This window comes from Candidatus Dormiibacterota bacterium (assembly GCA_035544955.1).
Classification (GTDB): domain Bacteria; phylum Chloroflexota; class Dormibacteria; order CF-121; family CF-121; genus CF-13.
On sequence record DASZZN010000044.1, the window covers coordinates 1 to 56225 of the forward strand.

The window sequence follows — 56225 nt, forward strand, 5'->3', positions numbered from 1 at the left end:
ACCAACGTTCCGGTCAGCGGCGAGATCCGCGCCGACTATCTCAGCCGCCCCGCCCACGATCCGACGATCAAGCTCGACCCGACCGCCGGGGTGACGCTGGACAACCCGCGTTGGGATGGCACGACCTTCATCGTCGATTACCACGGCCTGCGCGAGAACAGTCTCTACCACGTGGAGCTGGACCAGGACGATTCAGCGCAGGCGGGTGACGGCCAGGAGAACACGAAGCAGACCGGGGAGCAGAAAAAGGGCGGTTCGACGTCCAATAGCGAGCACAAGCAGATCAAGGTGCGCTGGTCATTTCGCACCGGCACGCTTCACGTGGCAACCCCAACCCCCATCGTCTCCACGCCGACGCCGACGTCGAGGCCAACTCCGACGCTCTCCGTCACGCCGACGGCTTCACCGTCGCCGACGCCAGACCTCATCTGGTACAGCGGCGACAGCATACCGGGAACTGTCGCATCAAATGGCGTCGACTGGAATGGCAAACGACTCAAGACGGCGCGATGGGTCGGTACGCTGCAAGCTCCGGACGGCCGGCTGATCTATAACGCGATCACCCCGAGCACCGACATCTACGATGCCGACGGCACCATGGCCGGATCCATTGCCGCTTCACCAGCGATGTGGGCCGACGATAGCCGCCAGTTCTGCGGGGTCAGCTACCAGGCGGCATCGGCGACGCGCAGCCTTCTCCTGCTGCGGCTGGACGGGACCGTGCATATTGTCGGGCCGGTCGCGCTCCAGGATGGTGGCGGCAAGCCGGTCCAGACCGTGTCGGTTGTGGCCTGCAGCGGCCTGACCGGCCGCGCCGTCGTCGTCGGCTCGTCCGACGGATTCAACTGGAGCAGCGCCATGATCTCACTTACCGATGGCAGCGTCATCTACCAGATGCGCTACCCCAACCCACCGACTCGGTTCGCTGCCAGTCACGATGGCCATTACATCGCCGAACAGATGGGCGGTGGGTCGGCGACGCTGATCCGGGAGTTACCGAGTGGCACGGTGGTGGGACAGGTCACAGGCATCACGGTGCAGGGGTTCTCCTGGGATGGCACCCTGGTCGCCGGTGGCATTCAGGGCAACAGCGGTTTCACCGGCGCCGAGGTCATTCGCTGGCAGGACCGGCAGGTTGTCTGGAACCGATGCGGCTGCCCCTCGCCCTTCCAGGTCAGCGTGATCGCGCAACCGAACGGCAGCAAAGTCGCCGTCGGGACGCTCGATCAACATCGCATGGGCACGGTCACCATCGTCGATGCCAGCGGCGCGGCCCAGCGAGTCGTGGCCAACAAGCCTATCCAGCTGATTTTCTAGGACCGCCCCGAGCGCAGGATGCTCCAGGCGACATACACGCCCAGAATGCTCGCCAGGACGAAGCCAGCAAGCAAGATGGCGGCGGTTTGGGGATCGCTGCGCACGTGGTAAGCGGCGAGCAGGACCGCGAGTGCCACCACGAACGCCGCGGTGACAATACCAAGCACCAGGCGATTCGCAATGCGCTCCAGCCGGCGGAGCAAAGGCTCGAACCCGGTGGGCCGGATCGCCAGCTCGAGATCGCCGCGCTGGAGCGAGCTCAGCAGGCGGCGGAGTTGTTGCGGAAGTTCCACCCCCAGCCGTGCGAGGTCGATTCCGGCCTGGCCAACCGACCGCCCCCAGCCCAAGGGCGAGAAGTGTCGTGCCATCATCCCCTGCGCATAGGGCACGAGCACGGTCGTGAACTCGAAGCTTGGGTCCAAGCGAGTCACGAGGCTCTCATGCATCAGGACGGTTTTCAGCAGCAGCGCGTAGCCCGGCGGCAAATGCAATCGATGCCGGCGGACGACGCCGAGGACGTCGTTGACGACTGGGCGGATCGCAATGTCACCGACCGGTCGGCCGTAGTAGCGAGCCCGCAAGTGTTCTACATCCCGCTTCAATACCGCGCGGTCGACGTGGTGGCCGGCAACGCCCAGTTCGTACAACGCGTCAACCTGACGATCCGGCTCCTCGCTGGTGTACGCGAGCAGGGCCCAGACGAGCTGCTCCTGGATGCGCGGCCCGACGATGCCGACCATCCCAAAGTCGACCACCCCGATCCGCTCGTCCGGCTCGATGACGAAGTTCCCCGGATGCGGATCGGCGTGAAAGAAACGGTCGCGAAAAACCATCTTCAGCACCATCCGGGCTCCGTTCATCGCGATCCGACCACGGTCGACGCCGGCCGCATCGAGGCCGGCGAGGTCGTCGATCTTGATGCCGACGAGCCGCTCGAGCGTCAGGACGCGGGCCGTTGTCTGCTCCCAGAAGACACACGGGAAGTGGACGGAGTCATCGCCGGCGAAGTTGGCGCTAAAGCGTTCCGCATTCCTGCCCTCTCGGATGTAGTCCGTTTCGGCCCGCAACGTCTGTGCGAATTCATGGACCAGCCCGACCACGTCGTACTCCTCGGCCACCGGCCAGCGCCGGCTCGCGGTCGTGGCCAGGTTGTGGAGGACGCGCAGGTCCAACTCGATCTGGCTGACGACATCGGGACGCTGCACCTTGACGACGACGGCCGTCCCATCCGGGAGGGTGGCGGCGTGCACCTGCCCGATCGACGCCGCGGCCAGCGGCACTGGGTCGAAACTGCCGAATACTTCCTCAACCGGCCGCCCGAATTCGGCCTCGATGATCGAGTTGACGAGACCGGTCTTGAGTGATGGCGCGGCATCCTGGAGCTTGGCCAACTCAACCTGGTACGCAGCGGGCATGAGGTCGGCTCGCGTCGAAAGGATCTGCCCGAGCTTGATGAACGTTGGGCCAAGCTCTTCCAGTGCGCGCCGGACGTGCTCCGGGCGTGAGAGCGGCTGCTCGTAGTTGCGGTTGAAGATGCGCTGGAACGGAACAAAGCGCTCCAGGCCCGTGATGCTGATGAAGAAGCCGAGCCCGTGTCGGGCGAGGACACGGCTGATCTGGCGGTAACGGCGGGCCGTTGATTGCGGAGCGATGCTTGCCAGCCTAGCAGCGGCGCTACGCTATGCACCGATGGAAGTCGAGCTGCTGAGCGCTTCGGTCCTGGATCGGGTGCCGGGCTGGAGGGGACGGCCGCGGACGGCCGAGCCGCTCGCCGGCGGGATCACGAACCGGAACTACCGGGTGGCCGTCGACGGCGAGGTCTTCGTCGTCCGGATTCCCGCCGAGAGTGGCAGCTTGCTGGGCATCGACCGGCGGGTCGAGCGCGAGGCCAGCCGCCTCGCCGCGGCCGCCGGGGTCGGTCCCGACGTGATCGCCTTCGTCGAGCCGGAGGGCGTGCTGGTCACGCGCTTCATCGAAGGACGGCCGGTCCACGACCACGCGGTCCACGAGCCGGTCATGCTGGAGCGAATTGCGCAGTCGCTGCGACGCATCCATCAAGCAGGCTCCATCGCCAGCGTGTTCTCCCCTTTCCGCGTCGTCGAGGCCTATGCGCTGATGGCCACCCGGCACGGTGGACGCCTGCCGGCGGCGCACGAGCGCGCCCAGGCGGTCGCGGTCACCATCGAAGGCGCGCTGTCGCCGCAGCCGCCCGTGCTCTGCCACAACGACTTGCTGAACGCCAACTTCATCGATGACGGCGTTTCCATCCGGATCGTCGATTGGGAGTACGCCGGGATGGGTGACCGCTTCTTCGATTTCGGCAATTTCGCCGTCAACCATCAATTGACCGAGGACGACGAGGCCCGGTTGCTGGCCGCCTACTTCGGCCGAGTCGCCAGCGCCCAGCACGCCCGTCTCAAGCTGATGCGCCTGATGTCCGACTACCGCGAAGCGATGTGGGGCGTGCTGCAGCAGGCGATCTCCGAGCTCGACTTCGATTTCTCGGCCTACGCCGCCAAACACTTCGACCGCCTGCTTACCGGCGCCGCGGATCCACGCTTTGGCGATTGGCTGGAGCAGGCCACCGCGTGACCTTGCCCGGTCGCGCTCGGGTTGTCATCATCGGCGGAGGCGTCGGCGGTACCAGCATTGCCTACCACCTGGTCCAGCGCGGCTGGCGTGATGTCGTGTTGCTCGAACGGGCCCAGCTCACCAGCGGCTCGACCTTCCACTCGGCGGGCCTGGTGGGACAGCTCCGCTCCACCATGCCGCTGACCCGCCTGATGATGGACAGCGTCGCGCTCTACGCGCGGCTCAAGGATGAGACCGGTGTCGACGTCGGCTGGCGCCCGGTGGGCAGCCTGCGGCTGGCCTCATCGCGCGAGCGGATGGAGGAGCTGGAGCGCCAGGCCGGTTGGGCGACCAGCTTCGGCTTGCCGCTCGAGCTCGTCAGCGCCGGCGAGGCGCAGCGGCGTTTTCCCTTGATGACGCTCGCCGGCGTCATGGGCGCGGCCTTCCTCCCCACCGACGGCTACCTCGATCCCAGCGGCTTGGCCTTGGCGCTCGCGGAAGGTGCGCGGCGCGGCGGCGCCCGGATCCTCGAGGGCGTGCGCGTGACCGGAATCCAGGTCGATCGCGGCGCGGTGCGTGGCGTCGACACCGAGGGGGGTTCGATCGAGACCGAGGTCATCGTCAACGCCGGAGGGATCTACGCGCCCGAGATCGGCGCGATGGCCGGGTTGACGCTTCCCATCGTTCCGATGGCGCACCAATACCTGCTGGCGCGCATCAAGGACGAGATTCCCGAGGAGCTTCCGACGATGCGCGATCCCGACTTGCTCGTGTACTTCCGCCGCGATGCGGGCGGGCTTTTGATGGGTGGCTACGAACGCGATCCCGCACCGTGGGGCCTCGACGGCATTGCTGCCGACTTCAACAATCGTCTGCTGCCGGAAGACTGGTCGCGGTTCGAGCCGCTGTCCCAAAACGCCATCACGCGGGTGCCCTCGCTGGAGCACGGTGACGTCATCAAGCTGATCAACGGACCGGAGGCCTTCACGCCCGACAACGAATTCGTCCTCGGCGAATCGAGCGTCCGCGGGTTGTATGTCGCGGCGGGCTTCTGTGCCCACGGGATCGCCGGCGCGGGCGGGATGGGCCGGGCGATGGCGGAATGGATCGCCGACGGTGAGCCCAGCCTCGACCTCTGGAAGATGGACCTGCGGCGGTTCGGCGATGCCTATCGCAGCCGCGACTACACGTTGGCGCGCACGGTCGAGGTGTACTCGACTTATTACGATATCCATTATCCGAACGAGGAACGCCGGGCGGGACGGCCGCTTCGCCTCTCGCCCACCTATCCGCGATTGACCGAGCTCGGCGCCTGCTTCGGCGAGAAGTCCGGGTGGGAGCGACCCAACTGGTTTGCGCCGAATGCGGCAGCGATGGATGGGCTTCAGCGGCCGGCGGGCTGGGCCGGTCATCACTGGTCACCCGCCATCCCAGCTGAGCACCGCGCAACGCGCGAACACGCGGGCCTCTTCGACGAGACGTCCTTCGCCAAAATCGAGGTCAGCGGTCCCGGTGCGCTCGCCTTTCTGCAGCGCCTCTGCGACAACGAGATGGATCGCCCCGTCGGAAGCCTGACCTACACGCAGATGCTGAACCGGCGCGGCGGGATCGAGTGCGACTTCACGGTGACGCGGCTCGACGAGGATCGGTTTTTCATCGTCACCGGGACCGCCTTCGGCAACCACGACCTCAGCTGGATGCGCAAGCATGATCCGCGGGACGGCTCGGTCACCCTCGACGATGTCGGCGCCGCCCGTGCCTGCCTCGGCCTCTGGGGCCCACGAGCGCGGGACATCCTGCAGCCCCTCACCGACGCCGATCTGTCGAACGACGTGTTTCCCTACCTGACGGCGCAGCAGATCACGGTCACGACGGTGCCCTGCACGGCACTGCGCGTGACCTACGTCGGCGAGCTCGGTTGGGAACTGTACTGCCCGATCGACCGCGGGCTCGAGCTCTGGGATGCGCTCTGGCGGGCGGGCACGCCGCTCGGGCTAGTCGCGGGCGGCTATCGTGCCATCGACTCGATGCGGCTGGAGAAGGGCTACCGCGTCTGGAGCAGCGACATCACCCCAGAAGACAACCCTTATGAAGCCGGCCTCGGATTCGCGGTGCGCCTTGGCAAGGCGGTCGACTTCATCGGGAAGGACGCCCTCCTCCAGGCGAAGGCGGATGGGGTCAACCGGCGGCTGCGTCCATTGCTCCTCGATGATGGGAGCGCGATCGCGCTGGGCGGCGAGCCCGTGCGGATCGATGCTCGCGTCGCCGGGCGCGTGACCAGCGGAGGCTTCGGTTACACGATCGATCGCAGCATCGCCTACGCCTACCTGCCGTCGGATCAGGCGACGCCGGGCACAACCGCCGAGGTCCAGGTGTTCGGGCGCTGGGTGCCGGCGACGGTGGCGCGCGAACCGCTCTACGACCCGTCTGGTGAGAGGATCCGGTCCTGAGCGAGCGCGACGAGGTCCTCGCCTTCGCCCTGGAGCTGGCCGACGCCGCCGACCGCATCTCGATGCGATATTTTCGCCGTCGCCCGCGGGTCGATCGAAAGCCGGACCGCACCTTCGTGACCCAGGCGGACACCGCCATCGAGCTGGAGCTGCGGGAGCGCATCGAAAAGAAATATCCGATGCATGGGGTGCTCGCCGAGGAATACGGCGACCGCACGTCCGACAAGGAGATCCGCTGGATCATCGATCCGATCGACGCTACCCACAGCTACCTGCGCGGCGTCCCGGCGTTCGCGACGCTGATCGCGCTGGAGCGCGCGGGCGTGCTGGAGGTGGGCCTGATGTCCGCGCCCGCGATGCATGAGCGCTGGCACGCCGTGCGTGGCGGCGGTGCCTGGGCCGGCAAGCGACGTCTGCAGGTGTCGAAGATCTCGCAGCTCGAGGACGCCCAGGTCTTCTACGCCTCGCGCAGCGCCTTCGCCGCCGTGGGCAAGGAGCGCGGCTTCGATGCGGTCGTCAGCGGCGCCTGGCGCGACCGCGGGTTCGGCGACTTCTGGGGTTACGCGCTGGTGGCGGAGGGCGCCGGCGAAGCGATGTTCGAGCCCGAGCTCTACTCCTGGGACCTCGCGGCGCCGCTGATCCTCGTCGAGGAGGCGGGCGGACGCCTGACGGACCTCAAGGGAAATCGGACCTACGCCGGAGGAAACGCCCTGGCAACCAACGGGCTGCTCCACGATGTCATCCTGGAAAAGCTGAACCGGGCGTAACCCCCCGGCCCTCCCCCACCGTGCTTGTGGGGAAGAGTCGGGGTGGGGGGTCGGTTTAGGAGTGCTGCTCCACCGGCACCGCCAGGGACAGCGCCTGCTTGCGGGTCACGCCGAGGTGGTGGACCTCCTTCGCGTGCCGCTGCACCTCCGCCACGAGCTCGTCCTCGTTCGCCGACTCGACCGCCCAGCCGCAGTCGCAGCGCACTCGCATCACCATCGCTGACGAACAGGATAGGCCCCCGGGCTCACCATTGGTTCCAGCCGGAGTCGGCCCAAACGGTGACCTCAGGCGCCCCTTCGAACAGACGGCCGAAGAACTCGATGATTTGCGGACTCGAGGCGAACGCGGCCGCTGCCTCCGGCGATTTCCACTCGTCGACGCCCAGGAAATCGCTAGGGTTCCGGGGGTTGAGGTAGACGTGATGTGAGATGTCGCCCGCCTCCTGCGCCATGTGGCGCGTGGCTGCGGTCACCTCGTCGTGGATCTTCCGAATCGCTCCCACATCGTTCCCCTTTAGAGTCGCGCGGATCACTATCTTTACTGCCATGGTCGAGCACCTCCAACTGAATTTGGCCGATTATCGCAATGCGACCTTGAGGAATCCTTGGGGGTGCTGAGGGTTTACTTGGCGGGGCAACTCAGCATCGAGCTCGACGGTCGTTTCCTGGGCGGCGGCGACATGCCGCTTCGCCAGGGACGCCTCGCGTTCGCTTATCTGGCGTGCGAGCGCGAGCGAGCCGTACCGCGTGAGGAGCTGGCGCAGGCGATCTGGGGCGATCTTCTCGCTGCCGCCTGGGACTCCGGGCTCACAGCGTTGATCAGCAAGCTGCGTGCCGCATTCGGCCGCATCGGCCTGGACGGCCGCGCTGTTCTGACGACGACCGATGGCGGCTACTGGATGCGCCTGCTGCCGGGCTCGTGGGTGGACCTCGAGATTGCCAGGCACAGCCTGCACAGCGCTGAGAGCGCCGCCGCCGCGGGGTCCTTCAACACCGCTTACGGTGATGCGGTCGTGGCCGCGACCATCCTTCGACGGCCATTTCTCGAAGGTAACGACGAGCCGTGGATCCACGGCCGGCGCCGAATCCTGCACGCCCAGCGGGTGCGCGCGCTTGACTGCCTGATCGACGCACTTGCCTGGAACGGCGAGCTCACGCTCGCACTGACCCATGCCGATGAGGTGATCGAGCTCGAGCCTTACCGCGAGCGCGGTTACCAGCGGCTCATGCGGCTGCACGCACAGCTGGGTGACCGCGCCGAAGCGCTGCGGGTCTTCGAGCGGTGTAGGACGCTCCTGTCGGAAGAGCTGGGCGTCGACCCGTCGCCCGAGACGATGTCGGTGCACGGAGAGCTGCTCTCGTAGGCCGGTCGCCCGAACGCGCGTAACGCGCGCGCGTAATCCATTCGAAGAGTCTCCAGGGGGAGGTCAATCCATGCGAAGAGTATTCCTGGCGTTCGCCATCGTCATCCCGGGATTGCTGTTGGAGCCGCTGGCGGCAAGCGCGGCCAACTCACCGGCGCAGATCGTCAACTGCGCGACGGCTCCAACCTGGTGCTTCAGTCCGAATCCCATCCGCATCACCGCCGGTTCGACCGTGACCTGGACCAACGCCACCGCGCCGACGCACACCTCGACTTCCGACACCGGCGTCTGGAACACCGGCAACATCGCGCCCGGCAGCACCAGCAGCGCGGTCTCCTTCCCGACGGCCGGGACCTTTACCTATCACTGCGCCATCCATCCGAGCATGACCGGGTCGGTGATCGTGTCTGCGGCGGCGCCCACTCCCACCAGCCCGCCCGTTCGCGGGCTCGCCTCCGGTGGCGGCGGCCCGCAACTCCCGATCGGGGCGGCCCTACTGCTGCTCGGCTTCGGCCTGCTAGCGGCGCGCGGCATTCGCCGCGACCGGCCGCAACGCGTCCGCGAACGCGTCGATAAACTGCCGCACCAGTAGACCGTCCGGATCGTGGTCCGGATTGATCTCGGTCACGACCAGCGCGGCCAGCTTGGGCGATGCGACGAACACGCTCAGGCAGCGCATCGTGTCGCCGAACGACAGCGCATCGTAGTGTGGCCAGTTCCCTAGCGGGATCTCGGCCGAATCCATCACGTCGACGTCGAAGTGCACGACGATCGCCCGTGCCCGCTCCTCGAGCCGCGCCCGGGCGGCGGCCGCCTGCTCGACCGGTCGGTCGTCCATCGAGGTAACCGGATATTGCAGCATCGCCGACGTCTCGAGCAGCCGAGCTTCCGCCGGCTCGATCTCGTAGGGCTGAAAGCCAAAGAGGACGATCCGGTCTTGCGGGACGAGCGGGAATCGAGGCCCGATGTGGGCCAGCTCGGGATCACCACTGCCGATCAGATGCGACATCCCCATCGAGTCGAGGATGCCCGAGTGTGTCGTCTCCGGCGTCGTCAGGTCGGCATCGCCGTCGACATAGATCAGGCCGAGGTCGGGTTGGTGACGCAACAATCCAGCGACGACCCCGAGGGTGATGGTGCAGTCGCCGCCGAGGACCAGCGGAACGAGCTCGCGCTCGACCGCGCCGGCGACGACGTCGGCGACCTGTCGTGCGACCTTGACCACCCGGGGCTGGCTCTGTCGCTTGCGGTTGTCTTTGTCGGGCGAAAAGCGAACGACCGGGAGATCGCCGAGGTCCTCCACCTCCAGGCCCGTTTCCCGGAGCGCGCCGAGCAACCCGGCCTCGCGGAGCGTGGCGGGCGCCTTCTCCTGGCCCGGACCGTGGGCGCCGGCGCTGGAGGGAACACCGATCAGGCCGAACTTCATCGTCGTTCTCCTACGGTACCTCGACCCGCACCAGGACGTGCGAGCCATCTCGAACCATCCGCCGCAGCCCCTCCGGCGTGGTCGCGCCCCACATCCCCCATCGCTCGACGACCTGGTCCTGGACGGCGGCAGCGAGCTCGGTAGGATCGGTGAACAGCACCCGTCCCTCCACCGACGGACCAACCCCGGGAACCGTCAAACGAACCCAAGGATCGTTTCGCCAGCGCGCCACGCGCACCGCGTAGGCGTAATTGAAGAGATAGATGTCGCCCTCGGCGGTGACGATGAACCAGACGCGGACCGCGCGCTCGCGCCCATCCTCGCGCGAGCTCACCAGCAATTCATCCGCGCCATCGAGCGCTTTGCGGAATACCGGCGGGAGCACGCACGTCAGAATAGGCCGATGACCCGCGTGGTCCTGCTCGGATTGGATGGCTTCCCGCATCGCGCCGTCACGGCGGCTCTGACGCCGCGAATGTGGGATCTGGCGCAGCGAGGCGGACGTGCCCCCGCCGGTGGGTTGACCGACCTCCCCTCCTCAACCGATCCGGGGTTCTGCACTCTGCTGACCGGTTGCAAGCCGCCGACTCACGGGGTACGAACCACGGCCTGGCGCTTCGCCAGGCTGCCGGAGTGGGCCGGTTTCGAAACGCCGCGCGTACCGACGATCTTTGACGCCTGCCGCGCAGCCGGCATGCGGACGGCGGCCATCGTCGCCGACGACCGAGGCCTGTTGTGTACCGGATCGGCCGACGTTCGCTGGCCGCCGGACGGCGCGATCCCACCCGGAACGCCGGTGGACGCGCACGGCTATCCCACCAATGCCGCCGTTCGACCACAACTGTTGCAGGCGCTACGCGAGGAAGCCAATGCCTTCGTCTTTGGACATTTCAACGAGTCGGACACGGCCGGGCACGACTATGGGCCGGAAAGTCAAGCAGCCCGGGCGTGCTACCAGGCCACGGATCAGTTGGTCGGCGAGCTGCTCGACACGCTCGCCGCTAGCTGGGCGGACACGGTCATCATCATCGTGTCTGACCACGACATGCAGTCGAGGAACGCCTCCGCACCGATCAACCCGCTCGACGACAATGTGGATGGCTGGTTCGACGTATACATCCCGGACGGTGGCGCCGCGCTGGTTCACGTCGTGCCCGGTGTCGACCTCGCACAAGCGAGTGGGGCCCAGCAGCGGATGGCGGGCGTCGAAAGCTGCGTGGCGATCAGTGATTCTGTCCTGATGGTCGGTGCCAAACCTGGCCGGATCTTCGCCTACGATGTGCTTCCTGCCGGGGGGTTCCACGGCGGCCCGCTGACCGCGCGGACGGTCGCGCTGGTCGGTGGTGGGCACCCCGCCGTCACGCAAATCGCCGGGCTGATCAGCGCCGGGCGACCCCATCTCGCGGACTGGACGCCGACGATCGCCGCCGTGCTCGGCATCGACCTTGGACCGGTCGACGGCGTGAGCCTGCTGCGCTAGCCCGGCAACGCCGCGGCCGTCTTGCGGAGCGCGAGGAAGGCGCGCACCGCCTGGTCGGCACCGGCAAGAATGGCCGGCCCGTGGCCAAAGTAGGCGCGCTCATAGTGCAGCGGCTCCAGCCGCTGCGGCGCGCGCATGGCCCGTTGATGCGAATGATTGACGTTCCAGGGTGGGGTGCGGATGCCGCGTTCGTTGTTCAGGATGTCACCGAGAAAGAGCGCGGACTCCGATTCGGAGTGAAGGCCGATGCTGCCCGGCGTGTGTCCTGGCCCGTGGACCACGGTCAGCCCCGCGATGGTTTCGCCGTCCTCGAGCAGACGCGCCGCCCGGCCCGCGCAGGTGACGACGAACCTGGCCAGCCCTGGTGGCAGTCGGTCGGCCAGGCCCCACAACGTCATGCGTTCCCTTGGCCGGCCTGGCTGCAGGTATGGCGCGTCGGCCTGGTGCACGGCGAGACGCGCGCCCGTCGCCTGGCAGAGGGCGAGCGCGGTGCCCGCGTGATCGATGTGGTGATGCGTGAGGATGACCCAATCGATCGCGCCCAGGCCCTGCTGCTCGACGAATCGACAGACCGCCCGGAAGCTGCCCGTGTAGCCAGGGTCGATGACGGCGATACCCTCGGCGCCCTGGTGCAGGTATGCCTGTGCGCCGCGCACGCCAGGGATCCGATGGATCACGGCCGCCGGAAGCCTGGCTCGGGGCGTCGCCCCACGCGAGTGGCGCGGGACGTGCCACACGAGCGTTTGAGACGTTGCCGCCCTAGGGCCCTTTGAAGCCCACCTGCGGCTTGGCCGGGGTTCGGGATCACGGGATCGTTTTCCATCGCAGTTAGCTTAACGTAAAGTTGACAGGCACGCTATAATGTTTACGTTCTAGCATGGCTCTAGACGGCGGCGACAGGACGGAAGGAGGGCTTCGGATGGATTCTGCTTCCCGGGCTTCGGCCACGGAATCGGCGCGGACGGCGACAAACGGAAATGGCACGCGTGGCCTGATCGATCTTGCTCGGCTGGCGGTCGAAGACACCGTCCGCCTGGTCCAGCAGGAAATCCAGCTGGCCAAGATCGAGCTCAAGGAGATGCTCCAGAGCAACCTCAAGGCGGCGATCTTCCTGGGGACCGCGGCGTTCTGCGGGCTGCTCTTCTTCATCATGCTGCTCGTCACGATCGCCCTCATTATTCCGGCGCACGCGCTCGTCGCCGGCATCGAGACCGTTCTCTTCCTCGTGCTTGCCGTCATCCTCGGCCTGGTCGGAAAGGGCATGCTGAAGATCGGACCGCCACCCAAGACGATGACTACGCTGAAGGAGGATGCCGAGTGGGCCAAACAAGTACTGAAGCGAAACGGGAAGTAGAGCAGACGCGCGCCCACCTCGGGGAGACGCTCGAGGCTCTCCAGCTGCGCGCCAAGCGCAACCTCGACATCAAGACGCAGCTGCAGACCAACCGCATCCTCCAGCTCTCGGTCGGCACCCTGGTGCTGGCCGTCACCGGCTTTGCGGTGTTCGGTTACCGGCAGCGACGCCGCCGCTCAACCGCCGAGCAGCTGGTTCGCCGGCTCAAGTTGAATGACCTGCGCGACCGGTTGGGGGACTTCCGCGACGACGCCAAGGCATGGGCCTCCGCGCAGAAGCGGATCGTCAAGGCCGACGGTAAAAAGAAAGTCGAAGTCCAAGCCAAGGAGAGCATCGGGCGGCGGCTGCTGGTCAGCGCCGCAGAGGCCGCGCTGACCGCCCTGGCTGCCGGCTATGCACGCCGGCTCGTAAGCGGGTCGAGCACCCCGCACGAGCGCGGGCACGCGGCCGTCTCGAAGAAGCGATAGACAAGGGCGCACCGACTCCACCTCAGAGCGGGCCCACGACAGGCCCGCGGCCACCGGCACCCGAGCCTCCCTCTGGAGCCGGGCAGGGTGGGAATAACGATCCCTCCCCCAATGGGGGCGCGCAGGGTCCTGAGTCCGCCTCCCCATCTGGAGGCGCACGCCAGCGCGCCTCGGCGGCCAAGCCGGCCGGCTGGCGGCCCGGCTGGTTTGATGACAGGCTCGAATGGCTCAAGATCCGGCGCAACTGGCTGGTGTTGGCGGGCATCGTCTTTGGCCTGATCCTGTTGCTGGTGCTCGGCACCTTCGCCTACGCCTTCGCCACCCTGCCCGATCCCAGCCGGCTGGATCTGGCCGGGGGCGACATCCAGATCTTCGACCGCAACCACCAGTTGATCGAGCAGCGCAACGCGCAGGGCGTTCGCGTGATCCCGGTCGACCTGAAGGCGATCAGTCCGAACCTCGTCAACGCGACGATCGCGGTCGAGGACAAGCACTTTTACCAGCACCACGGTGTCGACTGGGGCCGCGTCATCAAGGCCGGCATCATCGACGTAATCACGCGCCGTCCGCAGCAGGGGGCCAGCACGATCACCGAGCAACTGGCCAAGATTGCCATCCTGCAGTCCCCGAAGAAGTCGATCCTGCGCAAGCTGCGCGAGGCGATGGTCGCGACCGCCCTGGAATCGAAGTACAGCAAGGACGACATCCTGAGGCTGTACCTGAACAGCATCTATTACGGGCATCGTGCGACCGGCGTCGAGGCAGCCGTCGAGACCTATTTCGGAAAGCACGCCAAGGACCTGACCGTGGGTGAGGCCGCGCTGCTCGCCGGCCTGCCGAACGGCCCAACCTATTTCGATCCGGCACTGCACAAGGACCGCGCGCTCGAGCGGCAGGCGATCGTGCTCGACGCCATGGTGAACAGCGGCATGATCACCAGCGCCCAGGCTGACCAGGCCAAGAACGAACCCCTCAACTTTGTCTTCAAGGAGAACCGGAGCAGCCAGGCGCCGCACTTCGTCGACTACGTGTTCGAGCAGCTCGAAGCCAGCTATGGCCCGTCGGCCGTCGCGAAAGGTGGCTTCTCGGTCACGACCACGCTCGACCTCAACCTGCAGAAGGCCGCCGAGCAGGCGGTGGCCGTCGGTCAGCAGAAGTTGGGGCCGCTGGGCGCCGACAACGGTGACTTCCTCGCGATGGACCCCAAGACGGGCCAGATTCTGGCGATGGTCGGCTCAGCCGACTTCCTCAACAACAACATCCAAGGCCAGTTCAATGTCGTGACCGGGCTGCGGCAACCGGGCTCGTCGTTCAAACCGTACGCCTACGAGCAGGCGTTCAAGTCGCACAGGCTCACCATGGGCAACATGCTCGACGATACCTCGCGTCATTTCGCCAACGGGCAATTCCATGACTTCGACTACCGCGACATGGGCATGATCACGGCGCACAGGGCGCTGCTGCTGTCCCGGAATATCCCGGCGCTCGAAACGATGCAGGCCACGGGCGTCGACAACGTCGTCAATTTCGCCCACGACATGGGCATCACAAACACGCTCAAGAGCGAGGTGACCACGGCCATCGGATCGAGCGAGGTGCGCATGCTCGACCATGCCGTCGGGTATGGCGTCTTCGCCAGCGGCGGCATGCGCCACGACCCGGTGTCCGTCATCGAGGTGAAAGACCAAGCTGGCAACACGCTGGACAAGCCGAACGCGCCCGCGGCCAAGCAGGTGATCAGCGCCCAGGAGGCCTACCTGATCACGTTCATCCTCAAGGACTACGCGAGCCAGTGGAATCTGGGATGGAACAAGCCGTTCGCCGGGAAGTCGGGGACGACGAACAACTACCGCGACGCCTGGATGATGGCCTACTCGCCCAACCTGGTGATCGGCGCCTGGGTCGGCCATACCGGTCCGGGAAACCAGGACATGAACGGGGTCTACGGCAGCATGGTCGGAAGCTCCGTGCTCAAGGACTTCATCAACAACGGCCTGACCCAGGCGCACTTCAGCGTTGAAGCGTTCAAGCGTCCCGACGGCCTCGTCGACGGACCGCCATGCGCGAATAGCGCGAACGTTTCGCCATCGGCGTCCCCATCCGCCTCGCCGTCAGCCGCCAGCACCAGTTCCGAGAAGGAGCTCTACCTGCCCGGCACCGAATGCAAGGCAGCCCCGACACCCTCCGCCACCCCATCGCCTTCCCCGAGCGACGTGCTGTCGCCTGTTCCCTCGATCGTCCCGAGCGGCATCCTACCGAGCTCGAGTCCCAGCCTGACTCCAGCACCGACTCCAGCACCGACCCCAACACCGACACCCGTGGCAACTGCCAGCGCATCGCCCTAGAATTGCCGTGATGGCGAAGAAGCCTGCGACGAGCAAATCGGCCCCAAAGAAGGCGAGTACCGCCAGTCCGGTAAAGCCGCCGCATAAAGAAAACGCCATCGAGCGCTTTGCCGAAAGAGTCGAGGCCCGATTCTTCGAAGGCGCGGAAATGGCGACGGAGACGACCTCAGCCGAGACAAACATTGCGCTGGCCGCACTCGCCGCCATCGAAGGCCCTCGAGAGCCGAAGCCCGCGTCGAAGGGGAAACCCGCCAACGCCAAGCGCAAGAGCCCTCGACCCAAGAAGCGCTAATCCCTTCCCCGTCTACGACCGGGAGGTTGCGCGACTCCGGACCCACCTTCGCGCCCTCGACCAGCAGGGTTGGTCGGCGCGCAGCCACTGTCGCGGCTGGAGCGTCAAGGACGTGGTCGCCCATCTGTCGACCGACGAGGTCTACAACCAGGCCTGCCTGGACGGGACGTTGGATGAGCTGCCTGCCAGCGACGGCCTCGGTGGATGGAACGGCCGTGGCGTACGGCTTCGCCGCGCGATGAGCCCGCTGGAGGTGCTGCAGGAGTGGGAGGCGCGGCAGGCGCTCGTCCGTTGGGCCTGGGGCAAGATCGGTGTCGATGGGCGGATCGAGACGAGTGTCGGCCGCTACCCGCTGCGCCTCCAGGTCTGGCACCTGGCTCGCGAGTACGCGATCCACGCCGATGACATCCGGGTCCCGATGTTAGAAACCAATCGTCGCGACCAGCTGCGCTGGCGCATCGCGTTCGGCCTCTTCGCGGCCCGGGAAGAGGGCGAGCCCGTGAATGCCGAGCTCGCCGCAGAGGAGGTCTACCTCCGACTGGACGGAACGCGTCACCGGCTCGAGCCCGAGACGTTCATTGCCTACTTGACCAACCGCCCCCAGCAACTGACCGATCCGAAGGAGCGGGCACTCGTCCGGCGCTTGGGCGCGACGGGATAACCTATCTATCGGATGCCCAAGCAGCAGTATCTGTGCACGCATTGTGGGCGGCGCGTCTTCGCGGAGCGTGGACCGCTGACCGCGATCAAGCTCTGCCGTTCGTGCTTCGAGAAGGCGCGCGCGGAACAGCGGTCAGGCCTGCACAAAGACGAAGGCGCGCACGAAGACCGTCCGTGAGATCTCCTCGCTGAGCCGGAATCCTGTCGCATCGGCCACGCGCAACCACTCCGATCGCGGGAAGAAATGGAATGCCCCCGGCCCAAAGGCCAAAAGATTCCAGGCGTCGCGTAGGTGCTCGACGAGCAGGACCCTCCCACCCGGCTTGATCACGCGTGCGAGCTCGCGAAAGAAGGCCTCTTTCGAGGCGGGGCGGCGCAGCTCGTGGGCAACGAAGATCACCGTGACGAGGTCGGCGGCAGCGGCCTGGAGCGGCAGCTTCCGAAAGTCGGCGTCGACCGAGGCGAGCATGGAGCGCGCCTTACGCCGCGCCCGCGCGATCGACGGCTCGGGCATCTCCACTGGATCGTAGATGTCGAGGATTGTCACCTCGGCGGCGGGATACATCTCCTGGAGCGCCAGGCTTGTTTCGTCCAGCCCTGCGTGGATGTTCACCACGTGCCCCGGATTCGGTGCGATCCGCTCGCGGATCCATTGCCACCGGTAGAGGTCCGAGCGATCGTACACATAGTGCGAGACGGCGAGGGAGAGCGCGAGCCCGACGAGCGCCGCGATCGCGCCGAGAATCAACAACCCCGCGAGCACGGTCGGCGGATGCGTCACAACGACCAGCCCAACGACGAGCAGGGAGCCGAAGATCGCGGCGACGTAGAGACTCCAGTTGTAGCGGACGATCTGGAGGACTCCGTCGAATGGGCCGCGCGTCACTCGATCGACGGCAGAGTTCACGCGGCCTCCCTGAGCCTCTCCACGACCCCGCGCTCCCACCGGTAGGGCACGTTCTCGACGTGAAAGGCGTTCGCCAGGATCGGTGTGACCGTGTTGAACGGCGGGTGTTCGAGGAAGGTGGCCTTTCGCACGACGACGGAAATCGGCTGCGGCTCCCAGTGCGTGCGGGTGGCCTTGATCATCACGATCGAGTTGGTCTCCCGCTCGTAGTCAAAGGTGTACGGCAGCGGCCCTGCGAAGCGGCGCGCGTCCTCGAGATTGGTGAAGGGCGAGCCCGCCGGCAGCGGCGCGGGCCGGCTCGAAAGGTCGGCCACCACGTCGAGATCCGCCGCCGCGCCCGGGCTGGTCACCGTGACGTGGAGGCGGTCACCATCGGTCACCATGGCGGCCCGGCAATGGACGTAGCCGTAATGCGTCAGGAGATTTCCGCCAACCGCCATCAGCCGCCGATCGGTGTCGCTACGGAGGATCCTCAACCCGCGGAGCGAGAGCTTGGAAGAGTACCGGGTGAACAGGCGGTACCCGGTCAAGAAGAAATCGACCCCCAACGCCGACGGCAGAAACGCGGGATGCAGGCGCCGGGTCTGCACCATCGCAATGGCAATGAACCCGTAGTCACCGTAGGTGTCGACCGCCAGTCCCGGTGGGAGGAGTTGCTGCAGCGTTTTCGCCGGGTAGGCGTAGGTGAGGACGAGCGAGTGCGTGAAGAAGGCGCTGATGGCGAGCGGGTGGCGGCGAAGGCGATAGAGCATCAATGCACCTTCTCGACTGTCAGCCGGCCCCAGAGCATCGAGCGGTCGCGCGCCGCCCATTCCGTCGACTCGCCCAGCGGCGGCTCCATGAAACTGCGGAGCACCACCACAGCTCCAGCCTGCGCGCTGCGGCGGACGGCCGCCATCAGGCGCTCGCCGTAGGCCGGCTCCGTGCCGTCCAGAATGTTCGACAGGCTGAACCCGATGAAGGAGGCCGGCGGGCAGCTCTCGAGATAGGCCGCCGCATCGGCGCACACCAACTCGATCCGCTCTGCAGCCATCGGGGGTGCCGCGTAATCCGGAGGATCGGTCCCGAGGAAGAACCGCCAGGCGTAAGGGTTGGTCCGGTTGGGATGGAGGGCCCAACAGCGCTCCAGCCGCGCCCGGATGATGCGATCGAAGCGCTTGGGGAGCACCCGCACGAACGTCGAGCTGTAGATGGAGCGCAAGGCCAGCGGGTTGATCGCCACCGCCAGTGCCGCCTTGAAGCGCGCCGTGTCGAGGCGGGCGTGCCAGAGGCGGACCTGCTCGGATGGATCGGCCAGCTCGAGGAACTGTCGAATCTTCGATCGACGTAACCCCATCAGCGGAAGGAATCGCCGGCCGGCGGCGAAGAACCGGTCGGCCATCCCGGCGCGCGGCGCTGCTCCGCTGAGGCGCGAACGGACGTAGTCCACCTGCGCCGGGTTGATGTCGACCGCTGTCACCGCCAGCCCGCGGGCCGCCAGCGCCATGCTGGTACTCCCGGCCGAGGCGATGCAGAAGACTCGCCCTGACGCCGGCAGCACCTCGGCTTCGATGTCCCAGTCCTCGTACATCTGTCCGAACAGCAGTCGGGGCTTGCCCTGACGCGCATCGAGACGACCGCGCTGCCAGGGGGTGGAGGCGCTCACCGCCGTGCCGTGCTCCAGATCAGGGCGACGAGCGCGAGGTTTTGCGTCACCATGTTCGCCGGCTCGGCGATCGTGCCGCGGCTGAAGAGCAGGCCGCCGCCATTCATCGCACCAAGCAGGGCCGTCTGCGCCGCAGCCGCGCTCCGAGGCGCGCGACCGCTCAGCACCCAGGCCGCCAGCGCAACCTCGAAGGTGCCGACCATCGCCAGCACCTTCCTGGCGTGGGCCGGGCCGACACCGGGCAGATCGGCGACGACCCTCAGATGTCGCTCATTCGGGGCAACCAGCTTGCACCAGCCACCCTGGTAGAGCCACACGGCGGCGATCGCCATCCTGGCGAGCACCCTCATCGCGTCGCCGCAAGGCCAAAGACGATCGCGAGAAAGGCGAAGGCCACGATAAAGACAACGTCGGCCAAGCGGTTTTGCCGTCGGATCTCGGCCGGGTAATAGAGGAGCTGGATCGGCACCCGAAGCAGCCAGAAGATCGCCAGGAAGGTGCTCAGAAACCGGCCGAGCGGCCGGCCACTGACGAGTTCATCGGGGAACAGCAGCGAGAGGGCGGCGAAGCCGAGGACGACCAGCACGATGTAGGCGGCGTGGACGTAGAAGATCTGGCGGACAATCTCCGAGGCGCCGGCCAGGTTCTTGCGGTACTGGAGCCGGGCGGCGAGCGGCAGATTGGCAATGCCGATGGCCAGCTGGACCGCGCCGGCAAATTTGAATCCAGGCCAAGAGCGGGAGCAAGTTGCTGGATAGCCTAGCTCGATTCCCGCTAAGCTGTGCGGCAGATTCCCTGACAGGGAAGGAGGGAGAAAGCTCGATGAGAAACGTGGCTCGTGGCATCGCGATCGCCCTCGCGCTCGCCCTCGCCGCCTGTGGCGGCAGCAGCACGACAGGAACCAGCACCTCGAACTCATACCAGGGCAAAACGATCCAGCTCGGGGCGATCCTCTCGCTCACGGGCGCCGGCGGCGTCTACGGCCCGAGCTCGAAAAAGGGCATGGACCTGGCCGTGGAGAAGATCAACAACTCGGGCGGCGTGAACGGCGCCAAGATCGCACTCGATACCCGAGACGACGCCTCGGACAAGATTCAGTCACAGCAGGTGGCGCAGACCCTCTTCCAGCAGGTCCAGCCGTTAGCCCTCCTCGGACCCACGCTGTCCAACTCGGCGGTCGCCGTCCATCCACTTGCCGAGAGTCTCAAGATTCCGATCCTGGCCGTCAGCACCACCGGCATCCACATCGTCCCCGATTGCAACTTCCCGAAAACGGATCCGTGCACGTACGTCTTCCGCGACAGTCTCGGAGAGGAGTCGGCCATCCCGGCCAACATCAAGGTTTACGCCGACGCGCACCATCCGAAGACGGCCGTGCTGATGGTGGCCAATGACGACAAGTTCTCAAAGGACGGCGGAACGATCGTCACCAACACGGTTGGCCAGTACGGCATCCAGCTGCTGGCCACGATCCCCTTCCCCAAAGCGACGGCCGATTTCGCGCCACCGGTGACGCAGGCGGTGCAGAAGAACCCCGACGTCATCTTCATCACCAGCCTGGGCAACATCCCGGCCAACATCATGCACGAGGCGCGCAAGCAGGGATTCACCGGGCAGTTTCTTGGCGGCAACGGCTTCAACACCGCAGCAGTTTCAAAGAACGCCGGAGCCGACGGCAATGGCGCGGAGAGCGGTAGCGCCTGGTACATCAACAACACCTTCACCTCGAATGCGGGATTTGTGCAGGCGTACCGCACCAAGTACAGCAGCGACCCGGACCAGTTCGCCGCCCAAGGCTATGCCGCGATCCTGATCCTCGCCGACGCGGCAAAGCGGGCGAACCTCACGTTCAGCGACGTCGCCGGTGACCGGACAAAGCTCCGCGACGCGATGGAGACGGTCAACATCGACACGCCACTGGGTCCTTTCCAGTTCACGAGCAAGCACGACGTGAAGCAGACGATCTGGGTGATCAAGATGGACGGCAACGGTGGGTTCACTCTGGTGCAGTCGGTGAAGCCTAGCTGAAAGCGCGTTGACCCAACAGGTCCTCAACGCGATTTTCATCGGGTCGATCTATGCCCTCTTCGCCGTGGGCTACACGCTGGTTTTCGGCGTACTCGACGTCCTCAACCTTGCCCACAGCGCGGTCTTCATGCTCGGGGCCGTCATCACCTATTCGCTGGTCGTCATCCACGGGATGCCCTTTTTGCCCGCTGCGGTCATCGCCGTCCTCGTCTGCGGCCTGCTCGGCGTGCTGATCGAGTTCGTCGCATTGCGCCCGCTGCGCCGCCGGAACGCCCCGCCCATCGCCGCCCTCATCTCCACCATAGGGCTGGCCCTGATCTTCGTCGCGATCGTCGAGCAGGCAACGCCGGGCACCTTCTTCAGCTGGCTCTGGCAGGATGGCGCGAACTCCGTCCGCTTTCCGGCAGGAACGGTACCCGACCCGACCTACCGCCTCGCCGGGCTGACGATCGAGGGCACCAAGCTCGGGATCCTGGCTACCACAGTGGTCTTGATGCTGGTGCTCGGCTACGTCATGCGCTTCACGCAGGTCGGCCGAGCGCTTCGGGCGGTGGCGGAGAATCGCCGGGCGGCAACCTTGCTGGGGATCAACGTCGATCGGATCTTCGCCTCGACGCTCTTCGTATCCTCCGTCTTGGGCGGCCTCGCCGGAATCCTCTTTGGGTTGGCGATCTCCGACATCAGTCCGTATATCGGCCGTGACCAGGTCGAGCTGAAGGGTCTCGCCGTCATCGTCCTCGGCGGCATGGGCAGCATCCCTGGCGCCGTTGTGGGCGGCTATTTGCTGGGGCTGATCGAGGTCTTTGCCTTCGTCCGCTTTGGCGGCAACGTCGAAGCGGGAGTGGCCTTTGCCGCGCTCTTCTTGATGTTGGTGGTGCGGCCGCAGGGCCTTTTCGGCGCGCGTCTGCGCGAACGACTCTAGTGACGCGCTAGGTCAGGCGTGGACTTCTTCGTTCAGCTGTTCACCAACCCGGTCGGCTTCTACAACGCGCACGAGCTCCTGATCGCGCAGATGGGCATCAACGCCATCCTGGCGCTCGCCATTTTCGTCACGTTCTACTCCGGACAGCTCACCCTTGCCAATGCCGGCTTCATGGCGATTGGCGCCTACACCACCGTCATCATGAACACGTACTTGCCGACGCCGCTGCCGCTCGACATGCTGGCGGGCGCGTTGCTGGCGGGTGCGGTCAGCGTCCTGGTGGGCCTGCCGGTGCTGCGCCTGCGCGGGGTGTTTCTCGCGATCGCCACCATCGGCTTCGTCGAGGCGCTTCGGCTGGGCGTCATCCTCAACCTACCGATTACCGGTGAAGGCCAGGGCTTGAAGAATGAGACCGCGGATCCCCTGGGCGGCATTGTCCCGATCTTGATCTCTTTGCCAATCCTGACCTACCTCGTGTGGCGGCTGACGCGGACGCGGCTCGGGCAGGCCTGGGCGGCGATCCGCGAGGACGAGCTGGCGGCTTCCAGCAATGGGATCAACGTGCCCGTCTACAAGATGATCGCCTTCATCATCAGCGCCATCCTCGCCGGCTATGCCGGGGCACTCGAGACGCACATCAATTTCTTCGTCGACCCCACCGAGTACAGCGTGACCCGCACGATCCAGATCCTCACCTTCGCCGTGGTTGGAGGAACAACCAACGTGATCGGCCCGATCGTGGGCGCGGTTTTCCTCACCGCGTTGCCAGAGATCGTGCGACAGTTTGCCGCCTACCGAGACGTCGTCAACGGCGTCATCCTGATCCTCGTCATCATCTTCCGGCCCCAGGGGATCGTCGGCCGGGGTGGCCTCGCCATCATCGCGCCTCGCTGGTGGACGCGCTGGAGAGCGCATGAACGCCCTGCTGCAGCTCACTAACGTCAACCGTTCGTTCGGCGGCGTGCATGCCGTCGACGACGTGTCGCTGGAGATCGAGGAAGGGACCATCTTCGGCTTGATCGGTCCCAACGGCGCCGGCAAGACGACACTTGTCAACCTGGTAACCGGCTACATCCGTCCGCAGTCGGGCAGCATCCGATTGCAGCGGGGCGGAAACGGCACCGAGCTGGCGCGGCGACCGCCGCACGCCGTCGCGGGCCTGGGTGTGGCGCGCACCTTCCAGACGCTGCGCCTTTACCGCAACCTGACGGCAATCGAGAACGTCCTCGTCGGCATGCATCTCCGCCGGCGTGATGACACGCTGCAGCAGCTGATCCCCATCCCGGCACTGCTCAAGGAGGACCACCTCCGGTTGAAGCAGGCACGTGAGCTGCTGGCGCGCGTCGGCCTGCCGCCCGAGTCGTTCGGCGACCGGCGGGCCGCCACCCTGTCGTACGGCGACCAGCGGCGGCTCGAAGTCGCGCGGGCGCTCGCGCTCAATCCGCATCTGCTGATCCTCGACGAGCCCGCCGCCGGAATGAACCCGGCCGAGAAGGACCGAGTTCGCGCGCTGATCCAGCAGCTCAACCAGGATGGCTTGACGGTGCTGCTCATCGACCACGACATGAGGCTGGTGATGAGTGTCTGCCGCCACATCGCGGTTCTCAACTTTGGACGGAAGATCGCGGACGGTCCGCCCGCCACGGTTTCCCAGGACCCCACCGTGATCACGGCGTATCTCGGGAGCCAGGCCCAGAAGACTGCGGCGCACGTCCCCGGGTCCGAAGAGATGGACGTGGCGGCCACCTCGACGGCCGTCGCCGCCGAGCCGGCCTCTCCCCTCCTCGATGTTCGCGACCTCCAGGTTTCGTATGGCGCGATCCAGGCGGTGCGTGGCGTCTCGTTCGGCGTCGGCAAGGGGGAGATCGTCGCCCTCATCGGAGCGAATGGAGCCGGGAAATCGACCATTCTCAATTCGCTGTCGGGCGTGCTGCGGCCGCATTCGGGCGTGGCGCGATTCGGCGAGCTCGATCTCACGACGGCGCCGCCCGACCGGATCGTCCGGCAGGGGCTGGTCCAGGTACCGGAGGGGCGCGAGATCCTGGCGCGTTTGACGGTCCGCGAAAACCTCGAGCTCGGCGCGTGGGCGCGACGAGACGGCCGCTCGGCCCATCGCGAGATCGAGGGATTGATGGAGCAGTTCCCGATCCTGGGCCAGCGGCGGGATTTGCCGGCCGGGCAGCTCTCCGGAGGCGAGCAGCAGATCCTCGCGATCGCGCGCGGACTCCTGGCGCAACCCAAGCTCTTGCTGCTGGACGAACCATCGCTGGGGCTCGCCCCCCAGATGGTGGACACCGTCTTCGAGGTGATCCAGCGCATCCACAACGACGGCGTCACCATCCTGCTGGTCGAGCAGAACGCCTTACGCGCGCTCGAGATCGCGGATCGGGCCTACGTCGTCGAGACCGGCCGCATCCTGCTTAGCGGAACCGGAGCGGCGCTTCGACGAAATCCCGAGGTCCAGAAGGCGTACCTTGGCGGTTGAAGGCAAAACGATGAACCGTGCGCTCCTCGAGCTGTATCGACACAAGACCTGGGCGACCCTGCGAGTGATCGAGTTTTGCCAGGGCCTCGTCGGCGACCACCTGGACGCCACCATCCCCGGCACCTATGGGACGGTTCGCGAAACACTGCGGCACCTGGTCGATTCAGAGGAGGGCTACCTCTCGATCGTGACCCGCCATCCGTTCCGTACCAAAGAGGCGGCCGCCGCCTTCACCCGACCCGACCAAATGCCTGATGGGCCGATTCCACTGGATGAGCTCGCAGAGCGCATCCGACGCATGGGTCCGCAATGGGAGACGCTAGCCCAAGACTCGGACGTGCCGGACCGCGAGGTCACCGCGACGAACGGCTGGCGTTTGCCGGCGGCGGTGCCGATGGCACAGGCGATCCACCACGGCGACGTTCACCGCGCCCATGTCCTCTCGATCCTTGGCGCGCGTGGGCTCGAGGTTCCAGAGCTGGACGTCTGGGAATACGATCGGTCGGTGGCCCCGTGGCAGGAGCTACCCGGCGCCTCGCCCTGATCTAACTGGCTGCCGTTGTAATGATGCCGCTCGAAATCTGTAGCACGCGGAGACGGCGGCCGGCGCCTTCGGCGATGTAAAGCTTGTCACCCGCGATGCCGATCCCGACCGGATCGAAGATGTCGGCCTTGGTTCCGGGCCTGCCATCACCACTGAATCCAACGGCGCCGGTCCCGGCAACTGTTGTGATGAGTCCATTTCGGTCGATGCGCCGAATCCGCTGGTTGTTCGAGTCGGCAACGTAGAGATTCCCGGCGGAGTCGAAGGCAAGGCCGGAGGGATTGTCGAGCTTGGCAGCGGCGGCCGGTCCGCCATCCCCGCCGAAGCCGCACATGCCAGTTCCAGCCACGACGGTCATGACTCGAGCTGGGCTGACACGGACGATCCGGCATCCGCCGATCAGGCTACCCATTGAAGGAACCGGCGCGCCGTCGGCCACGTACAGGTTGCCGGCAGCGTCGAATGCCAGGTAACGCGGCAACCACGGCCGCACCGGCAGCGACCACGCCTCGAGACTAGTGACCGTCCCATCCGGGGTTATCCGGCGCACCCGAGCATTGTTCGAGTCCGCCACGTACAGAGCGCCACTGTGATCGAACGCCAGGCCGAGCGGGCCGAAGAACCCGGCGGCGGTCGCCGGACCGCCATCACCCGAGAAGTTGCCGTTTGGATCGGGCTGCGAGGGGCTTCGGCTGAGGCCGGTCGGACCGCTCCCGGCAATCGTGGCGATGGTTCCGCTGGAGTCAATCCGCCGGACCCGATCCCCCCAGAAGTCGGCCACGTAGAGGTTGCCGTGGCGGTCGAAGGCCATGCCCGCAGGCGCCTGAAGATCCGCCTTCGTCGCCCGGCCACCATCGCCGCCTTCCGCAAAAGTGCCGCTACCGGCCACGATCGCGACGCGCCCATTCGTCTGCAACCGGAAAACACGTAGGGCCGCGTAATCCGAGACGTACACGCTACCGTCGGCTCCGATCGCAATCCCTTCGGGTTTCATGAACGTATGCTGGGGCACGACGGTTGGGAGGATCTTCGGCGCAGCCGCGCGATGCTGAACCGCCCAGATCTGGACGAACCCGATGCTCGCGATCGTGACGAGCGCCAGGCCCAGCGCCAGAACGGCCTGCGGGCGCCGCCAGCGACCGGGATGCTGCTGCCAGGTGCGCGCCGCCCGGTCGAGAATGTGCCTTGCCTCACTCTCGGGCACCGCGTCTGCCCGCGCGTGAATGTAGTGGCGGAGTTCGTCGACGTTCTTCATCGCGTCACCTGCTCGCTGGGCGCCGAATAGCCTGCTAGGGAGCCCTCAAGTCGCCGTAGCGCTTCATAGAGGCGGGTTTTCGCGGTGCCCTCTGGAATGTGAAGTTCGGTCGCGACTGCCTTAAGCGTCAGGTCTTCGAAGAAGTGCAGAAAGATGACGGCACGCAACTGCGGGGACAGCCTGGCGACCGCGCGCCCAACGTCCAGACTCTGCGTGGCATCGGGCTGAGGCTCCCGGCTCACGACGTGCTCCGTGAGCGTCAGCCAGCGAACCCATGGACGCCGTCGCCAGCGCAGGCACTCGCGAAGGACGATCCGGCGCAGCCATGGGCCGAATGCGGATTCCTCCCGCAAGCTTTCCCGACGTTGCCAGGCAATCACAAAGGCCTCCTGGACAGCATCTTCGGCGGCGCTGAGATCATGGAGGACAAAGTCCGCGTACTGGAGCATGGAGCGAGCGTATTTCCGCAATGACGCCTCAAAGGCTGTGGAATCATCCAGCTTCTTTCCCTGCTCTTCTTCCACCATGGCGGTCACCCTATTAGAGGGCTTGGCGGCCCGGAAAAGTTTGGGCGGCTACCGCAACAGGTTGGCCGTCGCTCGCGCTGATCCGGATCGAACCAGTGCGGGTCGCCCGCCCGCGCGTCTTCGTCGCCGTCAGCACGCAGCTAACCCGCGGATCGCTGGCGACCCACTTGAGGATGGCCTGGGGCCATGTGCGAACGCCAAAAGTCTTGATCACCTCAGGACTCGGCGGCCGCTCGAGCACGCCGTAGCGGGGGGACTATGCGTAAGGACACCCAGACCCAGCTCGGCGGCGAGTGGGAGGACGCGGCGCTCCGCCTCGCGGCGACGCGGGTTGTATGGAACCTGGACCATGTCGAGGCGCCTGGTGCTCATCAGGTCGCAGAGATCGTCGAAGCCGCTCGGGTCGTAGTGGGTCGCCTCGGCTGCAACAACCTTCGCCTCCCCTTTCAGCTGCTCGAGCAAAACGGAGTTGCGCCGGCCAGTTGACGAGGTTGTGCACCTGGTAGATCTCGACCCGGCCGAACAGGCGCAGCGCGTGATTGGCCTGCTCCCGCCCCTCGGTCGGGCTGCTCGTCCAGATCTTGGTGGCGATGATCGCCCGATCCCGGCGACCCTTGAGGGCCGTCGCCAACGTCTGCTCCGCCCGACCGTACATGGGCGACGAGTCGAAGAGGTTCATGTCGACCGAGAGCGCCTCGTCGACGATCGGGGCGCGGTCGTCATCGGTATCGAAGGTCTGCCAGGTGCCCATGCCAATAACCGGCACCTGCAGCGAGGTAAGGCCGAGCTTACGTCGTTCCAGCGGGCTGCTTGAGATTCTCGATCGGCACCGGCTCGATCGGATCAGCTAGGGGGAAGCCGAAGACCTTCGAATAGAAGTAGAGCTCGGCCTCGAGCGAGCGCTTGATGTTCTTCGCGATGCGGAAACCGTGCTGCTCGCCCTCGAAGGGAATGTAGGCGACCGGCAACCCCTTCTTGCGCAGCGCCGCGACAATGAGCTCCGCCTGGTTGGGCGGCACGATCTTGTCCTCCAACCCCTGGAAGAGGATCACGGGCGCGGTGATCCGATCGACGGAGTGGATCGCCGACCGCTCGCGATAGATGTGTCGATCCTGCGGCCACCGACCCAGCAGGCTCTGGTCATACATCGACTCGAACTTGTGCGTGTCGCTGTGAAACACTTCCAGGTCGCTGATGCCGAAATGGCTCGCCCCGGCTTTGAAGAAATCTGTGGAGGTCAGGGCTCGCAGGACCGTGTAGCCGCCGGCGCTTCCGCCGGTGATCGTGACCCGGTTGGGGTCGACCAGGCCACGTTCGATCAGGTAACGGGCGCCATTGACGGAGTCGTTGACGTCGACCACGCCCCACTGGCCGTTGAGGCGTTGCCGGTATTCGCGGCCGAACCCGGTGCTGCCACCGTAGTTCACCACCAGATAGGCGAAGCCGCGGGTCGTCCAGAACTGGTCGCTGATGTCGAGCGCATTCGACACCGCGCTCGTCGGGCCGCCGTGGACGTAAACGATCAACGGCGGGAGCTCGCCGGCAGGTGCGTCGTACTCCGGATTGACCGGCGGATAGAAAAAGGCGTGCGCGGTGACCCCGCCCTCGGTGGGAAATTCGATCGCCTTCGGCACGGAGATATAGGTTGGATCGACGACGCGTTCGGCGGAACGGCGCAGCAGCTCCACGCTCCCGCTCTCGAGGTCGAGGGCGATGAGGGTCATCGGCTCGGTTGGTGACCCGGCGATGGTGAACACACGCCCGGAGCGTGCCTGAATGTACGGCGAGAATGCCGCAAAGGGCGTATGGATCGCATGGAGATGTCCACTCTGCGAGTCGATGGTGGCCAGGTGGGCAACGCCCTTGGATCGGACCTGGCAGACAATGCGACGCTCGGATTCGAACGCATAGGTCGACATGGCGAATACCCATTGCCCGGCACCGAGCTCGGCGGCCGTTTCTACCACCGGTTCGCCATTTGGTGTGCGCCAGCGGTACAGGTTCCACCAGCTGGTCCGGTCGGAAACGAAGAACAGCACACCGTCCGGCGACCAGGCGGGTTGGAAGATCGATTCGTGTTCACCTCCGGCGACTTTGCGAGGTGCGTGGAGCCCGTCCTCGCTCAACTCCGCGACCCAGAGTTCTGTTCCGTCCCACGGCATGTTCGGGTGGTTCCAGGTCAGCCAGCTCAAGTGCGTACCCGAGGGGCTGACCCGCGGCGAAGCGTAGAAATCGTTGGCCTGGACGAGGGTTCGCGCCGGCGTCTTGCCTATCGGATCGAGACTGACGATGCTGTTGACCGCCGACGGCAAGTCGGTGGTGTGGTTCTCGCGAACCGCGATCAATCGTTGATGCCGGTGGTCGAAGACGAGATCGGCATGCCGGATGTCTTGCGCCGGCGTGATGGCGACGGGTGATTTCCCGGGATCCTGCCGGTAGAGACGCTGATCTTTGAAGTTCGAGAACCAGACGGTGCCCTCGCGCACCAGGTAGGCACCGCCGCCGTACTCGTGCGCGCGGGTGCGCACGTTGTACTCCGCCGGTGTGATGTCCGTGATGCTGCCGCCAGGGCGGCGCCGGACAACGACATTGCGGCCGGCCTCGGCGGGCCGCTGTTCGACCCAATAGATGTCATCGCCGTCGAGCTGGATCTGGCCGAGTCCAATGACCCCGGCGACGATCGCGTCGGCCGTGACAGGCGAGCGCCAGGAGCCATACGGGCCTGTTTGGCGTCGCGTCGACACGGGTCGGGCCATTCCCGACAAGGCTACCTGACCCCCTAGACTTGCCGAGTGCGGATCGAGAGTCCGGCGTTTACGGAGCGCGAGATGTGGTCGTTCCTCGATGAGATCGTGGATTTCGAGCGGCGCCGGCTCGCCGATCGGCTGGAAGCTGACTCGGCCAGGCTGGCGGATCTCGTTCGGGACATTCCAACCAGTTCCGTCGGTGGGTCGGGTGCTGAGTGGACTGGCCACGACATCCTCGCCCACATCGTCGTCCTGTCGAAGTTCTACGGCGTGCTCACGTCGCAGATCGGCTCCGGCAAACTGGCGGAGCTGGAGTTGCTGCCCCAGGTCAAGCAGCGCGACGTCGCCAGCGAACAGCTGAGCTCGCTACCGCCCGACCAGTTACTCGCCTTCGCCCAGCGCGATCACCAGCGGACCATCGCCTACCTCCGCTCGGCCGACGCCGAGGCGATGCGCCGACGGGCGGTCCTCTACGAGGGTTTTTCCATGAGCGCCGAGGAGATCGCCTCGATGCCGCTCTGCGCACACCTCGAACTCCATCTCGATCAGCTTGAACGGACGTTGCGCCCCTGACTCGCTACTACGAGGACTTCCAGGTCGGCGAGCTCATCGACCTCGGCAGCATTCAGGTCAGCCAGGCGGACATCATCGGGTTCGCGCAGCAGTACGATCCGCAGCCGATGCACCTCGATCCCAACGCGGCGAGCTTCACGATCTACGGCGGGCTGATTGCCAGCGGCTGGCACACGGGCGCCCTCTTCATGGGCCTGCTGGTGCGGAACCTGATCGCGCAAACCAGCAGCTTTGGTTCGCCCGGAATGGAAGAGTTGAGCTGGCCGGCTCCGGTGCGGCCCGGCGATACCCTGACCGGACAGATCGAGGTGCTTGCGGCCCGTAAATCGAACAGCCGGCCGATGGGGATCGTTCGCTGGCGCGGCCACCTGCGCAACCAGAACGGCCAGCTGGTGATGACCGCCGTCGGCACCAACTTCTTCGGCCTGAAGCCGGCCTAGCCGGCGATTCGCGAGAAGAAGACGTCCGTGGGGCCGTGCCGGCTCGATGGCGTCGCCTGGACGAAAGCCGCCGCGAAGCCGTCGGGTAGGCCAACCAGCCCCATGTAGTCGCCGATGAAGCGGCCGTAGCGGACGGCGGGCGCGGAACGCAGATCGAACGGCCCGGCCGCTCGGCGTTCGGTCCAGTGGACGCCGCGATCGCGCGACGTGCTGAACCAGACCTCGGTGTCGAGCACCGGGCTGCCTTGCGTGAAATGGCGGAAGTCGTACCAGAGCAATCCGACCGTGGCATCGCCGGCCACCGCCAGCGTGGGTAGAAAGGCTTCGGCCTTCTCACGCACTACGCGCTGCGGTGCGCGCCAGTGAACCCCGGCGTCCTCGGAGCGAGCGACCTGGATCGTTGAGAAATCCGCGTGGTCTTCGAACCAGGCGACGTACACGGCATTGCCAGCCGACGTGGCGGTAATATCCTGGCCGCTGAAACGAAGCTGAGCACCGCTGCCCGGATCGACGGCGTTCGTGTAGGTGAACGTCGCCGCATCAACCGGTGCCGACCAGGTCTTTCCCTGGTCGGTCGAGCGGATCAGCCGGATCTTGACCGGCAACGGCGGCGGATGCGGCGTGCCAGGCAGCGAGGGAGCTTCGGCGAAGACATCGAGCAGCACGCCACCGGCGGTCATCAGCAGCTGGTTCTGCTGGGCTTCGTCGTTGCCACTGTAGATCGCGGCCGGGGTCGACCAGGTGTGGCCCCCATCGCTGGTGCGCGAGAACATCACCTTGTCGACCGACGGCTCGACGCCGCTTAAGACCCGGTAGTCGACCCACACCGCATACGCGGTTGCGGGACGCCGCGGATCGGCCAGGATCGCCTCTTTGTCAGGTTGGAGCGGCGGCGCGGTCCCGCTCTCGACGACAACGGGCGCCTCCCAACTGGCCCCATGATCGCGCGAGACACTCACCACGACGTCGCGAGTGGTACCGGTCGAGGTGGCCGGCTGGGAAGCTAGACCGGCGACATAGATGATGCCGTCCTGTCCGATCGACACCCAGGGGTCGCTCGTATGGGCGTAGCGGCCACCGGCGCAGCTGAGCAAACCTGGGAGGGCCGATCGACTCCAGGTAGCGCCCCCGTCATGGCTGACGGCGACGATTGTGCCCACCGCATTCTCCAGCCAGCTCGCGACCAGCTGCCGTGGATCACCAGGATCGGCCGCGAGCGACGGCTCAGTCGGCGCCGGCGGCGACGGGCCGGTACAGCCGGCTGCCAGTGGGACCGCACCGCTGATCACGCTTGGCGGAGGCAAGCTTGGCTCGTTCGGCGGCGGGCTGCTGTCGCAACCGGTGAGTGCGAGCAGCACCCCCAGTGTGGCCGCCCGGCGGGCACGCATAGGCGTGCATCTTAAGTGACGAGCCTACGCGCTCATACGCCACGCGGGCGGCAGCTGCCGCCCCGTGCCGCTCTGGATGCACGATGCCAGCAGCGCCTCCATCGCCTCGTACTCGAGGGGCTTGGAGAAGTAGAAACCCTGGCCTGCGTTGCAGCCCATCGCGTTCAGCGCGGCCAGCTGATCTTGCCGTTCGATACCCTCCCCAATCGTCATCAAGCCCAGGCTGTTGGCGAGCCCGATGATGGCGCGCAGGATGGCGCCGTCGGCCATGCCGCGTCCAATGCCGGCCACGAAGGACGCATCCATTTTGAGGATGTCGACCGGGAAGTCCCGCAGGTGCCCGAGCGACGAGTAGCCGGTGCCGAAGTCGTCGAGCGCGAGGCGGAAGCCAAGGCTCCGGAGTTCCTGCAACGTGCGAGCCACCGGCTCCGTGTCGGCAATCAGCACGCTCTCGGTCAGCTCGAGGATCAACGATTGGGGGTCGAGACCGGCGGCGTCGACCGCGTCGACGACTTCCTTGATCAACTCGGGACGCTCGATCTGCCGCCCGGAGAGGTTGACGCTGATCTGCATCGGCGGCACCGACGGAAAGCGCACCTGCCAGCGGCGCCCGTCGCGGGTCGCCTGTTGCAGCACCCAGCGCCCGAGGTCGACGATCAGCCCGCTCTGCTCAGCGACACCGATGAAATCTACCGGGGACAGGAGGCCCCGGCGTGGATGGTTCCACCGCACCAGCGCCTCGACGCTGTGAACCGCGCCGGATTCGAGCATGATCACCGGCTCGTACTGCAACACGAACTGCTTCTCTTCGAGCGCGCTTCGCAGGTCGTGCTCGAGTTCCATCCGCTCGATCGCCGCGTTCGCCAGCGAGGCCTCGAAGTGGACGAAGCGCGCCTTGCCTTTCGCCTTCGCGATGTACATCGCGACGTCCGCATTCTTGAGGAGCTCATCCGCCGCCTCCTGCCCCGACACCAGGCCGGCGATGCCAATGCTGGCCCGTATGGAGATCTCCTTCCCTCCAATCGCGAAGGGCGGCAAAAGCTGGCGCGTGATCCGTTCGGCGACCCGCTCGGCGATCTGCTCGTCCTCCATCCTCTTCAGCAGGACCGCGAATTCGTCACCGCCCAGGCGCGCAACCGTGTCGCCAGGTCGTAGCGTGGACGCGACGCGAGCACCGACCGCGACCAGTAACTGATCGCCGATGTTGTGGCCCAGCGTGTCATTCACGGCCTTGAAATCGTCGAGATCGAGGAAGAGAACCGCGATCCGCCCCTCGGCGCTCCCACTCAAGGCGTGGTCCAGGCCGATCCGGAAGGCAGCCCGGTTGGGCAGGTTGGTGAGCGAGTCGTGGAACGCCTGGTGCGTGAGCTTTTCTTCCAACGCCTTGCGCTCGCTGACGTCGCGAGTGTTCAGAACGAGGCCGCGGACCGCGGGCAGCTCGAGGAGATTGGTGATCGTGATCTCGGCAAGGCAGTAGGAGTCGTCCACCCGCCGCAGCCGGCACTCGGCGGAAATCGGCGGTCCGACGATATTGATGGCCTCGTCGATCTTCCGGAGCAGTTGGGTGCGGTCCTCTGGGTGCACCAGGTCTCCGAACGGCTTGCCCAGGAGCTCGTCCTCCTTATACCCGAGGATCCGCTCGACGGAGGCGCTCTGATACCTGATCGAGCCGTGACGCCCGATAAGCGTAATCACATCCGACGAGTTTTGGACCAGTGCGCGAAAATGCTCTTCCCTCTTGGCGAGGTCGGCCGCGTTCGCTTCCAGCCGTCGGTTGAGGAGCTGGTTGTCGGTGAGCATCAGGTATTGCCGAAGGACGACGCCCACGATCAGACCCATCACAGACCAGAACACCACCGGGTCCAGCTCTCCGGGCAGCGACTCCTCGACGACGGCGACGATGGCCGCCGCCGCGATCGGCACGTAGGGTAGCGCCAGCCAGATCCGACCGGGTGTGCCATCGCTCGCGGCCGGGCTCGCCGCGCGAGTCGTGGCCGCCCGAAGGCCCGCGATCGCGATCAGCAGGTAGCCGGCGGCCCAGCCAGTATCGGTTGGATTGCCGGTTCCGTAGGTGTTGGTGGTCGTCAGGTAGGCGAACGCGCTGTCGGACAGCAGGTTGGCGATCAGCCCTCCGGTCAGCAGGAGAAAGGGCAGGCGGTTGGCGCGACCGGCCCTGGACGCCACGATCAGCAGGATGGTCGCGATCACGATGTCGCCGGCGGGGTAAGCCAGACCGATCAGTTGCGACACCAGACCGCCCGAGCCGGCTCGGTAGACCGTGCCGAGGACCGTCGCCCAGCTGATGATGAAGAGCGAGCCGGCGATGAGGAGCGCGTCCAGGATCGTCCTGAGCAGGGAGGTGGCTCGGTTGGGCGCCGAGGGGAAGGACAGCACGCCGGCGACCGCGAGCGGCACGGCGGCGAGATATCCGAGATCAGCCAGGGAAGGGAACGGAGTCTGCTGGGCCTTGACCAGCTCGTAGTACGACCAGACGGCCTGGCCCAGACCCCAGCACAGCGCGGAGGCGCCGATCAGCGCCCAGGCGATCCGGGTTCGGCGCTGATGACGCCAGGCGGCGACTCCGCAGGCCGCGGCCGCGACGAGGGCGGCCAGGGTTTCCCCGATGTCGTCGAACCGACGAGTTGCCGAGCTACCACCCCAGTGGAAGTACAGCCAGGCGGCGAAAAACACGGCAAAGCCAGCCCATCCACTGAGCACGATGAAAAGGCGCCGGTTGCTTGCCATTCTGGTCGCGGGATCTCCCGCACCTACAGTCATAAGTCAGGGTCGCGGCTTTCCCGCATGGCTTGTATCGCTCGTTGATCGGACTGCGACACGGCCGTTTCCAGGTTCGCCCACCCGACCCTCTCCCGCAAGCCGGGCCCGTCGGCCCACGCGAGCGGCGCTCGGGGCGTCGCCCCTCGCGAGTGGCGCTTTAGTGCCATACGAGCGATTGAGACGTTAGTGCCAGGCGAGCGTTTGAGACGTTCGGGGTGAGGGCCGTTAGCGGCCGGCCTCGCCCACCGTCACCGGGATCTCCTTCACCTCGCCGGCACGGACGACCTTGACGGTCTGGGTGGCGCCGACCTTGATCTTCCGCAGCCCCGAATACAGGTCTTCCAGGCTCCTGGTTGCGGTCCCGTCCAGCGCGACGAGCGTGTCGCCCTGCATGAGCCCCGCCTTGTCCGCCGGGCTCTGCGGCTCGACCGCCACGATCAGCAGCCCGCTGTCCTGGTTGACCCGGCCCTTGACGGCGTCGGGCAGGGGCACTTCCTGGGTGCCGATCCCCAGGTAAGGACGCTTGATCCGGCCCTCGGACCGAAGGCTGGCCACGACGCGCTCGGCCACGTCCATCGCAATCGCCCGCCCGTCTCCGCGGCCGAAGACCCAGCTGTTCATGCCGACGACACGACCGTCGACGTCGACCAGGGGACCGCCACTGAACCCGGGATAGAGCGGGGCGTTCGTCTGGATCAGGTGCTCGATCTCGCTTCCGCGCCATCCGCGCCAGGACGATGAAACGGCGCTGATCGTGCCAAAGGTCGCCTTGAGGCTGCCGGGCCGCCCGATCGCCAGCACGATCTGCCCCGGCTTGAGGTCTTCCACTTTCGCACGCGGCAGCGCTGGGGCCGTCAGGCCTTCGACCTTGAGCAGCGCCACGTCGGTCGCCGGGTCACGGCCCACCAGCGTCGCCTTCGTGCTCTTGTCGTCGACGACCACCGCGATGTCATCCTCCTGCTCGACCACGTGGTTGGCCGTCAGGATGAGACCGGTGTCCCAGACGATGCCGGTGCCCGCCCGGCCCCTCCGAGCGTCGACCCGGACCACGCTCTTGCTCGCTTTCTCCACCAGCGCTTCGATGTCGTTAGAAAGGTCTTTGAGAGTCGCCATGATGTTGCTTTCTCCTTGTGCCGATCTCCAAAATCTCCCTCCCTCTCGAGGGGTCGCGGTGGGGGTTGCTCGGCTGCTGTCACGGTACGACTGAAACGAGATCGGCGCCTTCACCCGGACGGCGAGGACGCGACCCGGACGTTCGGTGAGGACGGCGCGCTGCCTAGCCCTTTGGGGAGGAGAAGCCTAAACCGGCTTTAGGCTGGCGTACGCGAGAGTCCCCGGATAACCAGCCTTCCGCCTCGAGACGAGACCGTCGAGGGCGGCAGCGTGCACCGCGAATTGGGGATCTTTCCAAATTTGCCGGATGATGTTTCGCGCCTGGACCCTATTCGGATAGAACACAAGCTCCACCCAGAGGTCCTCTTCGGGTCTCAAGGCAAGCGTGGCCCTTAGCCGCCTGGTCTTAGGATCAGGCGGATCGGGGTCGACAATGAACACCCAGGGGCCGCTTCCTCCTCCGTCCTGGGTAATCCGACGGGCAACGGTGTAGCTTCTTCCAAGGATCCGGCTTGCGCGCGTTCGGTCTTTACGAAGGGTGACCCACAGTTCGAGGTGCATCAGAGGCAGCGGTTGAACACGCCGCGGCCGAGACGCCGGCGATCTATTCGTCCGTTTCATCGCTTTGAGGGAGTCAACCGCTCCGCCAAATACTTGATCGCGATCGGGTATCGGTACTCGATGGCGTCGTGGGTCGCATCGATGAGCTCGAAGAAGACGTCGGTCACCCCGATCGCCTCCAGCGCCCGGCGGAAGGCCTCTGCGCCCAGGTCGAGATGATACTGGTCGCGTTTGCCGGCGTCGATATAGATCGCCTTCATCGCTCGCAGTGCGTCCGCGTGGCGCGGCACCATCCGCACCGGGTCCCAGCGCAGCCAGCGCTCCCAGACCTCCGGGATGAGCTGGCCGGTTGCGGTGTCATACGGCAGGTGGACGGTCCCGTCATCGTCGGCGGAGTAGCAGGCCGCCATGCACCAGTCGTTGAGGAGCTCGCCGTCGCCCTCCCTGGTGAAGGCGGTCCGGCTGCGGAAGTCCGTCCAGAACTCGTCGAAGGAGCCGTGATAGTGGTCACGAAGTGTCCGCACGGACTTTGGAAAGTCGTGCGCGTAGCACATCTCGAAGAGCGCGTCGCCCGCGTGAGTCGCCAGGCCCCCAAACAGATCCGGCCGGAGCATGGGCGTGATCATGGCGCCATATCCGCCACTCGACTTGCCGGCGATGCCGCGATGACGGGCCTGCGGCAGCGTTCGATAGCGGGCGTCGACCCAGGGGACGATCTCATCGCAGAGATAGGTGTGATACTGGCCGGTGCCGGGCGAGTCGACAAACTGGCTGCCACCCACCGAGGTCCAGCAGTCGACATAGACAAGGATGCACGGCTTGGCGGTGCCGGCCGCGAACTGGGCGTCGGCCAGCTCCGGGAAGTTTCGCCGGAACGCGGGGCGGTTTCGCCACATGTCGATCTGGCCGGTGAGCCCCTGGATCACGTAAATGCTCGGGTAGCGGCGCTGCGGGTCCGCGTCGTACCCGGGCGGCAGGTAAACCCAGAGCGGGCGGCGATGAGGATCGCCGAGCGGATTGCCTTTCAGCACCGCGCTCTCGAAGAGATGCTCGTCGTAGCGTCCCTTGGGCTCGAAGAACCATGGCGGGAGGTCGGGCACGATGCGACTATAAGGTGTGGCCATTCAGCGATGCGGCTGGGCGGAGGGAAACCCCTTGATGCTCGAGTACCACGACCGAGAGTGGGGTGTGCCGGTCCACGACGACCATCTCCTCTTCGAGTTCCTGGTCCTCGAGGGCGCCCAGGCCGGGCTGAGCTGGATGACGATCCTGCGGAAGCGCGAGGCCTACCGGAAAGCGTTCAAGGACTTCGACCCAGCAGCGGTCGCCCGCTTTCGCGAGACGACTGTCGACGGTCTGATGACCCTGCGGGCGATCGTCCGAAACCGGCGCAAGATCGAGAGCGCCGTCCGAAATGCCCGCGTGGTCCAGGCGATCGCGAAGGAGCAGGGCAGTTTCGATCGCTACGCCTGGTCCTTCGTCGGTGGCCGGCCACGGCGCAACGCGTGGAAGACGATGGGCGACATTCCCGCGGAGACCGCCGAGTCACGGGCGTTGAGCAAGGACCTGATCGCGCGCGGCGCGAACTTCGTCGGACCGACGATCTGCTACGCGTTCATGCAGGCGACCGGGCTGGTGAACGACCACCTGGTCAGGTGCTTCCGCTACCCAGAGCTCTGAGTTCAATTCATGCGGCGAGGCGGTCAACGTCGATCCCTCTTGAGGCCGCCAACCATTTCAGCCAGGACATCAGCGCGTTCATCGAAAACATGAACAAGCCGACGAGGGAGCCGACAAGTAACGCGATAAACGGAATTAGAGCGAAGTTCGGCGAATCCACCGTCTGCATTGACCCCACGCCCGGCAGACTCACCTCCGTCACGTGGCCATTCCAGGAGGTTAGGACAACGCGGTTCCCCGGAATGAGGCTCTGCCACACGTCGTATGCGGTTGCGACCTGAATTGCCTGGTTTTGGCCGAGCACAGTCACCGCAATCCAGTGTCGCCCCCCTGAACTCTCGGCCCACCTTCGGACGAATCGTGCGTCAGCCTGGCTACGACACGAACTGCTGGAGACAGTTGCGCAACTTGGAGCGTGCTGGTAGGCCGACTGGTCACCAAGGCCCTGAACGAGTCCGAGCGCGCAGGCCACGGCTGCGATCAGGCAGACCGCAGCAAAGACACCGAAGAGGCCCATGGCGCCGAGGTTGACCGCTGCCTCCTGATCGATTTCGGTCCGCCGCTCGCGGTGGGCGAACCGCCAGGCGAGCGCGATCGCCAGCATCAGCCCCACCAGGACAACGACGAACACCGTGCAGCCGATCACGACCGGGAAGAGATCCGGCGCGCCCCTCGGGTTGACGACAAGGTAGACGAGGCCGACCACGAGGACACCGGTGGATCGGAGCCACATCGACCTGTCCCAGCGTTTTCCACCCAGTGCGGGCGTCGATACCGCCGCGAGCAGGATCACACCGACCAGGCAAGCCGCCTCGATGATGAACTTGACGGTGGGGTCCATCCGTCCATGCAACGGATGCCGCCCCGCTCTCCGGCAGGAACCCTCCTAGCCGCTTATGACCAGGGGGTCACCGGCCTGGCTTGTACCTCGCCGTCCACGTAGACGGCATCGACCTTCTCATCGTAGAAGCACAGGAGATTCTCGATCTTCGGACACTCTGGGATTGGCGCCGGATAGCCCCAGACGATATCGGTGAATTCCTTGCCGCCGACGTTGACGGTCCAGTAGGACGCCTTGCCTTTGTAGGGACAGCGCGTCGACGTGTTGGTGGGCGTCAGTAGGTCCAGTCGCACGTCCACCTTCGGAATGTAGTAGCGGGTGGGCAAGCCGGTCTCGAACAGGAGGCGGGGCTGGGTGGTCTCGGCGACGACCTCACCGCCGACGATGACCTTCACGTGGCGAGAGCTGTTCAAGACGTCCACCCGATGGTAGGGATCGCGGGGATGAACGAAGACCTCGTCGTCCTCCTCGAACCAGGCATCCATCTTGTCCCAGTAGAAGGCAACGTAATCCTTCAGGTCAGGGCGCTCGGGTTGCAGGTAACGCCAAGCGGCCTTTTCCGCGACCCGGTCTCCGACCTTGACGGAGTAGAAGCTCGCTTCGCCCTTACCCGCATGGGAGCTTTTATAGTTCGTTGGCTGGAGCAGATCCATTCGGACGTCTTTCACCGGAAAGTAGTAGATCGCCAGCCGCTTCTTCTCGAGCACCAGCATCACGGCGCGGCTGTCGGCGCTCGTGGTACCACCGAACATCACCCGGACACGCCGGTCGGTCGGCACCAAGACGATGTCATCGGCCGCGTTGGGCCGCGGCTCTACGTTTTCGACGATCCGGTCTTCAAGAGCCTTTGCCATAGCGAGGTTCCTCCCTGGACTTTCGGTCCGGCATCAATGACTGGCTGATCCGACTTGAGGCCGACGTGACAGCTGGCCTGGCCGCGCTTCTCGAGGTACTGCTGGTGGTAGTTCTCCGCCGGGTAGAAGGCGGACGCCGGAGTGATCTCGGTCACGATCGGCTTGCGGCGTGTTTCCTGCCGCGTCAGAAGCGATGCCGTCGCGGCGGTCTGCTGCGCGGGGTCGGTAGAAAAGATTGCGGAACGGTACTGGGTGCCCAGGTCCCAACCCTGACGGTTCAGCGTCGTCGGATCGTGGCTGGCCCAAAAGACATCCAAAAGCTGCTCGTAGGTCACCTGGTCGGGGTCGAAATCGACCTGCACCGCCTCGGCATGGCCGGTGTTTCCAGTACAGACCTGACGGTACGAGGGGTTCTCCGTCGTGCCGCCGGTGTAGCCGACCGTGGTCCGTGTCACACCAGGTATTTCGCGAAACGCCGCCTCGACGCCCCAAAAACAGCCGGCGGCGAAAATGGCTTGTTTCACGCCCTCAAGAACCAGCCGCAGCCCGGCTATGTTCCATTCAATCGAGAGCCAGTACCAGCAACCCGCCAAGGATAGCGGTGTTCTTGAGGAACTGCACCCGCTGCTGCGAGCGCTTGCCCGGGTCGTCGATCTCCCAGAAGGGGTGACCGGCGATGGTGGTCGGCACCATTGACACCGCAAGCGAAAGGGCGGCGAGCCGCGACATCACGCCGGCGGCCAGGAGTACCCCGGCGCCAAGGTGGACCGCCGCGTTCAACCTGACCGCGTCAATCGGATCTGTGGGCGCGAAGGGCACGACAGAGGCGACCTTGTCGACCACGGGCTTTGCCGCCTTCGCCCGCGGCTCAGAATTCGCCAGCACCTCGAGCCCTGACGCGATGAAGAGGCTTGCCACCAATGGGCGGGCTACCGTTCGAGCGAGCCTCACCATTCCACTGTATTAGGCGCGGTGCGTCGCTGGCAACCGGCCGAGTGGTCGACGTGCCAAAAAGGGCGGGGCGCCCCGTATTCAGACTTGACCTCAAGACTACACCTTTCCCTACAGCTACGCTATCATTTTTGGTGATGTCGCAAGCCGTATCGCCACAAGCCGCTGCCTGATGCCCCGACGCCGTCTGTCCCGCTATTCCCTGCACCGCCGGCTGCGGTTGCTTCGGAAGAGCCAGCGCCGCATCAAGAGCCGGCGCGTCTTCATCCTGGTGGCGGTCTTCATGCTCGCCCTTCCGTTGATGGTGATCCCGGCGTTCGCGGCCGAATCCGTCGGGAACCTCCCCGCGGTCGACGGCCTCTCCGCCAGTGGCCTCAACCAGGACATGCTCATCTTCGATCGGCACGGCACCCTCATCGACGACATTGGCGACCATGGCGACCACCGGATCGTGGTGCCTCTGAAGTCCATGTCACCGTTCATCAAGCAAGCGACGATCGCGATCGAGGACAGGACCTTCTACGACAACAAAGGCGTCGACGTGGGCGGCATCGTGCGGGCGGCGGTTGCCGATTACTCGCATCACCGTATCGCGCAGGGCGGGAGTACGATCAGTCAGCAGCTGGTCAAGCAGGTGTTCATCGGCCCGAACCCCCCGCCCACGATCCAGCGCAAGCTCCGCGAGGCGGTGCTCGCCGTCGACCTCAACAGCCGCTACTCGAAGGACCAGATCCTCGAGCTCTATCTGAACACGATCTATTACGGCGCGCAGAGTTACGGCGCGGAGGCGGCGGCCAGGGGCTTCTTCCACACGAACTCGCACGACCTGACGCTCGGCCAGGCCGCGATGCTGGCCGGGTTGCCGCAGGCGCCGACGCAGAATAGCCCGCTGGTCAACCCCACCCAGGCCAAGGTGCGGCAAGCGGAAGTGCTCAACGCGATGGTGTCGCAGAGAATGATCACGCCCGAGCAAGCGTTGGCTGCCGAGAACGAGCAACTGCAGTTCTTCTATCCGACCAACCAGCTGCAGGCTCCCTACTTCGTCGAGAAGTACGTTCTCGACGTCCTCGACAAGCAGTTCCACATCCGCCCGAGCGATCGCAAGGGTTATCGCGTCTACACGAGCCTTGACCTCAACCTGCAGCACCTGGCGGAGGCGGTGGTCCGCAACCAGATCAACAGCCAGGGCAATTACTACGACTTCCACGACGGCGCGCTGGTGGCCATGGATCCAAGGACGGGCGAGGTGCTGGCCATGGTGGGTGGGGACGACTACTACAGTCCGGGCGGTCAGATCAACATGGCGACCACGACCACCCGCCAGCCCGGATCGTCATTCAAGATGTTCACCTACACGGCGGCGATCGAGAGTGGCCGGCTGAACATGACCAGCCCGATCCTCGACCAGCCGATGGTGTTTCCGCTGGGCGGCGGCACCGATGGGCTGAAGCCGTATGCCCCGCTTAACTATGACCAGCACTTCCACGGCACGATCCCGCTGAAGATGGCGATGGGTAACTCGCTCAACATCCCGGCGATCAAGGTCGAGCTCACCACCGGAATCCCGGCCGTGCTCGACACCGCGCGGCGGATGGGCGTGACCAGTCTCAATCAGGCCGACAACCATTACGGCATGAGCCTGACGCTGGGCGGCTACGGCGTCTCACCGCTGGACATGGTCACCGGGGCCTCGACGCTCGCCAACCTCGGCCTCCGTCATCGGCCCGCACCGGTGTTGCGCATCGAGGACGGGCTGGGCAAAACCGTTTTCGCCTACGACCCGACGAAGAACGAGTTCCGTGCCATCAGGCAGCAGGTCGCCTTCATCATCGATTCGATCATGTCGGACGACCGCAACCGTTGCATGTCGTTCGGGTGCGGCGGCGACCTGACGCTCCGCGGCCGCCACGTCGGCGCCAAGACCGGCACCACCCAGGACTTCCGCGACAACTGGACGGTGGGCTTTACGCCATCGCTGGCCACGGCCGTCTGGGTTGGCAATCCCGATTACCATCGGCTCGCCCACAACTCAACGGGCATCGTGGGAGCCGCCCCCATCTGGCACCAGTTCATGGCCCAGGCGCTCGCCGCGCAGCCGGACGAGTGGTATGCCGTCCCTGGCGGCGTCGACCAGGTGGGCGGGAACTATTACCTGCCGGGGACTGAATCCTTGCCGCCGACGCTGGCTGCCCCGTGGCCGAGCTGCCGCTTCACGAACTTCAACCCCTACACCGTCACGGACGCGCAGTTGACCGTCAACGGACTACCCTGCGTCCTCAATTACGCGCCGCGCGACATCCGCGGCGAGGGCTAGAAACAAAAAACCCGGCGACTACCGGGTGGCAGTCGCCGGGTCGTGAAGGGATCGCCCGCTAGGGCCCGCCGCGACGACTGTTGTAGAAGCCGAAGCCGCCGCCGAACAGACCGAGGATGATCAGGATGATCCCGATCAAGGTGTAGCCGAGTACGAGGGCAACAATCCCGAGCACGATAAGTAGTCCGCCTCCACCGAAGTACACCCTGCACCTCCTTTCTGAGAAATCCAGGACGGGGTACCCGTCGCTGCTCCACCATAGGATGCTGGGGCCTCGACTGTGAAGAGCGCGAGTTGCAAATGCAGGCTTGGAGCTGGTCTTCAGGCCGCCGCCGTACAGGGGCTATGATACTGGGTATCAAATGACTCGGGTTATCAAGACGCTGATCGTCGGCGCACTCCTCGCCCCCCTGGCCGCCTGCGGCGCACCTGCCACGGGCGCCGGGTCGGGCACCCTGCAGGTGATAGCGGGCGAGAACTTCTGGGGGAGCATCGCGGCCCAGCTGGGCGGCTCGCATGTCACGATGACCAGCATCGTCACCAACCCAAACACCGATCCCCACGAATACGAGAGCAGCGCCATCGATGCCCGCGCCTTCGCGACGGCCGACTACGTGGTCCTCAATGGCGCCGGCTACGACGCCTGGGCCAGCAAACTGCTATCGGCAAACCCCAACCAGAACCGCAAGGTGTTCACCGTCGCCGACCTTCTGAACAAGAAAGCGGGCGACAACCCGCACTTTTGGTACAACCCCGAGTGGGTCGACACGGTCGCTGACAAGATCACAGCGGACTATCGCGCACTCGATTCGGCAGACGCTGCCTATTTCACCCAGCAGCGTGAGGCGCTCGCGACCGCACTCAAGCCATACCATGACGCGATCGCGCATATCCGAGCCACCCACACTGGCGTCGCTGTTGGCTCGACCGAAAGCATCTTCGTCAACCTGGCGCACGCATTGGGCCTCAACCTGATCTCGCCGGCGGAATTCATGCAGGCGATCTCTGAGGGCACTGACCCGCCAGCGCAAACGGTGGCCCAATTCCAGGACCAGATCTCGCACCGCCAGATCAAGGTCCTCGTCTATAACACGCAGACCTCGACCCCGATCACGGACAACCTCAAGCAGCTGGCGACGCAAAACGGTATCCCGGTAGTCGGCATCTCGGAAACGGTCCAACCGGCGACCGCCTCCTTCCAGGACTGGCAGATCAGACAGCTGAATTCCCTCCAGGCCGCTCTCCCCCGACAATAACGGGCAGCATGGCCCGTTCGATCACTCCCGCCATCGTCGCCGATGGCCTGGCGGCCGCCTACGGCGACCAGCTGATCTGGCGAAACGCCCGCTTCACCGTGAATACGGGAGAGTTCGTGGCCGTGCTGGGCCCGAACGGCAGCGGGAAGTCCACGCTCCTGCGGTTGTTGCTCGGCCTCATGCCTCCCGCTGCGGGTAGCCTCCAGGTTCTTGGCAAGCGACCGCATCGCGGCAACGCCGACGTCGGCTACGTTCCCCAGCGCCGCAACATCGACCGCGACCTGCCCGTGCGAGGCCGCGACTTCGTTCACCTGGGCATCGACGGCGCCCGGTGGGGAATCGAGCTGGGCAACAATCCGACGTACCATGAGCGGGTCGACCAGGCGATCACGTCGGTCGATGCGCAGGCTTATGCGGACCGCCCAATCGGGCGGTTGTCGGGCGGGGAGCAGCAGCGCTTGCTCCTGGCGCAGGCATTGGCCGGCCGCCCACAGATGTTGCTCCTCGACGAGCCGCTGGCCAGCCTCGACCTGCGCAACCAGATCGTCATTGCCGAGCTGGTCGCGGACCTGGCGCGTGCGAACGGCCTCACCGTCCTCCTGATTGCGCACGACATCAACCCGCTGCTGCCCGTCGTCGATCGCGTGCTGTATGTGGCGCACGGCGGCGTCGCGATCGGAAAGCCGGCCGAGGTCATCACGACCGAACAGTTGAGCCGCCTCTACGATGCGCCGGTCGAGGTGCTCCACGACAGTCACGGCCACATGTTCGTCGTGGGCCTCGAGGCGGAGAGCGCCCATCACGATGCCTGAGCATTACCTGGCTGCCGCACCGTACTTCGGTTGGGATCTGCTGCGTGACGTCCAGGAACTCCTGCGCTACGCCTTTATGCAGCACGCCTACGAGGCCGGGACGATCGTCGCGCTATCGGCGGGCATCATCGGCTACTTCGTCGTCCTGCGCGGCCTCTCCTTTGCCGCCCACGCGCTGTCGCACATCGGCTTCGCCGGCGCAACCGGGGCGGTCCTGTTGGGAGCCGCGCCGATCGCCGGACTGCTCGCCTTCACGATGTCAGCCGGCGCCGTTATGGGCGCCCTCGGCCAGCGGCTTCGCGGCCGCGATGTGACGATCGGCCTCGTGATGGCGTGGTCGCTGGGCCTCGGCCTTCTCTTCACCGCCCTCTACAAGGGGTCGGCCGGCCTCGCCATTGGCATCCTGTTCGGTCAGATCTTCGGGATCACGAGTGACGAGGTCGCCGTGACGCTGGTCGCCGGATTGCTCACGGTGCTGGCGCTGGTCGTCGTTTACCGCCCGCTGCTCTTTGCCACTCTCGACGAGGAGGTCGCTGAAGCCAAAGGCGTGCCGGTTCGCGGTCTGTCCATTGCGTTCATGGTCATCCTGGCGATCGCCGTCTCGGAGGCGGTGCAGGTCGTCGGGGTCCTCCTGATCTTTGCCCTGATCGTGGCGCCTGCCGCGATCGCTGAGCGCTTCACGACTCGTCCAAGCCGCGGGGTGCTGCTATCAGCGCTGCTCGCGGTGCTCTTCACCTGGTCGGGCCTGACCGTCGCCTACTACTTTCCCTACCCGGTTGGCTTCTTCATCACGACGATCGCTTTCTGGAGCTATATCTTGGCGCGGTTAGTTGCCCCCACCCTGACCCTCGCCCGCAAGCGGGGGAGAGAACCCCGCGCGCGTGAGGAACAGGTCCGGCACTCACCGTAGAAGTCGAGGGTCGCGTGGTCGACGCGGAAGCCGCGCTGGCGCGCGATCGTCTCGGCCAGCGGCGCGACCGACTCTTCGTCGAGGTCCTCGACCGTCCGGCAGGTGGTGCAAATCAGGTGATGGTGGTGGCCGGGCTCACACCAGACGTAGGCGGAGACGTGACCGGGTCGCTCGAGCCGCTGCGCCAGACCGGCGGTGACCAGGGTGTCGAGCGACCGAAAGACCGTCGCCCGGCCGATATAGGCATGCTTCCTGCGGACTCGCTCGTACAGTTCCTGCGCCGACGTCTCTTTCCCCGTCTGCGCCAGCACGGTAGCGATGGCCAGCCGCTGTGGGGTCAGGCGGACGCCTGTCTGCTGGAGCGCGGCCTGGGCGCCTGTCTCAACCACAACCAAATGATACGGCGAACCACACCTTCTGCCAGAGGGCAGGGTGGGGGTTTTTACCCCGTTATGTTGATGTGGCCACCGCCGCTGCCCTTTCGCGTCCCTGGATCAGACGGGCCACTCCGGCGGCGGCGCTCGGCTCCCTCCTCTTCCCTGCCGGCACCTTCGCCTGGCTGCTGGCGCATCCCGCCGCTGATGCCAACATCGTCGTGCCGTGGCAGCATTTCATCATCGTTACGGTGGTGTCGTTGCTGGCATTCGGGCTCGCGGTGCTGCTCGCGATTGCCGCGGTCCAGATCGCCCAGTATCGGGTCCTCTTCCTCTGCCTCGGGTTTATGGCGATGGGTGGCATCTTCGCGGTCCACGGCATCGATACCCCGGGCATCCTCCAAGGCGGTGAGGCGGGCACCTATGCCGGCGCTGTCGTCGGAGTCTCGGCCTACCTCAGTCTCTTCGTTCCCGCACTCTTCTTCGCCGCATCCTACACGCCGCTGACCGCCGCCTTCGAGCGCCGTCTTCCCTTCTCGCCGGCAGGCTGGCTGATCGTCTTGCTGGGAACGGCGGTCGCGATTTACGGCATCCTTGCCGTGGCCAGCACGGAGGTGATCGCCGAGCTGCCCTTTGGCGTGAAACCCTACTCGACCATGATGGGCTTGACGACCATCGCCTTGTTGCTCTTTTCAGCGTGGCGCCAGGCCGCTTCCTACCTCGTCGCACGCCTGCCGCTCCAGGGCGTCCTCGTGCTCGCCTTCCTCCTCCTCGCCGAGGCGCAGGGCATCATGATGCTGGGCCAGGTCTGGCGACTCTCCTGGTGGGAATATCACGGGCTGATGCTGGTTAGCGTGGGGCTCGCCGTCTGGTCACTGGCGGCGCAGCGGGCCAAGGGCCTCTCGTTCCGCGCGGTGATGGAAGCCACGCTCGCGCTCGAAGTCAAGGTCGGCATCGAGCTCGAACATGCCGAGTCGATCGCCGCGTTGACGGCCGCCGTCGAAGCCAAGGACGAAAACACCAAGGGCCACAACACGCGAGTGGCGGAGCTCGCGGTTCTCATCGGACGCGCGATGGAGCTGCCCACGGATAAGCTGCGGACGCTCGCGCGCGCCGGGCTTCTCCACGATGTCGGCAAGATCGGCATCCCCGATGCCATCCTCAACAAGCCGGGCCCGCTCGATCCTGACGAGTGGACGGCTATCAAGCGACACCCAGCGCTGGGGCACGACATCCTCTTGCGGGTGCCCAGCCTGCGCCATGAGGCCGACATCGTGATCGCTCACCACGAGCGCATCGACGGCAGCGGCTATCCTCGCGGACTGCGGGGTGAGCAGATTCCGCTCGAGGCCCGCATCCTGGCGGTCGCCGACACCTACGATGTCCTGATTTCCGACCGACCGTACCGTCAGGCCTTCGACAATGAGCGCGCGCTGCGCATCCTAGGCGAGGAGTCCGGGACCCATCTCTGGGAGCCAGCCGTTCGCGCCCTCCTCCGCAGCCTGGGCGAGCGTCTCGACGACCAGGCGGCCGCCTGATCAGCGATTTTCAACGTTAGTCGGTGAAGACGGCGGAGATGTACATCTTTCCGGAGTCGATCGCCGTGCCGATGCCGACCTGGCGGAAATGCGCACCGAGAATGTTGTCTCGATGCTCCGGTGAGTTCATCCACCAGACGTCGGCCGAGGAGATGGCGTCGTCGAATGGCGGCCCGCCCGACCAGAAGATGTTCTCGCCGTTCCACATGTAGGTGACGCCATTCTGGTGGAGCAGTTCCGTGACGGCCATCACGGTGCGACCCGGTCGCATATGGGTGAGCCCGTCCGTCACCATCTGCTGGGCGCGCGTCGACGCAATCGCGTCAAGTGTCAGGGATTCGTTGAGTGATGGGAGCCCGGCCGCGGCTCGATCACGGTTGAAGAGCGCGACCGCCGCCTGCGGGAGTCCGCCAGAGCTTGGCGGGAGCGTGGCGATTTGCGGGGGGTCACTCTGGTTGGCAAGGCGAAGCGACCGGTGGTCGTTCAGGCGCAGCGGCACCCCGATCATCGGCCGGTTGGCGACCGGGACGCGGGCGGCAGTGGCCGTCGCAGCCCCGACCTGCGGGTCGCCCAGCCAGATGGCGACGGCCGCCAGGCTGGCGATCGCGCCAAGCAGGGGCAACCGGGAGGCGCGGCGTGCCGCGAATTGAGAGTAGTGGATCATGCGTTCCCATTACGCATAACGTGATAACTAGTATATCAAATCCTGAGTTTTCCCCCTGGGGGTGAAACGAGGATTTCTGTCCCGCGCTTGCCGGGCCCGTCGGCCCACGCGAGCGGCGCGCTAGTGCCGGGCGAGCGTTTGAGACGTTCAGCCCAGGGTGGAGTGCTATCCGCCGGTCGGGCTTGAGGCGGCAGCAGCCTCGAGCCGCGGCTGCAACGAGGTCGCGTCCTTGGCAAGGCCGAGCCGCGCCACATTCAGCTGGTCGGCAATTGTCGCCAGCAGCGAGTAGTGATTCAAGGGCATCGTCAGCTGGCCACGTAGATTCGGGGTGATGACCAGCAAGGCGACCCGGCCGCCGGCGGAGCTGGATTCGTCCCACACGACGAACAGCGCCCCGCCCTGCTTCCACGCCGGCGAGCTCGTGATCTGGGGAACGAACTGCGCGAGCCAGCGATCGGACGTCGCGACTCCGCAGTCGTGCCCGTCATTGCACATTCCGGGCGTGATCCACGAGAGTTGCGGCGTGTCTCCGGTCAGGTCCGGGGCGAGGTCGGTCATGGGCACGACGTTCGTCGGGCAGGCGCCGCCGTAATAGGCGAAGGGATTGTGTTTGAGTGCGTAGGGATAGGGGCTGTTAAAGCAGTCTCCCGTGAATCCCTCCATGTAGGCCTTCCAGGAGATGCTCGCGTCGCTCATCTGCTGTCCCAACCCGGTCGCCGGCAGCTGGTGGTAGTTATCGTCGCGGATCCCCCAGGTCGAGCCCGAGGTCATCGCCAGGTAGTTCGGGAGGCTGGGGCTCCCGACCTCGGCATAGTTTGTCGCCACTGCGTACTGCTTCGCCAGGCTGGCGATGTAGGGCTGGCGCAGCGCGAGCTGGTAGGAGGTGTTCTCCAACACGATGACGAACACGTGCTTGGCGGCCGCCGGGGTCGGCGACGAGGACGCCGACGCTGCAGATGACGCGGCCGGACTCGATCCGGGCTTGGATTGGGCCACCGGCTGACACGCCGTCATTAGCAGCAGGGCGACCAGGGGCAGCGCCGCGCCGCGGCCCATCTTGCTAGCAGCGATGTCAGGAATGCTCCCACACGAAGGTAAATTGAGCCTGAAGGGCGAGTGAGAAAAGGTTAAGGGTCAGGCTGTCGGTCTTCGAGGATCAAAGCACGCAGGGGTCGTCCGGTCAGGGCCCAGCGATGCAACGGCTTACCGAGCAATGAGTTGCCTCGGTAACCGGTTCTAGCAACAGTGAGCCAGGGCGGTTTCATTACGGCCAGCCAGTACGCCACCACGGCGGCCTTCGCCGTGATCGCGGTGCTAACGGTCCGCGAATGGCTCGTCACCCACGACAGGAGCCGGATGTACCTCGCCCTGGCGATCGCCTCCCTTGCCGCGGTATCCATTCTCAGTCAGGTTGGCAAGGTCCTCGGACCTTCGTTCACTGCCGCCACCGCCTACGTCACCATCACCATCTTCCTCGTATCGGGACTTGCCCTTCTCTTATTCCGGCACGCGGTCATTCCGCTCAAGCCCCGGACCCTGAGGGTGGTCTTCGCCATCGTCGCCGCAACGGGCCTGCTAGAGATTGGGGTTTCGGCGATCTTCGGGCAGACCGCTCCCAGGCCGCTCCAGCTGATCGCCACCGCCGCGTTCGTCCTGGTATGGAGCGGCTGCGTGGGCGAGCCAAGCATGCGACTCTGGTTCGCCGCCCGCCGCCGCACCGTGGTGCAACGCGCCCGGATGCGCGCGCTCAGTCTCGGATACCTCGCGATCGTTGCCCTTCTCCTCGCCACCGTCTTCACGACCTCCCTGGCCACCCAGCCCGTTATACAGCTCGTTTTCGCCCTTGCGACGATCGCCATCGTCCCCTTGCTCTACGCGGGATTCGTGCCACCGGCCTGGCTCCGGCGGACCTGGCGTCAGTCCGAGGAAGCGAAATTCCAGCAAGCCACCCGCGACATCGTGATGTTCGCCTCAGACCCCCTCGCCCTCGCCAGGCGCTCACTCGACTGGGCAATTCGGCTCACCGGTGCTGATGCCGGTCTCTTTCTGAGCGGACCGTTCACCATCCTCGCCACGCAGGGCCTTGCCGCTGATGACGCGGCGACGCTACAAGCCGCCGTCGCCGGCGCTGGAGATCGCACGGTCATTCCGCTCGGCGGTACCCCTCCGCGCAGCGTCATGATCGCCCGCCTTGTCAACGATGCCACCATCGTCCTGCTGGGCGGGCCCTTCACTCCGGTCTTCAGCACCGACGAGGAGGCCTGGCTCCAGCAATATGCCGCGACGGTGAGCACGGGGCTGGAGCGCGTCCGGCTTGTCGAGGCACTCGCGCGGACCAACGGCCAGCTGGAGGGCAAGATTCGCGAAGTTACCGAGCGAACGCAGCAGCTCGAGGCCGCGAATCACGAGCTCGAGGCCTTCTCCTACACCATCTCGCACGACCTTCGCGCGCCGTTGCGGGCCATCAGCGGTTTTACCGCCATCCTCTCTGAGGAATATGCCGATGCCATGCCGGCGGAGGCACGCGGCTATCTGAAGCGGGTCAAGGACAGCGGCGCGCACATGGGCCAATTGGTCGACGACCTGCTCGCCTTTTCGCGGCTGGGCCGGCAGGCGATGCGCACCCAGTCGGTCAGCATCAGGGGGATCGTCGATCGCTCCCTGGAGCAGCTTGCCCCGGCGCTCGAAGGGCGGCAGGTGGAGGTGGTGATCGGCGAGCTACCAGACGCCGAGTGCGACGCCGCCCTCCTCGAACAGGTCTTCGTCAACCTTCTAAGTAACGCGTTCAAGTACTCGCGAAAGAACGAACAGGCCCGGGTCGAAGTTGGCGTCCTCCAGACTAACCCCACGGAAGGCCCGACGTACTTCGTTCGCGACAACGGGGCCGGGTTCGACATGGAGTACGCCGGCAAACTCTTCGGAGTATTTCAGCGAATGCACCGCAGCGAGGATTTTGAAGGCACCGGCGTGGGTCTGGCCATCGTCCAACGGATCGTCGAGCGACACGGGGGGCGGGTTTGGGCCGAGGCAAAGGTTGACGCCGGCGCCACCTTCTACTTCACATTGAAAGGAGCGCAGCAATGGCGAACAGCGACGGCCGCGTAGACATTCTCATGGTCGAGGACAACGCCAACGACGAGGCGCTAACCCTTCACGAGCTCGCCAAGTATCACCTGACGAACCGGATCCAGGTGGTGCGGGATGGCCAGGAGGCGCTCGAGTACGTCTTTTGTACGGGTCGTACGACCACCCCAACGTGATCATGCTCGACATCAAGCTCCCCTTCATCGACGGGCTCGAAGTTCTCGGGCGGATCAAGCAGGATCAGAGAACCCGTACCATCCCGGTGGTCATGCTGACCTCGTCACGCGAGGAGAGCGACCTGATCGAGAGCTACCGGTTGGGCGTGAACTCCTACATCGTCAAACCGGTCGACTTCGACCAGTTCAAAGAAGCGGCCCGCAGCCTTGGCATGTACTGGCTGCTCTTGAACCGCCCCCCTAAAGCCGCCTAACTGCCGCCGACGTCGCGCCGCTGGAAGATCAGCACGCTGAGGACGGTAAAGGCGACCAGGTAGACCAGCAGCGTGATCACGCCTCGCCCGGCGCTAACGAGCTGCGCCTGTCCCCCGGAGTCACGGATCGTTGCCGGGAAAGCCGCGGTGACGGCGTCGCCGTTGATTCCAGGTAGGAACTTCAGCACGTCCTTCACCACCGGCGTGTTGCGAAGCAAACTGCCCAGGAGCGCTTCGCCGACGAAGAGGTAGGTCAGGCCGCCGCCGATCGCGGCGGCCGCACTCCGGAAGGCGATCCCAAGAAAGGCACCGAAGGCGGTCCACACACCGAGTTGGAGGACGAGCGCGCCAAAGGCCTTCAGCATCACCTCCCACGTCGGCCAGCTACTCGAGCTGCCATCGAGCGTCACCGCGGCATAGGACGCGAGCGCCGCGGCGGCAAGCATCGCTACGCCGATCAGGAGCGTGGCGACACCGAGCCCAAGCAGCTTTCCGCCGAGCACCGCGACTCGCGAGGGCTTCTGAATCAAGATGGTTTGCACCGTCAGCCAACCGAACTCGCTGGCGGTACTGAGCCCTCCGAAGATCAACATGATGGCCGCTCCGATCGTCGAGGCGGCACTCAGGACGGTGGGCACAAAGTTCTCGGGAAAGAGCCGCCGCTTGAGCTCGCTCGCCGGCACCGGGCCCTGGATGCTCTTGGGCGACAGCGTCACCACCAGGAAGAACGTCAAGTAGATCAGCAGGAGGATCCACGCGAGAAGAATGCCGATGAGGATCCAGTTGGCCCAGCGCTTTCGAGTCTTCAGGTTCTCTGCGCGGAAGCTGGCGATCATGCCTTCGGCCCCTGGGGGTTCTCCGTCAATTGCAGGAAGACGTCTTCGAGCGATTGCTCGGAGACGCGTAGCTCGCTGACGTCGATCCCGTCGGCGACGAGCCGCCGGTTGATCGATGCCGCCTGCGAGGGATCGACCGACAGGACGAGGGCGCTGCCATCGACCCGGACTTGCTCCGGTTTGAGAACGGACTCGAGCAATCGGCGAGCCTGGTCCAGCGGCGTGGCCCGGACGAGAAGCGCGATCCCGCCGCTGCGCGCGCGCAGCTCATCCACGGTTCCCTCGGCGACGAGCTTGCCTTTCGCGATCACGCCCACGCGGTCGCAGGTCAACTCCACCTCGTTGAGTAGGTGGCTCGAGAGGAGGACGGTGCGGCCGCCCTGCTTCAGCTCCTTGATCAACGCCCGCATCTCGATGGTGCCCTGCGGATCGAGACCGCTGGTGGGCTCGTCGAGGATCAACAGGTCGGGTCCCTTGAGCAGCGCGGCGGCGACCCCGAGGCGCTGCTTCATTCCCGTCGAGTAGGTCTTGAATTTGTAGCGCGCGCGGTCGGTCAGGTCGACCAGTTTCAGAACGGGCTCGATGCGCGATTCCGGGATGCTGGCATAGCGTGCGATCACCCGCAGGTTGTCGCGTCCCGAGAGGTACGGATAAAAGGCCGGCGTCTCCACCATCGCGCCCATGCGGGCCAGGCTCGCCGGACTCCCGGGCGCGGCCCCCGCGACGATGGCCGTGCCGCTGGTCGGATGCAGCAGCCCGGACAGGAGCCGCAGGGTCGTGGTCTTGCCCGCGCCGTTCGGCCCCAGGAAGCCGTACACTTCCCCGGCCCTCACTCGAAGGTCGAGGTTGTTCACTGCGAGCACGCCGGTCGAATATCGTTTGGTTAGGCCGTGGGTTTCCACGGCGAGGGCTTCTGCCAAATACCACCCCTCCTCGCCAGTGAATTTTATCGGCTGAACCTCGTTTCCCACGCGCGCATATTCAAGCTAAGGAGGCCCTAAGGATGAAGTGGCTCGAGCGTCCGGGGCTCCGCTGATGTCTCGCGACGTCGCGCTCATCCTGGCTGCCCGCCTGCTGCGCGCCTTCGGCTTCGGGCTGGCGGCGGTCCTGATCGGGCTTCATCTGGAGCGCCGCGGCCTCGGTGCCGGCGCCATCGGCGTCGTCCTCACGGTGGGCTTGCTGAGCGCGGCCATCGCCGGCGTGATCGCGGCTGCACTCTCATCGCGTATCGGCCGCCGATATACCCTCGCGGGCGCGGGTCTGCTGATGGCGATCGCGGGATTGGATCTCGCGCTCGCGAACTCGCCGCTGTTGCTGGGCGTCGCTGCTGCCACCGGAATGCTCGGTGCCGCGAGTGTCGACCTGGGGCCCTTCGCCTCGATCGAGCAAGCCGCGCTCGCCGAGTCCGTCGAGCCAGGCCGGCGCAACCTTGCCTTCGCGCGCTATTCGCTGACCGGCGGGCTCGCCGCCGCCGCGGGTGCCTTGCTCGCGGGAACGGCCGCGGATCTCAACGGCGGCCGCCTCCTGTTCGCGGTCTATGCGCTGATCGGCTTGATCACGGCGGTGCTGGCGATGCTCCTCTCCCCTCGCGCCGAGGCGCCCGTGCGCTCGGCGGCCTTCACTGCGACCGAGATTCGCAGACTGGCGCCGCTCTCGGCGCTCTTCGCGATCGACGCCCTGGGCGGTGGCCTGGTCGTCAATGCCGTGATCGCCTACTGGCTCCACGTCCGCTTCGGCGCGCCGGCGAACGTCCTCGGTCCGGCCTTCGCGGCGATCGCAGTGCTGCAGGCCGCGTCGTACGAGGCGTCGGGCCGGCTCGCCAACCGCATCGGCCTGATCCGCACCATGGTCTTCACCCATATCCCCAGCAACATCCTGCTGCTGCTGGTGCCACTCAGCCCATCGCTGCCGTGGGCGATTGGCCTCCTCCTGGCACGCTTCAGCCTGTCCCAGATGGATGTCCCGGCTCGCCAGGCCTACGTCGTGTCGATCGTCCCACCGGCTGAGCGTGCCGGCGCGGTGGCCTTCACCGGCCTGGTGCGCGGAGTGGGCCAGGCCGCCGGCCCAATCCTTTCGGGTGTCGCGATCCAGAGTGCCGCGCTCGGGTTGCCCTTTTTCCTGGCCGGCGCGCTCAAGCTCGTTTACGACGTGAGCCTTTACGCCGCTTTTCGGTCACGGCGCGCGGAACACGAGATTCCATAATCACCCTCCCCCTCTGGGGGAGGGCAGAGTGGGGGCATCAGGTCATGCCCTTGCCGGTATCAGGTCCTGAGCGGTCCCAGGGTGGGCATGAATATAGGTATGAAGACCATGCAGCGACCAGCCAGGTCCGCGGCGCCGACCGTAACGTTTCGTCGCCTGCCTGCCAGTGGTAACACCGCGCTCGCCGCCTCCGCGCTGATCCAGGCCGCCCTCGGCATCGAGTTCTTCCTCTCCGGGCTCAACAAGTTCGCCGATCCGAACTTCGTGCGCAACTTCAAGCTCTTCGTCAACGCCAGCCCGGGGACGCACGACGGCCTGCTGGCCCCGGTGATCCGCACGTTCATCCTGCCGAACATCGCGCTCTTCGCGGGCCTGACCAGGTACATGGAACTTGGTCTCGGCATCGTGCTTCTGCTGGGCGCGGTCGAGGTTGGGCGCCGCCGTCTGTCAGGTCGGGTCGGCGCCGAGCGTGGCTATGAAGCCCCCGTTGCCCTGATCGCCGCCCTCGCCGGACTGGCCGCGGCGGGTCTTTCCCTCTCGATCGCGCTGCTGATGGGTGAGCAGCTGCCGACGATTACGCCAGGGCGGGCCCTGACCACCGCGATCCCGGTCGAACTCTTGCTGGTGCCGATGGGCATCGCCGTCGCGTGGATGGAAGCCGGTCGGTTCTGGGTCCTGCGCCGAACGCACTGAGCGAGCAGCTATCCTCGGAGCGTGATGAGCAAGGGGCGCGTCGAGGCGTTCAGCGACGGGGTATTCGCGGTGGCGGCGACCCTCCTGATCTTCAACATCCAGATCGACAAGACCGCGCCGGGAGGGTTGCTGGCTGCGCTCCTGGCCGCCTGGCCGAAGTATGCGGCTTACATCGCGAGCTTTCTCACAATCGGGGTCATGTGGATGAACCACCATGGCCTCTTCGGGCGCATCGTCCGCCTCGATCGCGTTCTAGTCTTCCTCAATTTGCTGCTCCTGATGGCGATCGTCTTCATCGCCTTCTCCACCGCCGAGCTCGGCGCCAATATCCTGGTGCCGCGTGATGCCAATACCGCCGCCAGCGTCTATGCGATCAACGC

At 65.8% G+C, this 56225-nt stretch carries 60 protein-coding genes and 1 pseudogene (1 of these 61 running past the window's edge); 32 read left to right on the top strand and 29 right to left on the bottom strand.

What is annotated here, in order from left to right; translation table 11 throughout:
• Positions 1 to 1317 (top strand): hypothetical protein (locus tag VHK65_15555; protein ID HVS07564.1); only part of this gene is annotated, 1317 nt, incomplete at its 5' end.
• Here the strand turns inward: VHK65_15555 and VHK65_15560 are convergent.
• On the bottom strand, positions 1314 to 2708 hold the full coding sequence (locus VHK65_15560) for an AarF/UbiB family protein (GenBank protein HVS07565.1): 1395 nt from the start codon (positions 2706 to 2708) through the stop codon (positions 1314 to 1316). The two genes, VHK65_15555 and VHK65_15560, sit on opposite strands and share 4 nt — an antisense overlap.
• 298 nt (positions 2709 to 3006) lie before the next feature.
• Here VHK65_15560 and VHK65_15565 point away from each other — a divergent pair, with 298 nt between their 5' ends.
• From VHK65_15565 to VHK65_15575, 3 genes are read left to right on the top strand one after another with little or no spacing between them, the layout of a single operon-like run.
• Positions 3007 to 3909 carry a phosphotransferase gene (locus VHK65_15565; GenBank protein ID HVS07566.1) on the top strand — a complete coding sequence of 301 codons (903 nt, stop codon included), beginning with the start codon at positions 3007 to 3009 and terminating at the stop codon, positions 3907 to 3909.
• Positions 3906 to 6338 carry an FAD-dependent oxidoreductase gene (locus VHK65_15570; GenBank protein ID HVS07567.1) on the top strand — a complete coding sequence of 811 codons (2433 nt, stop codon included), beginning with the start codon at positions 3906 to 3908 and terminating at the stop codon, positions 6336 to 6338. Before VHK65_15565 ends, VHK65_15570 begins: the two co-directional genes overlap by 4 nt.
• Positions 6335 to 7105: an inositol monophosphatase family protein gene (locus tag VHK65_15575; GenBank protein HVS07568.1), complete on the top strand. Its 771-nt coding sequence runs from the start codon at positions 6335 to 6337 to the stop codon at positions 7103 to 7105. The genes VHK65_15570 and VHK65_15575 overlap by 4 nt, the downstream gene beginning before the upstream one ends.
• A 55-nt stretch (positions 7106 to 7160) precedes the next feature.
• Here VHK65_15575 and VHK65_15580 read toward each other — a convergent pair whose 3' ends face one another.
• Positions 7161 to 7316: a DUF1059 domain-containing protein gene (locus VHK65_15580; protein ID HVS07569.1), complete on the bottom strand. Its 156-nt coding sequence runs from the start codon at positions 7314 to 7316 to the stop codon at positions 7161 to 7163.
• 34 nt (positions 7317 to 7350) lie between these two features.
• The gene (locus tag VHK65_15585; GenBank protein HVS07570.1) at positions 7351 to 7653 is read right to left on the bottom strand and encodes an antibiotic biosynthesis monooxygenase; all 303 of its coding nucleotides are present in this window, start codon (positions 7651 to 7653) and stop codon (positions 7351 to 7353) included.
• A 63-nt stretch (positions 7654 to 7716) separates the two neighbouring features.
• Here VHK65_15585 and VHK65_15590 point away from each other — a divergent pair, with 63 nt between their 5' ends.
• Together VHK65_15590 and VHK65_15595 are read left to right on the top strand one after the other, a co-directional pair.
• Entirely contained in the window at positions 7717 to 8469 is a 753-nt protein-coding gene (locus VHK65_15590; protein ID HVS07571.1) for a BTAD domain-containing putative transcriptional regulator, read from the top strand.
• 70 nt (positions 8470 to 8539) lie between these two features.
• The gene (locus VHK65_15595) at positions 8540 to 9061 is read left to right on the top strand and encodes a plastocyanin/azurin family copper-binding protein (GenBank protein ID HVS07572.1); all 522 of its coding nucleotides are present in this window, start codon (positions 8540 to 8542) and stop codon (positions 9059 to 9061) included.
• Here VHK65_15595 and VHK65_15600 read toward each other — a convergent pair.
• Positions 8987 to 9895 (bottom strand): arginase family protein, encoded by a 909-nt coding sequence (locus VHK65_15600; GenBank protein ID HVS07573.1) that lies wholly within the window; start codon positions 9893 to 9895, stop codon positions 8987 to 8989. The genes VHK65_15595 and VHK65_15600 overlap by 75 nt on opposite strands.
• A 10-nt stretch (positions 9896 to 9905) precedes the next feature.
• Positions 9906 to 10280 carry a hypothetical protein gene (locus tag VHK65_15605; protein ID HVS07574.1) on the bottom strand — a complete coding sequence of 125 codons (375 nt, stop codon included), beginning with the start codon at positions 10278 to 10280 and terminating at the stop codon, positions 9906 to 9908.
• An 18-nt stretch (positions 10281 to 10298) separates the two neighbouring features.
• On the opposite strand from VHK65_15605, the gene VHK65_15610 reads away from it, so the two are divergent.
• A complete protein-coding gene (locus VHK65_15610) occupies positions 10299 to 11375 on the top strand; it encodes an alkaline phosphatase family protein (protein HVS07575.1) in 1077 nt (358 codons plus the stop codon).
• Here VHK65_15610 and VHK65_15615 read toward each other — a convergent pair.
• On the bottom strand, positions 11372 to 12031 hold the full coding sequence (locus VHK65_15615; protein HVS07576.1) for an MBL fold metallo-hydrolase: 660 nt from the start codon (positions 12029 to 12031) through the stop codon (positions 11372 to 11374). The two genes, VHK65_15610 and VHK65_15615, sit on opposite strands and share 4 nt — an antisense overlap.
• 263 nt (positions 12032 to 12294) lie before the next feature.
• On the opposite strand from VHK65_15615, the gene VHK65_15620 reads away from it, so the two are divergent.
• The 5 genes from VHK65_15620 (at position 12295) to VHK65_15640 (ending at position 16494) form a co-directional block, all read left to right on the top strand.
• Positions 12295 to 12729, top strand: coding sequence for a phage holin family protein (locus tag VHK65_15620; GenBank protein HVS07577.1), 435 nt, complete (start codon positions 12295 to 12297; stop codon positions 12727 to 12729).
• The gene (locus tag VHK65_15625; GenBank protein ID HVS07578.1) at positions 12693 to 13196 is read left to right on the top strand and encodes a DUF3618 domain-containing protein; all 504 of its coding nucleotides are present in this window, start codon (positions 12693 to 12695) and stop codon (positions 13194 to 13196) included. Before VHK65_15620 ends, VHK65_15625 begins: the two co-directional genes overlap by 37 nt.
• Positions 13197 to 13447: 251 nt before the next feature.
• On the top strand, positions 13448 to 15541 hold the full coding sequence (locus VHK65_15630; protein HVS07579.1) for a transglycosylase domain-containing protein: 2094 nt from the start codon (positions 13448 to 13450) through the stop codon (positions 15539 to 15541).
• 10 nt (positions 15542 to 15551) lie between these two features.
• On the top strand, positions 15552 to 15833 hold the full coding sequence (locus tag VHK65_15635) for a hypothetical protein (protein ID HVS07580.1): 282 nt from the start codon (positions 15552 to 15554) through the stop codon (positions 15831 to 15833).
• Complete coding sequence (locus tag VHK65_15640; protein ID HVS07581.1) at positions 15724 to 16494, top strand: maleylpyruvate isomerase family mycothiol-dependent enzyme; 771 nt, start codon at positions 15724 to 15726, stop codon at positions 16492 to 16494. The genes VHK65_15635 and VHK65_15640 overlap by 110 nt, the downstream gene beginning before the upstream one ends.
• A gap of 132 nt (positions 16495 to 16626) precedes the next feature.
• On the opposite strand, the gene VHK65_15645 is transcribed toward VHK65_15640, so the two are convergent.
• Genes VHK65_15645 through VHK65_15665 form a run of 5 tightly spaced genes read right to left on the bottom strand, consistent with a single transcriptional unit; the run spans position 16627 to position 19631 of the window.
• Entirely contained in the window at positions 16627 to 17400 is a 774-nt protein-coding gene (locus tag VHK65_15645) for a class I SAM-dependent methyltransferase (protein HVS07582.1), read from the bottom strand.
• Positions 17397 to 18152 (bottom strand): DUF2071 domain-containing protein, encoded by a 756-nt coding sequence (locus tag VHK65_15650; GenBank protein HVS07583.1) that lies wholly within the window; start codon positions 18150 to 18152, stop codon positions 17397 to 17399. Before VHK65_15650 ends, VHK65_15645 begins: the two co-directional genes overlap by 4 nt.
• Complete coding sequence (locus VHK65_15655; protein ID HVS07584.1) at positions 18152 to 19045, bottom strand: DUF3419 family protein; 894 nt, start codon at positions 19043 to 19045, stop codon at positions 18152 to 18154. The genes VHK65_15650 and VHK65_15655 overlap by 1 nt, the downstream gene beginning before the upstream one ends.
• Positions 19042 to 19395, bottom strand: a complete 354-nt coding sequence (locus VHK65_15660; GenBank protein ID HVS07585.1) for a DoxX-like family protein — start codon at positions 19393 to 19395, stop codon at positions 19042 to 19044. Before VHK65_15660 ends, VHK65_15655 begins: the two co-directional genes overlap by 4 nt.
• Positions 19392 to 19631, bottom strand: coding sequence for a hypothetical protein (locus VHK65_15665; protein ID HVS07586.1), 240 nt, complete (start codon positions 19629 to 19631; stop codon positions 19392 to 19394). Before VHK65_15665 ends, VHK65_15660 begins: the two co-directional genes overlap by 4 nt.
• A gap of 236 nt (positions 19632 to 19867) precedes the next feature.
• On the opposite strand from VHK65_15665, the gene VHK65_15670 reads away from it, so the two are divergent.
• Genes VHK65_15670 through VHK65_15690 form a run of 5 tightly spaced genes read left to right on the top strand, consistent with a single transcriptional unit; the run spans position 19868 to position 25024 of the window.
• Entirely contained in the window at positions 19868 to 21073 is a 1206-nt protein-coding gene (locus tag VHK65_15670; protein ID HVS07587.1) for an ABC transporter substrate-binding protein, read from the top strand.
• A gap of 7 nt (positions 21074 to 21080) precedes the next feature.
• Entirely contained in the window at positions 21081 to 21995 is a 915-nt protein-coding gene (locus VHK65_15675; protein HVS07588.1) for a branched-chain amino acid ABC transporter permease, read from the top strand.
• A gap of 18 nt (positions 21996 to 22013) precedes the next feature.
• Complete coding sequence (locus VHK65_15680) at positions 22014 to 22934, top strand: branched-chain amino acid ABC transporter permease (protein ID HVS07589.1); 921 nt, start codon at positions 22014 to 22016, stop codon at positions 22932 to 22934.
• Positions 22909 to 24480 carry an ATP-binding cassette domain-containing protein gene (locus VHK65_15685; protein HVS07590.1) on the top strand — a complete coding sequence of 524 codons (1572 nt, stop codon included), beginning with the start codon at positions 22909 to 22911 and terminating at the stop codon, positions 24478 to 24480. The genes VHK65_15680 and VHK65_15685 overlap by 26 nt, the downstream gene beginning before the upstream one ends.
• Positions 24481 to 24490: 10 nt before the next feature.
• Positions 24491 to 25024 (top strand): DinB family protein, encoded by a 534-nt coding sequence (locus VHK65_15690; GenBank protein ID HVS07591.1) that lies wholly within the window; start codon positions 24491 to 24493, stop codon positions 25022 to 25024.
• Position 25025: 1 nt separating this feature from the next.
• On the opposite strand, the gene VHK65_15695 is transcribed toward VHK65_15690, so the two are convergent.
• The gene (locus tag VHK65_15695) at positions 25026 to 26279 is read right to left on the bottom strand and encodes a hypothetical protein (protein ID HVS07592.1); all 1254 of its coding nucleotides are present in this window, start codon (positions 26277 to 26279) and stop codon (positions 25026 to 25028) included.
• The gene (locus VHK65_15700; GenBank protein ID HVS07593.1) at positions 26276 to 26806 is read right to left on the bottom strand and encodes an RNA polymerase sigma factor; all 531 of its coding nucleotides are present in this window, start codon (positions 26804 to 26806) and stop codon (positions 26276 to 26278) included. The genes VHK65_15695 and VHK65_15700 overlap by 4 nt, the downstream gene beginning before the upstream one ends.
• A gap of 95 nt (positions 26807 to 26901) precedes the next feature.
• Between VHK65_15700 and VHK65_15705 the strand changes: the two genes are divergently transcribed.
• Both VHK65_15705 and VHK65_15710 read left to right on the top strand, forming a co-directional pair.
• On the top strand, positions 26902 to 27054 hold the full coding sequence (locus VHK65_15705; protein HVS07594.1) for a hypothetical protein: 153 nt from the start codon (positions 26902 to 26904) through the stop codon (positions 27052 to 27054).
• A 10-nt stretch (positions 27055 to 27064) separates the two neighbouring features.
• A complete protein-coding gene (locus VHK65_15710; GenBank protein ID HVS07595.1) occupies positions 27065 to 27292 on the top strand; it encodes a hypothetical protein in 228 nt (75 codons plus the stop codon).
• A 302-nt stretch (positions 27293 to 27594) separates the two neighbouring features.
• On the opposite strand, the gene VHK65_15715 is transcribed toward VHK65_15710, so the two are convergent.
• Positions 27595 to 29562, bottom strand: coding sequence for a S9 family peptidase (locus VHK65_15715; protein HVS07596.1), 1968 nt, complete (start codon positions 29560 to 29562; stop codon positions 27595 to 27597).
• Positions 29563 to 29598: 36 nt separating this feature from the next.
• On the opposite strand from VHK65_15715, the gene VHK65_15720 reads away from it, so the two are divergent.
• The gene (locus VHK65_15720) at positions 29599 to 30126 is read left to right on the top strand and encodes a DinB family protein (GenBank protein HVS07597.1); all 528 of its coding nucleotides are present in this window, start codon (positions 29599 to 29601) and stop codon (positions 30124 to 30126) included.
• On the opposite strand, the gene VHK65_15725 is transcribed toward VHK65_15720, so the two are convergent.
• Positions 30099 to 30239 (bottom strand): hypothetical protein, encoded by a 141-nt coding sequence (locus VHK65_15725; protein ID HVS07598.1) that lies wholly within the window; start codon positions 30237 to 30239, stop codon positions 30099 to 30101. The genes VHK65_15720 and VHK65_15725 overlap by 28 nt on opposite strands.
• On the opposite strand from VHK65_15725, the gene VHK65_15730 reads away from it, so the two are divergent.
• The gene (locus VHK65_15730; protein ID HVS07599.1) at positions 30201 to 30566 is read left to right on the top strand and encodes a MaoC/PaaZ C-terminal domain-containing protein; all 366 of its coding nucleotides are present in this window, start codon (positions 30201 to 30203) and stop codon (positions 30564 to 30566) included. The genes VHK65_15725 and VHK65_15730 overlap by 39 nt on opposite strands.
• Here the strand turns inward: VHK65_15730 and VHK65_15735 are convergent.
• The 4 genes from VHK65_15735 to VHK65_15750 all read right to left on the bottom strand — a co-directional run bounded on the left by VHK65_15735 (position 30563) and on the right by VHK65_15750 (position 37506).
• On the bottom strand, positions 30563 to 31954 hold the full coding sequence (locus tag VHK65_15735; protein HVS07600.1) for a sialidase family protein: 1392 nt from the start codon (positions 31952 to 31954) through the stop codon (positions 30563 to 30565). The two genes, VHK65_15730 and VHK65_15735, sit on opposite strands and share 4 nt — an antisense overlap.
• Before the next feature lie 24 nt (positions 31955 to 31978).
• On the bottom strand, positions 31979 to 34699 hold the full coding sequence (locus VHK65_15740; GenBank protein HVS07601.1) for an EAL domain-containing protein: 2721 nt from the start codon (positions 34697 to 34699) through the stop codon (positions 31979 to 31981).
• A 258-nt stretch (positions 34700 to 34957) separates the two neighbouring features.
• On the bottom strand, positions 34958 to 35845 hold the full coding sequence (locus VHK65_15745; GenBank protein HVS07602.1) for a trypsin-like peptidase domain-containing protein: 888 nt from the start codon (positions 35843 to 35845) through the stop codon (positions 34958 to 34960).
• 617 nt (positions 35846 to 36462) lie between these two features.
• Entirely contained in the window at positions 36463 to 37506 is a 1044-nt protein-coding gene (locus tag VHK65_15750; protein ID HVS07603.1) for an alpha/beta hydrolase-fold protein, read from the bottom strand.
• A gap of 22 nt (positions 37507 to 37528) precedes the next feature.
• Between VHK65_15750 and VHK65_15755 the strand changes: the two genes are divergently transcribed.
• Positions 37529 to 38086: a DNA-3-methyladenine glycosylase I gene (locus VHK65_15755; GenBank protein HVS07604.1), complete on the top strand. Its 558-nt coding sequence runs from the start codon at positions 37529 to 37531 to the stop codon at positions 38084 to 38086.
• A 7-nt stretch (positions 38087 to 38093) separates the two neighbouring features.
• Here the strand turns inward: VHK65_15755 and VHK65_15760 are convergent, their stop codons facing one another.
• The 4 genes from VHK65_15760 to VHK65_15775 are packed head-to-tail and all read right to left on the bottom strand — an operon-like array spanning position 38094 to position 40735.
• On the bottom strand, positions 38094 to 38927 hold the full coding sequence (locus VHK65_15760) for a hypothetical protein (protein ID HVS07605.1): 834 nt from the start codon (positions 38925 to 38927) through the stop codon (positions 38094 to 38096).
• A gap of 53 nt (positions 38928 to 38980) precedes the next feature.
• On the bottom strand, positions 38981 to 39781 hold the full coding sequence (locus tag VHK65_15765) for a DUF427 domain-containing protein (protein ID HVS07606.1): 801 nt from the start codon (positions 39779 to 39781) through the stop codon (positions 38981 to 38983).
• Positions 39742 to 40305 carry a peptide-methionine (S)-S-oxide reductase MsrA gene (msrA, locus tag VHK65_15770; GenBank protein HVS07607.1) on the bottom strand — a complete coding sequence of 188 codons (564 nt, stop codon included), beginning with the start codon at positions 40303 to 40305 and terminating at the stop codon, positions 39742 to 39744. The genes VHK65_15765 and msrA overlap by 40 nt, the downstream gene beginning before the upstream one ends.
• 37 nt (positions 40306 to 40342) lie before the next feature.
• Positions 40343 to 40735 (bottom strand): DoxX family protein, encoded by a 393-nt coding sequence (locus VHK65_15775; protein ID HVS07608.1) that lies wholly within the window; start codon positions 40733 to 40735, stop codon positions 40343 to 40345.
• Positions 40736 to 40904: 169 nt separating this feature from the next.
• On the opposite strand from VHK65_15775, the gene VHK65_15780 reads away from it, so the two are divergent.
• Positions 40905 to 43046, top strand: coding sequence for a transglycosylase domain-containing protein (locus VHK65_15780; GenBank protein ID HVS07609.1), 2142 nt, complete (start codon positions 40905 to 40907; stop codon positions 43044 to 43046).
• Between the two features lie 58 nt (positions 43047 to 43104).
• Here the strand turns inward: VHK65_15780 and VHK65_15785 are convergent, their stop codons facing one another.
• A complete protein-coding gene (locus VHK65_15785) occupies positions 43105 to 43251 on the bottom strand; it encodes a hypothetical protein (GenBank protein HVS07610.1) in 147 nt (48 codons plus the stop codon).
• A 157-nt stretch (positions 43252 to 43408) separates the two neighbouring features.
• Between VHK65_15785 and VHK65_15790 the strand changes: the two genes are divergently transcribed.
• From VHK65_15790 to VHK65_15800, 3 genes are read left to right on the top strand one after another with little or no spacing between them, the layout of a single operon-like run.
• A complete protein-coding gene (locus VHK65_15790) occupies positions 43409 to 44302 on the top strand; it encodes a zinc ABC transporter substrate-binding protein (protein ID HVS07611.1) in 894 nt (297 codons plus the stop codon).
• An 8-nt stretch (positions 44303 to 44310) separates the two neighbouring features.
• Positions 44311 to 45114, top strand: coding sequence for an ABC transporter ATP-binding protein (locus VHK65_15795; protein HVS07612.1), 804 nt, complete (start codon positions 44311 to 44313; stop codon positions 45112 to 45114).
• Positions 45107 to 46024, top strand: coding sequence for a metal ABC transporter permease (locus VHK65_15800; GenBank protein ID HVS07613.1), 918 nt, complete (start codon positions 45107 to 45109; stop codon positions 46022 to 46024). The genes VHK65_15795 and VHK65_15800 overlap by 8 nt, the downstream gene beginning before the upstream one ends.
• Here the strand turns inward: VHK65_15800 and VHK65_15805 are convergent.
• Positions 45925 to 46413 carry a Fur family transcriptional regulator gene (locus VHK65_15805; protein ID HVS07614.1) on the bottom strand — a complete coding sequence of 163 codons (489 nt, stop codon included), beginning with the start codon at positions 46411 to 46413 and terminating at the stop codon, positions 45925 to 45927. The genes VHK65_15800 and VHK65_15805 overlap by 100 nt on opposite strands.
• A 71-nt stretch (positions 46414 to 46484) precedes the next feature.
• Between VHK65_15805 and VHK65_15810 the strand changes: the two genes are divergently transcribed.
• Positions 46485 to 47936 carry an HD-GYP domain-containing protein gene (locus VHK65_15810; protein ID HVS07615.1) on the top strand — a complete coding sequence of 484 codons (1452 nt, stop codon included), beginning with the start codon at positions 46485 to 46487 and terminating at the stop codon, positions 47934 to 47936.
• 16 nt (positions 47937 to 47952) lie between these two features.
• Here VHK65_15810 and VHK65_15815 read toward each other — a convergent pair whose 3' ends face one another.
• Both VHK65_15815 and VHK65_15820 read right to left on the bottom strand, forming a co-directional pair.
• Positions 47953 to 48600 (bottom strand): CAP domain-containing protein, encoded by a 648-nt coding sequence (locus tag VHK65_15815; protein ID HVS07616.1) that lies wholly within the window; start codon positions 48598 to 48600, stop codon positions 47953 to 47955.
• 165 nt (positions 48601 to 48765) lie between these two features.
• Complete coding sequence (locus VHK65_15820) at positions 48766 to 49656, bottom strand: alkaline phosphatase family protein (protein HVS07617.1); 891 nt, start codon at positions 49654 to 49656, stop codon at positions 48766 to 48768.
• 189 nt (positions 49657 to 49845) lie between these two features.
• On the opposite strand from VHK65_15820, the gene VHK65_15825 reads away from it, so the two are divergent.
• Both VHK65_15825 and VHK65_15830 read left to right on the top strand, forming a co-directional pair.
• Entirely contained in the window at positions 49846 to 51705 is a 1860-nt protein-coding gene (locus VHK65_15825) for an ATP-binding protein (protein ID HVS07618.1), read from the top strand.
• Positions 51681 to 52114 (top strand): annotated as a pseudogene (locus tag VHK65_15830) (response regulator). Before VHK65_15825 ends, VHK65_15830 begins: the two are co-directional and overlap by 25 nt.
• Here the strand turns inward: VHK65_15830 and VHK65_15835 are convergent.
• On the bottom strand, positions 52111 to 52950 hold the full coding sequence (locus VHK65_15835) for a hypothetical protein (protein ID HVS07619.1): 840 nt from the start codon (positions 52948 to 52950) through the stop codon (positions 52111 to 52113). The pseudogene VHK65_15830 and the gene VHK65_15835 overlap by 4 nt on opposite strands.
• Positions 52947 to 53870, bottom strand: coding sequence for an ABC transporter ATP-binding protein (locus VHK65_15840; protein HVS07620.1), 924 nt, complete (start codon positions 53868 to 53870; stop codon positions 52947 to 52949). Before VHK65_15840 ends, VHK65_15835 begins: the two co-directional genes overlap by 4 nt.
• Before the next feature lie 115 nt (positions 53871 to 53985).
• Here VHK65_15840 and VHK65_15845 point away from each other — a divergent pair, with 115 nt between their 5' ends.
• From VHK65_15845 to VHK65_15855, 3 genes are all read left to right on the top strand, one after another.
• Positions 53986 to 55152: an MFS transporter gene (locus tag VHK65_15845; protein ID HVS07621.1), complete on the top strand. Its 1167-nt coding sequence runs from the start codon at positions 53986 to 53988 to the stop codon at positions 55150 to 55152.
• A gap of 108 nt (positions 55153 to 55260) precedes the next feature.
• Positions 55261 to 55845 carry a hypothetical protein gene (locus VHK65_15850; protein ID HVS07622.1) on the top strand — a complete coding sequence of 195 codons (585 nt, stop codon included), beginning with the start codon at positions 55261 to 55263 and terminating at the stop codon, positions 55843 to 55845.
• A gap of 24 nt (positions 55846 to 55869) precedes the next feature.
• Positions 55870 to 56225: the 5' portion of a TMEM175 family protein gene (locus VHK65_15855; protein HVS07623.1), read on the top strand. 256 nt of this gene lie beyond the right edge of the window; the window shows 356 of its 612 coding nt (coding positions 1–356); the start codon lies at positions 55870 to 55872; its stop codon lies off the right edge, out of view.

Excerpts from the sequence above, each read along its gene's own strand:
- VHK65_15690 (HVS07591.1), top strand. The coding sequence starts at position 24,491 with ATGAACCGTGCGCTCCTCGAGCTGTATCGACACAAGACCTGGGCGACC.
- VHK65_15670 (HVS07587.1), top strand. The coding sequence starts at position 19,868 with ATGAGAAACGTGGCTCGTGGCATCGCGATCGCCCTCGCGCTCGCCCTC.
- VHK65_15835 (HVS07619.1), bottom strand. The coding sequence starts at position 52,950 with ATGATCGCCAGCTTCCGCGCAGAGAACCTGAAGACTCGAAAGCGCTGG.
- VHK65_15585 (HVS07570.1), bottom strand. The coding sequence starts at position 7,653 with ATGGCAGTAAAGATAGTGATCCGCGCGACTCTAAAGGGGAACGATGTG.
- VHK65_15635 (HVS07580.1), top strand. The coding sequence starts at position 15,552 with ATGGCGAAGAAGCCTGCGACGAGCAAATCGGCCCCAAAGAAGGCGAGT.
- VHK65_15710 (HVS07595.1), top strand. The coding sequence starts at position 27,065 with ATGCGTAAGGACACCCAGACCCAGCTCGGCGGCGAGTGGGAGGACGCG.
- VHK65_15820 (HVS07617.1), bottom strand. The coding sequence starts at position 49,656 with ATGGGCCGCGGCGCGGCGCTGCCCCTGGTCGCCCTGCTGCTAATGACG.
- VHK65_15685 (HVS07590.1), top strand. The coding sequence starts at position 22,909 with ATGAACGCCCTGCTGCAGCTCACTAACGTCAACCGTTCGTTCGGCGGC.
- VHK65_15790 (HVS07611.1), top strand. The coding sequence starts at position 43,409 with ATGACTCGGGTTATCAAGACGCTGATCGTCGGCGCACTCCTCGCCCCC.
- VHK65_15745 (HVS07602.1), bottom strand. The coding sequence starts at position 35,845 with ATGGCGACTCTCAAAGACCTTTCTAACGACATCGAAGCGCTGGTGGAG.
- VHK65_15650 (HVS07583.1), bottom strand. The coding sequence starts at position 18,152 with ATGCTCTATCGCCTTCGCCGCCACCCGCTCGCCATCAGCGCCTTCTTC.
- VHK65_15780 (HVS07609.1), top strand. The coding sequence starts at position 40,905 with ATGCCCCGACGCCGTCTGTCCCGCTATTCCCTGCACCGCCGGCTGCGG.
- VHK65_15795 (HVS07612.1), top strand. The coding sequence starts at position 44,311 with ATGGCCCGTTCGATCACTCCCGCCATCGTCGCCGATGGCCTGGCGGCC.
- VHK65_15660 (HVS07585.1), bottom strand. The coding sequence starts at position 19,395 with ATGAGGGTGCTCGCCAGGATGGCGATCGCCGCCGTGTGGCTCTACCAG.
- VHK65_15620 (HVS07577.1), top strand. The coding sequence starts at position 12,295 with ATGGATTCTGCTTCCCGGGCTTCGGCCACGGAATCGGCGCGGACGGCG.
- VHK65_15845 (HVS07621.1), top strand. The coding sequence starts at position 53,986 with ATGTCTCGCGACGTCGCGCTCATCCTGGCTGCCCGCCTGCTGCGCGCC.
- VHK65_15695 (HVS07592.1), bottom strand. The coding sequence starts at position 26,279 with ATGAAGAACGTCGACGAACTCCGCCACTACATTCACGCGCGGGCAGAC.
- VHK65_15600 (HVS07573.1), bottom strand. The coding sequence starts at position 9,895 with ATGAAGTTCGGCCTGATCGGTGTTCCCTCCAGCGCCGGCGCCCACGGT.
- VHK65_15715 (HVS07596.1), bottom strand. The coding sequence starts at position 29,562 with ATGGCCCGACCCGTGTCGACGCGACGCCAAACAGGCCCGTATGGCTCC.
- VHK65_15760 (HVS07605.1), bottom strand. The coding sequence starts at position 38,927 with ATGGACCCCACCGTCAAGTTCATCATCGAGGCGGCTTGCCTGGTCGGT.
- VHK65_15565 (HVS07566.1), top strand. The coding sequence starts at position 3,007 with ATGGAAGTCGAGCTGCTGAGCGCTTCGGTCCTGGATCGGGTGCCGGGC.
- VHK65_15735 (HVS07600.1), bottom strand. The coding sequence starts at position 31,954 with ATGCGTGCCCGCCGGGCGGCCACACTGGGGGTGCTGCTCGCACTCACC.
- VHK65_15775 (HVS07608.1), bottom strand. The coding sequence starts at position 40,735 with ATGGTGAGGCTCGCTCGAACGGTAGCCCGCCCATTGGTGGCAAGCCTC.
- VHK65_15815 (HVS07616.1), bottom strand. The coding sequence starts at position 48,600 with ATGATCCACTACTCTCAATTCGCGGCACGCCGCGCCTCCCGGTTGCCC.
- VHK65_15610 (HVS07575.1), top strand. The coding sequence starts at position 10,299 with ATGACCCGCGTGGTCCTGCTCGGATTGGATGGCTTCCCGCATCGCGCC.
- VHK65_15765 (HVS07606.1), bottom strand. The coding sequence starts at position 39,781 with ATGGCAAAGGCTCTTGAAGACCGGATCGTCGAAAACGTAGAGCCGCGG.
- VHK65_15595 (HVS07572.1), top strand. The coding sequence starts at position 8,540 with ATGCGAAGAGTATTCCTGGCGTTCGCCATCGTCATCCCGGGATTGCTG.
- VHK65_15850 (HVS07622.1), top strand. The coding sequence starts at position 55,261 with ATGCAGCGACCAGCCAGGTCCGCGGCGCCGACCGTAACGTTTCGTCGC.
- VHK65_15700 (HVS07593.1), bottom strand. The coding sequence starts at position 26,806 with ATGGTGGAAGAAGAGCAGGGAAAGAAGCTGGATGATTCCACAGCCTTT.
- VHK65_15580 (HVS07569.1), bottom strand. The coding sequence starts at position 7,316 with ATGCGAGTGCGCTGCGACTGCGGCTGGGCGGTCGAGTCGGCGAACGAG.
- VHK65_15800 (HVS07613.1), top strand. The coding sequence starts at position 45,107 with ATGCCTGAGCATTACCTGGCTGCCGCACCGTACTTCGGTTGGGATCTG.
- VHK65_15740 (HVS07601.1), bottom strand. The coding sequence starts at position 34,699 with ATGGCAAGCAACCGGCGCCTTTTCATCGTGCTCAGTGGATGGGCTGGC.